We start from the raw sequence: 57,442 nt of genomic DNA on the forward strand, positions 1-57,442 counted from the left end.
CAGCCCTTGCAGCCTGCGCCCCGCGCGCAAAGGTCACGCTACCGCCCATCTCGGCGATCAGCCGGTCGAGCTCGTCGCCCTGCGGCTCCGACACCATCAGGATGGCGAAGGCCTTGTCGCCGAGATAGGGTCCGAGGCGCTTGAGATAGGGCGCGATCGCGGGGGCGTGGATACTGACGAGCTTCTTGGCGATGCCGTCGCATTCGGTGAAGGCCTGGCCGAAGGCGGCCGCCGCCTTCAGGCTGTCGAAGGTCGCGATCCGCTCGGCCCAGGCATGGGCCGGCGCGAGCGGGACCTCGACCTCGGTGATGATGCCGTTGACGCCATAGGCGTGCATCACCTTGAGGATTTCCTTGCCGCGCAATTCGATCAGGCGCGGCTCGGGCTCGACCGTCATGACTTCGAGCGCGATCACCGCGCCGAGATTGTCGATCTGGCCCCATGTGCAGGAACCGGCGCCGGCCGCGCCGCCGGCGACGAAGCCGCCCAGCGTCGCCTGCGCCCGTGTCGAGGGATGCATGCGCAATTCCTGCCCGAGCGGCCAGAGAGCCTTGTCGATGTCGAGCAGATTGGCTCCGGCCTCGAAGCGGCCGGCGCCGAGCGTGGTCGAGACGACGCGGTTGAGCCGGGTCAGGTTCATCACCACGCCGCCTTCCAGCGGCACGGCCTGGCCGTAATTGCCGGTGCCGCCGCCGCGCACCGTCAACGGCACGCGATGGCGCGCGCAGGCCGAGGCGATGCGGGCGACCTCCGCCTTGTCGCGCGGCAGGATGATCAGCTCGGCCTGCTTGCCCTCGAGATCGGGCTTCAGCACCGGCGAGAACCAGAAGAAGTCACGGCTATGCATGCGCAAGCTCGGCGCATCCTCATAGATCGTCAGATCCGCGAGTTCAGCGCGCAGCGCGGCAAGGGCAGGGCGGGTCATGGCAGGGGTGGTCATGGCGGGGCTGGTCATGGCGGGGCTGGTCATGGCATGTCCGGCGCGCTGAGGTAATGGGTCAGGGTGAGGTAGCGCCTCATGCCTAGGGACTCCGCCAGCCGGATGGAAGCCGTGTTTTCCTCGGCGACCTGATAGCGTGCAACATGGCCGCGACGCTGCAATTCTGCCAGCGCCGTGCGGACCACGCGATAGGCCAGGCCTTTGCCGCGCTCTTGCGGCTGGGTGTAGACGCCCCCGACCTCCCAGACCGGGCCGTCGATCTGGAAGGCAAAGCAGGCCGATAGTGGCTTGGGACCGTCCCTGAGCACGCTGATGAAGGCGCGCCTGCTCTCGATCAGGGGCCCCAGCCACTCTGCGCTGTGGCCTTGCGCCGCCAACAGCTCGAACGGCGTCTTAGCGGTGGTCGTCTCGATGTTTGCGCCCGCGTCGAGTGGGGCCGTCGCTGTTGCGGTGTAGGACAGGAAGGCGGTGCGCCGTTCCAGGGGAAATGCCTCCGCCACGACAAGCCGGTCGGCCTGGCTCGCCAGCTTGAAGACCAGGGTCTGCTCCCGCGGCACGAAAGCCAGCAGGTCCCGCGTGAGTTCGGGGCGGCTGCTGGCGATGAGGACCGACGCGCTGGCTGCCGGATAGGTCTCGCGATCGAAATCGCTGAAGCGATGGTCGAGCAGCAGCAGTGTCGCCGCATCATCGCCCTTGACGATCTGATGCACGGTCGCGGCCTCCGGGGAGGCGAGCAGAAACTTCAGGAGAACGACGTTTTCGAGGGGCGCCCGCCGGAGCACGGCAAGCAGCGTATCGGAGACGGCATGTTCGGAGCGCATTGCGCCAGCCTAGCTGGAACCGCCCGCTGGGGAAGCCCGCTGCCTGCATCCATGGATCGCGTGGTGTTTCTGCTTGCAGCCTGGGCAATTGCACGTTCTCTGTGCGCAAGAGCGTCATGCCGCATTTCCTGCCAGCGGTGCTGCATGGCATGTATGTTGCTGGCCCGCGATCACGGCGCAGCTGCGCAAAAGCCTTATCCAGGAGGTCTCCAGCATGATGATGAAGTATCGCATCAACCGGCGCGCGGCGCTGGGCCTCATCGGCGGCTCGGCCGCCTCCGTCCTGGTGCCGGTGCCCGGCAGCAAGGTCAGCGCCCAGACGCTCGACAAGGTCTCCTACCAGACCAATTGGCGCGCCCAGGCCGAGCATGGCGGCTTCTATCTCGCCGTCACCAACGGCATCTACAAGAAATACGGCATCGACGCCGATATCCGCCCCGGCGGACCGCAGCAGAACCCTTCGCAGCTCCTGCTCGGCGGTCGCGTCGACATGATCATGTCGAACTCCTTCGAGGCGATCCGCTATGCCCAGGAGAACATCCCCTTCCTCTGCATCGCCTCGATCTTCCAGAAGGACCCGCAGGTCCTGATCTCGCATCCCGGACAGGGCAATGACTCGCTGGCTGCGCTGAAGGGCAAGCCGATCCTGGTCGGCGCTGCCGGGCGCACCAGCTACTGGCCCTTCCTGAAGGCGAAGTTCGGCTATACCGACGAGCAGATCAGGCCCTACACCTTCAACATGGCGCCCTTCCTGGCCGACAAGACCATCTCGCAGCAGGGCTTCCTGTCGTCCGAGCCCTTCGCCATCCAGAAGGGCGGGGTGAACCCGGTGGTGCATCTCATCGCCGATGCCGGCTTCGAGAACTATAACACCACGATCAACATCTCGCAGAAGATGGTCGCGGAGAAGAAGGACCTGGTCCAGCGCTTCGTCACCGCCTCGCTGGAAGGCTGGGCTGAATACATGAAGGCCGGGCCGAGCGCGGCCGCAGCCAACGCCCAGATCCTGAAGGACAATCCCGACATGGATCAGGAGAAGATCGACTACGCCGTCAAGGTCATGAACGAGAAGGGCATCGTGCTCTCCGGCGACGCGCTGACGCTCGGCATCGGCGCCATGACCGATGCGCGCTGGGCCAGCTTCTACAAGACGATGACGGAGGCCGGCGTCTTCCCGGCCGGCGTCGATATCAAGAAGGCCTACAGCCTGGAGTTCGTGAACAAGGGCGTGGGCAAGGCGTGAGGCGTTCGGCGGCCGCCTCCTCGCCGTCATCCCGGACAAGCCGCGAAGCGGCGCAGATCCGGGAGCTATCGTAGAGTGCGGCGCCCTTCGATGGATCCCGGGGCAAGCCCGGGATGACGTCGCACTCGTTGTGACTGTCACAGACAACGGATCATCAGGCTTTGGACACAGCCTATCTGAGCACACCCCATGCCGTCCGCAGCAGCGAGGCCAAGCCGCTCGTCTGCGTGCGCCATGTCTCGAAACAGTTCGCCAACGGCACGCTCGCCGTGCGCGACGTCAACCTGCATCTGGGCGCCGGCGAGTTCATCAGCCTGCTCGGCCCCTCCGGCTGCGGGAAATCGACCCTGCTGCGCATGATCGCCGGGCTGGGCGCCCCCTCGACCGGCACGATCGAATGGCCGACGACCAGCCATGACGCCTCGGGCGAGCCTGAGCGCGATCTCGGTTTCGTCTTCCAGGACCCGACCTTGATGCCCTGGGCGACCGCGCTCGCCAACGTCATGATGCCCTTGACGCTGAAGGGCGTCCGCAAGCGCGAGGCGCAAGAGCGCGCCGCCGAGATGCTGGCGCTGGTTGGGCTCAAGGGCTTTGAGAAATCCTATCCGCGCGAGCTCTCCGGCGGCATGAGGATGCGCGTCTCGATCGCGCGCGGGCTCGTGCTGCGGCCAAAGATCCTGCTGATGGACGAGCCTTTCGCGGCGCTCGACGAGATCACCCGCCACCGCCTCAATGACGATCTGCTCGAACTCTGGTGGAAGGAGAAGTTCACCGCCGTCTTCGTCACCCATTCGGTCTTCGAGTCGGTCTATCTCTCCAAGCGCATCGTGGTGATGGCGGCGCGTCCCGGCCGGGTCATGGCCGATCTCGATGTCGATGCGCCCTATCCGCGCGACGATCTCTTCCGCACCTCCCCGGAATACGCCCATCTCTGCCGCGTCGTCTCCGGCAAGCTCAAGGAGGCGATCGGCTCATGAGCGCGCCATCCCTTGAGACAGCCCTGCCGCACGCCCCCCATGACGGCACAGACGCTGAAGCCCGCCCCGTCTTCGCGACGGAGCCCCGCATCCTGGGCCTGCCCGCCAGCGCCTGGCCGCGCCTCCTGGCGCCGATCGTCATCGGCGTGCTGGCGCTTGGCCTGTGGGAGTTCCTGGTCCGCTGGAAGGAGATTCCGCCCTATGTCCTGCCCGGGCCGCTCCTGATCGGCCAGACGCTGATTGCCGACTGGGGCACGCTCTCGGGTTCGCTCTGGATCACGCTGCGCATCACCTTCATGGCGCTGGCTGCGGCCGTCATTGTCGGCGTTGCGCTCGCCGTGCTGTTCACCCAGTCGAAATGGCTGGAGATGTCGCTTCTGCCCTATGCGGTGATCCTGCAGGTGACCCCGATCGTGGCGATCGCGCCGCTGATCATCATCTGGGCCGGAGACATCAACCTCTCGCTCCTGATCTGCGCCTGGATCGTCGCCTTCTTCCCGATCCTGTCGAACACCATCCTCGGGCTGAATTCGGCCGATCACAACCTGATCAACCTGTTCCAGCTCTATGGCGCGACGCGCTGGCAGACGCTGCGCCATCTCAAATTGCCGGCAGCGTTGCCGTATTTCCTCGCCGGGCTGAAGATATCGGGTGGGCTCGCGCTGATCGGGGCGGTCGTCGCCGAATTCGTCGCCGGTACCGGCGGCAGCTCGTCGGGCCTCGCCTACCGCATCCTGGAGGCGGGCTATCAGCTCAAGATCCCGCGCGTTTTTGCCGCCCTGATCATGATCTCGCTGTCGGGGATCGCGATCTTCCTCGCGACGAGCTGGATCTCGCATCTCCTGCTGCGGCGCTGGCATGAGAGCGCGCTGAAACGGGAGAATTGATGCCCTGTCGTCATTGCGAGCGCAGCGAAGCAATCCAGGGGGACGTCGAGCGCTAAGACTCTGAATTGCTTCGCTGCGCTCGCAATGACGAAGCTGCAATGGATACGATATGAGCTTGGACATCGAAAGAAAGCACAAGCCGCCGCAGCCTTCGCGCTACGACATCGCCGGGCTGAAGGCCGATCTCGACGGCATCCCGCTGATCGACGAGCCGCAGGTGGTGCGCAAGCGCTCGCGCGACTTCTTCTGGTATTCGCCGATCCTGAACCAGGAATTGGCCGACAAATCCGCCGACATCATCGCCTGCCCGCGCGATGAGGACGAGGTGGTGCGGGTCGCCGCGGCTTGCGTGAAGCGGCGCATCCCGCTGACGGTCCGTGCGGCTGGTACCGGCAATTACGGCCAGGCCGTGCCGCTCGAAGGCGGCGTGCTGCTCGACATTACGGCATTGAGTGGCATCGCCTGGCAAAAGCCCGGCGTGGTCAGGGTCGCCGCCGGCTCGCGCCTGCTCGACATCGATATGGCGACGCGCGAGGCGGGTTTCGAACTGCGCATGCATCCCTCGACCAAGCGCTCGGCCACGATCGGCGGCTTCGTTGCCGGCGGCTCGGGCGGCGTCGGCTCGGTCACATATGGCGGCCTGCGCGAGCCCGGCAACATCCTGGCGGCGCGCATCGTCACGATGGAGGAGGAGCCGCGCATCCTCGAACTGCGCGACGACGCGGCCCAGAAGGTCAATCGCGCCTATGGCACGACCGGCATCATCACGGCGCTGGAAATGCCGCTCGCTCCGGCCTGGCCCTGGATCGACGTCATCGTCGCCTTCGACGACTATATGGAGGCCTTCCAGGCCGGCTACGCGGTCGCGCTCGCCGACGGCGTGGTCAAGAAGCTGGTGACGCCGATCTCATGGCCGATCCCGGCGACATTCGGCGCGCTGAAGCAGCATTGCCCGCAGGGCAAGAGCATCCTGATCTGCATGATCGCCGAAGCCTCGCTCGGGCCGTTCAAGGCGATCATCGGCCAGCGCGGCGCGGTGACCTATGAGGCTCCCTCGGAGGAGGGGCCGGGCACGGTCCCGCTCTACGAATACACCTGGAACCACACCACGCTGCAATGGCTGAAGGGCGACCGCTCGATCACCTATCTGCAATGCATGTTCCCGCATGACCGGCTGCTCGAGAGCGCCGCTGAGATGATCGCGCGCTTTCCCGACGAGGTTCTGGCGCATCACGAATTCATCCGCTTCGGTGGGAGGATGACCGCGAGCGCCTTGCCGATCCTGCGCTATTCGACGCCCGAGCGCCTGAACGAGATCATCGCTTTGCATGAGGAGGCGGGCGTGATGATCGCGAATCCGCATGTGGTCTCGCTCGAGGCCGGCAGCCGCCACAAGCGCGCCGATGCCGACCAGCTCGGCTTCAAGCACGAGGTCGATCCGCTCGGCCTGCTCAACCCCGGCAAGATGGCGAGCTATGTCGCCGCGGGAGCGGTTTAAGCGAAATAGGCGAGCTTCTTGTCGGCGCGCAGCGCGTCGATCTCGCGCAGTTCGGCTTCCGAGGTCGCCGGGGGGGCGGGGGGAGCGGGCGGCGGCGCCTCGCCGGGCACGTCGATATATTCGAAATCGACATCGTCGTGAACGAGCGGGCTGACCTGGTGCTTGAACTCGCTCGTCGGCCGCGCGGAGATCTTGCGCGGCGCAGACACGACCGAGGTCGGAATCTCGTCGATCTCGATGATCTCGATGTCGTCATAGGCGCTGAGCGGCGCCGCCTCCCGCAGGCTGAGCCCGCGCGCCGGCTGGACCTGCTCTGCGTCGCTTTCGCCCTGCGCGCCCTCGCAGAACGCCCGCAGGCTGCTGTCGAGCATTGCGATCGTATCGGCGATCTTGCCGATCTGCTGGGCCGTGCCGTCGATGTTGGCGGTCGCGGCGTTGATCTCGGTGGCGCGCCGGTCGAGCATGTCGCAGAGGACCTCGTCGGCGCCGGCTTCGCGCAGGCCCCAGGCGGCCTCCTGCACGCTCTCGACCGCGGCGGCGATGCTGCCGGAGGCGCTCTCGATGCGCGCCGCCAAGCCAGATGACGGCTCCTGGCTGCGCCCGCTGATCCGTTCGAGGTCGAGCCTGAGATCGGTGATCAGCGCGGCAGCCTCACGCAGGTTGGGCTCGGGTGGCGCGGGCTGGGCATTGACGCCGACGACGCGCTCGATCCGGCCGATGGCGGTGAGCAGCTGGGCCGTGTCGGCCTGGCGGTTGCGTTTGGCGAATTCGGCCATGAACCAGCGCCCGCGCGCCGTCTCCATGACGGCGGCCGCAATGGCCTCGTAGTCGGTTTCGCTCAGCGGCGTTAGCGAACGCGGCTCAACCATGGCCAACCTGCTCGTGAAGGACTGGCCGAATCGCCATTCGTCAGTCGAAATGCACCATCTCCAACCGTGCCCCCGTATTGCTTAAGGAAGTGCTGCCGGCGCCATGCGATTGGGCTTGAAAATGGCGCTGCTTCCGCAGGGTGGGGTCGGGCCGCGACTGTCGCTGATGCATGCGCTGAATTTCCTCGGCGTCGGCATCTACATGCCGTTCTTTCCGATCTGGCTCGCTTCCAGAGGGCTCGGCGACGTCGCCATCAGCGTCGTCCTCACGATTCCGATCCTGATGCGCGTCGTCGCTACGTCATGGGTTACCGGGCTCGCCGACAGCCGCCTGCCGCCGGTTCTGCTGCTGGCCGCGCTCAATGGGCTGGCGGCGCTGCTCTATCTCGCCTTGCTGCCGGCGCATGGCATCTGGCTGATCGGCCTGACCATGGCGCTCAACGCCGCCGCCATCTCCGGTGTCGTGCCTTTGGCCGACGTGCTGACGACGGCGCAGATCAGGGCGGGCGCTGCGATCGACTATGGCCGCGTCAGGCTATGGGGCTCGGTCAGCTTCTTTGCGGCGAACCTGCTCGGCGGCTACCTGATCGCCCGCCTCGGCGCCGGCATCATCCCGCTCGCTTTGGCGGCGAGCACGGGCCTGGCGGCGCTTGCCGCGCTGGCGGCCCCCGCTCCACCGGCACGCCTCAGGCCGCCGCAAGAAGCAAGCCCCGCTCCGGTTGGCTTCAGCCCGGCCTTCCGGCTGGCGCTGGTCGCCATCGCCTGCGTGAACGCGACGCATGCCGCGCTCTACGCCTTCGGCTCGCTGCACTGGCGCAGCCTCGGTTTCAGCGACACCGTCATCGGCGGCCTCTGGGCCGTGAGCGTGGTGGCGGAGGTGGGGTTGTTCCTCTTCGCCGGCGGCATCGTCGCGCGGGGCGCGGCCGGCTTCGCCTGGATCGCGGCCGGCGCGGTCGCCGCCATCATCCGCTTCGGCGTCATGGCGCTCGATCCCGGGCTCGGCGTCACGCTGCTGCTGCAATTGCTGCATGGCCTGACCTTCGGCTGCGCTCATCTCGGCGCGCTGGCGGTTCTCTCCGCATTGGCGCCAGAGGGGCGGCGCGCCGCCGCCCAGGGCAGGCTCGTGGCGCTGAGTGCGCTGGTCAGCGCCGCGATGACGATTCTGTCGGGCTATCTCTACCAGCGCCATGGTTCGCTGGCGTTTCTCGCCATGGTTCCACTGGCGCTCGTCGGTCTCGTTCTGCTCCTGCTTGCAAAGCGCAATCTGCCCGGCGATACAGGCAGCAGGGGCACAACAAGATCGACCGGACGGGCGCTGCGGGCAGGTCGCGAGACCGCTCCGGTGAAGGGTTTGACTTAAAGCCATGGCGAGCCTCGATACCGCCGAACCGCAAGCCGTCTTCCGCGACGATGCCGGCACGCTTGCCGTCGCGCTCGCGGGCTCGTGGAGCGCCGACCGCGCGCCGCGAGTCGAGGCGCTGATCGCGGAGATCGGCGAACGCATCGCCAAGGGCGCGTCGTCCCGACTCGATCTCTCGGCCGTGACGCGGCTCGACACGATGGGCGCCTATGTCCTCAACCGGCTGAAGCTGCAGCAGGAAGCCAAGGGCGCGGCCGTCGACATCGTCAGCGACCGGCCCGAACATGGGATCCTGCTCGCCGAGGTGACGGTCAGGGATCACGAGGTGCCGGCGCATCCCGGCCATTTCGGCGTCGTCAGCGTGCTGGTCGACATCGGCGCGGCGGTCGTCAGCTTCGGGCGCGACATGGTCGGCGGTGCGATGTTCCTCGGCGAGGTCGTGGTCGGCTCGGTCGGCGTCGTGCTCGGTCCGCGCAAGTTCCGCGGGCCCTCGCTGGTCAACCAGATCGAGCTGATCGCCTTCAACGGCGCGCCGATCATCATGCTGATCTCGTTCCTGGTCGGCTGCATCGTCGCCCAGCAGGGTATTTTCCAGCTCCAGCAATTCGGCGCGACCGTCTTCGTCGTGAACCTGACCGGCATCCTGATCCTGCGCGAACTCTCCGTGCTGCTGACCTCGATCATGATCGCCGGCCGTTCGGGCTCGGCCTTCACCGCCGAGATCGGCTCGATGAAGATGCGCGAGGAGATCGATGCGCTGCGCGTGATGGGGCTCGATCCGATCGAAGTCCTCGTCGTGCCACGCATCCTGGCGCTGATCATCTCGCTGCCGATCCTGACCTTCCTCTCGTCGATGTCGGGTTTGACCGGCGCGGCGCTCGTCACATGGCTCTATGGCGGCATCGGCATCGACACTTTCCTGGCCCGGCTGCAATCGGTCATCACCTGGAAGCATTTCGCGGTCGGCCTCATCAAGGCCCCTTTCATGGCCTTCGTCATCGGTCTGATCGCCTCGATCGAGGGCCTGGCGGTCCAGGGCTCGGCCGAGTCGCTCGGCCGGCAGGTCACGGCCTCGGTGGTGAAGGCGATCTTCATGGTCATCGTCGTCGACGGTCTCTTCGCCATGTTTTTTGCATCTATCGCGTTTTGAGGATCGTAACCCGGCCATGAAATCGCCCATCAGCGAGCAATCGGCCGAGCCAGGCGAGCAGGGGCACGCGCGGGACGCGACGCCTGACGGCGGGACGGAGGCCCCGGAGGCCATCCGCGTGCGTGATCTCAAGGTCGCCTTCGGCGACAAGGTGATCATGGACGGTCTCGACCTCGACGTGATGCGCGGCGAGATCCTGGGCTTCGTCGGTGGGTCAGGTCAGGGCAAGTCGGTCCTGACGCGCACCATCCTGGGCCTGGTGCGCAAGTCCCGCGGCACGATCGAGGTGCTGGGGGACGATGTCGATGAGCTCGACCTGGTACAGCGCCGCGCGCTGGAGCGCCGCTTCGGCGTGATGTTCCAGCATGGCGCCTTGTTCTCGGCCTTGAGCGTCAAGCAGAACATCCAGGTGCCGATGCGGGAATATCTCAAGCTGTCGCCGGCCCTGCTCGACGAACTGGCGATGGTGAAGCTCGATCTCGTCGGCCTGAAGCCCGACGCCGCCGACAAGGCGCCGTCCGAGCTCTCCGGCGGCATGATCAAGCGCGCGGCGCTGGCGCGGGCGCTGGCGCTCGATCCGGAGATCGTCTTCCTGGACGAGCCGACATCGGGGCTCGATCCGATCGGCGCCGCCGAGTTCGACGAACTGATCGTGACGCTGAAGCAGACTTTGGGGCTGACCGTCTTCATGGTAACCCACGATCTCGACAGCCTGTATTCCGCTTGCGACAGAATCGCGGCGCTCGCGGACAAACGGGTCGTCGCGGTCGGTACGCTTGCGACCATGCTGGCGTCGGATCACCCTTGGGTGAAGGCCTATTTCGGTGGTGAGCGGGCGAGGGCGCGTCTGCCGGCGGGTATGCAGGGATGAAGCGCTAGACAATGGAATCGCGGGCAAATTACGCGCTGGTCGGGCTGTTCACGCTTGCAGTCCTCGCAGCGGCGTTCGGCTTCATCTACTGGTTCAACAGCGGCGGCGCCGGCCGGCGGCAGGATGTGCGCGTCATTTTCAGCGGCACCGTGACCGGGCTCGGGCGCGGCTCCAGCGTGCTCTTCAACGGCCTGCGGGTCGGCGAGGTGACGCGAATCGAATTGCTGCCGGATGATCCGCGCCGCATCTATGCGGTGATCCAGGTCGACAACACGACGCCGCTGCGCGTCGACACCCGCGCGCGCATCGAGGCGCAGGGCCTTGCCGGCGTCGTCGCGGTTCAGTTGCTCGGCGGCGAGCCGAACTCGCCTGTGCTGCAGGCGCAGCCCGGCCAGCAATTGCCGACCATCATCGCCGAGCGCTCGGAATTCCAGGACATCCTTGAGACCGTCCGCACCATCGCCAAGCGCGCCGACGAGGTTCTCGGCAGCGTCGAGGGGCTGGTCAAGGACAATGCCGGCTCGATCAGCAACACCGTCAGGAATGTCGAGCGCTTCTCGGCCGCGCTCGGCGACAATTCCGATGGCGTCGACAAGCTGATGAAGAGCTTTGGCCAGATCGCCGAGACGATCTCGCCGCTCGCCCTGAAGCTCGGCACGCTGAGCGAGGAGCTCACCCAGATCGTGCGCTCGGTCGACCAGAAGAAGGTCACCAACATCGTCGACAATGTCGACAAGTTCACCGCGGCGCTGGGCGGTTCCAGCGACGATGTCGGCAAGGCGGTCAAGGAGGTCGCCTCGATCACCGAAAAGCTGAACAAGGCGGCAGATCAGGTCGAGGGCGTGCTCAAGAGTGCGCAGTCCTTCCTGAACACGGCAGCTGGGCCGGACGGCAAGAGCGCCTTCACCGATGTCGGCGAAGCGGCTCGGTCGATCCGTGTCCTGGCCGACAATCTCGACAAGCGCACCGCGGAGATCACCTCCGGCATCAGCCGCTTCACCGGTCCGGGCCTGCGCGACATCGAGTCCCTCGCCAGTGACGGCAAGCGCACGCTGACCGATATCAACCGGACGCTGCGCAATATCGAGCGCAATCCGCAGCAATTCATCTTCGGCGGCAAGCCGCCGCTTCCTCAATATGGTGGGTCGCGCTAGCCTCATGACGATGTCGATCCCGCCTATCCGCCTAGATCACGTCGCATTCGGACGGAAACGTCCCAATGCGAAAAACGTGATCGATGTTAAAAGCTTGGAGCATTGCTCCCGCGAAAAACCGGTACCCACTTTTTCGCGCAAGGCTCTTGCCGTCCCGACCGCGCTGCTTGCCGCTGTGCTGATGCTGGCCGGCTGCGGCGGTGGGGCTGTGCCGACGACCTATGATCTCTCGGCGCCCCGTGATGTCGGCCGGGTCGGCGGCTCGCGCGCCGCGCTGGTCGTGGCCGAGCCGACGACGGTCCAGACCCTCGATTCCGACCGGGTGATCGTCAAGGACTCCTCCGGCGCATTGTCCTTCGCCGGCGGCGCGCAATGGGCCGACCGCGTGCCGAAGCTGGTGCAGACGCGTCTGGTCCAGACCTTCGAGAATGGTGGCCGGCTCGCCTCCGTCGCGCGGCCGGGCGAGCGCATCGTGCCCGACACGCAGCTCAACACCGATATCCGCAGCTTCAACATCGACACAGCGAGCGGGGCTGCCGTTGTCGAGATCACCGCCAAGCTGGTGGGGGACCGCTCCGGCAAGGTCCAGCGCGCGCGCCTGTTTACCGCCCGCGTACCGGCGAGCGGCGGAGATGGCGGCGCGGCCGCGCAGGCGCTCGACCGGGCGCTGTCGCAGGTGCTGATCGAGATCGTGCGCTGGGCGCGGTGACCCCACGCCCAGCAACGGGTCCGCTATGCCGAGTTGACTCGATCCATGCGCTTTGTGCCGTGTCGTGGATGTGCGGCAATTGGCGTTAGAGTGTTTTCGAGTGAAGTGGACGCCGGTTCGCGTGAAGAAAACGCATTAAAACAATGAGCTGGAGCTGTTCAACGATCCAATTGGATCGGAAATTTCTCTAGGAGGCTGCTTATCAATTCTTCGAGGATATCGGCCCGCGCGCCATGACGCTTGCAAGATTTTTGACGAGCCGGCTGCACAATTGGCTTCAGCCCTGGCAATCTGCGGCCCGGAAGACGCGCCTGCGGGATTTCGGCCTGACACCGGACGACATGCTGCCGATCGCGTATCTGCAGCCCGAAGCGCCTCATCGCTGCGAACATCCGCTGTGCGGCCTTTTGATTGCCGATGCACGTCGCTTCCATCAACGCAACGCGCCTCGATCGGGTTTCAGGCGCCGGTTCGTGCCGACCGCAATGCTGCTGGACATGGCTCGCTATCCGACATCGGACGCCTATATGCGCGCCGTCTCGAAGCGCTCACATGGCAATATCGCCAGGGCAGCCAGGAAAGCGGCCCGCCTCGGCATCAACTGTGCGCCCATTCAACTGGAAAGCTATGCGGCGAGCATGGCGGCCATCTCCAAGTCGAAGCGTTTCCGGTCCGGTGGGCCGGTCCTGTCCGCTTGGTTCGGCGCCGGTTCCAAGCGCGTCGACACGCGGGACGCTCCCTTGGAGCCTGCCTGCCCCTTGCACTGGACCTTGGCATGGGGCGCCTTCGTCCAGGAATCGGCGGGTCCGAGGCTGGTCGCATTTCTCTCGCTGAGGCGCGTAGGCGATATGTGCCGCACGCACGAACTCATGTGCCATGGCGACTATCTGCAAGCCGGAGCTATGAAGCTTCTGTTCCTCGAGGTGGCTCGCTGGCTGATGGATCGGCAAGCCCCTGAAGTCCAGGGCCTGCGCTGGTACATGTACGGCGCCATGGAACATGGCTCGTCCGGGTTGCATGAATGGAAGCGGCTGATGTGCTTCGAGCCCGCCAACCTCGCATTTGCCAGCCGGCCGGATAGCTGAACGCGGCGTTTGGTCCGGCAAGGTGCAGCGCGCATGCCTGTTCACGGCTCGCGTGCCGGCGAGCGCAGGCGCTCGGCAGGGCGCTGTCGCAGCTGCTGATCGAGGTCGCGCGCTGGGCGTGGCGAGCCGCTAGAGCCGGATGATTTCAGAACGGATCGACAAGCGATCCGATCTGAAATCGGAATCCGTCTCTCATCAAGGAGTTAGAGCAGGATGCGAAAAACCGGTTCCCACTTTTTCGCATCCTGCTCTGGCACGTCGGGACACTACTGGCGCGTCGTTGCGTTGGGGTCGCGTCCCGGATCGCGGGCGTGCGCCGCGTTCAAAAGCAGCCACATCAAATGGCCCATCTGCCGCTCATTGACCTTGGCCGTATCGGTCTGGTGGACGACGACGAGGTCGTTCACGGGGTCGATGATGATGAACTGTCCATAATTCCCATCGGCCCAGAAGCCGCCGGGAGACAGGTTCATGACCGCGACGCGCCGGTCTGGGAAACCGGTCCACCACATATAGCCGTAGCCGGATCGAAGATAGGTTTCCGACGAGGCGGTCGTGCTCTCCTTGACCCATGATGGCGAGACCAGGGCCCTGTCGCGCCAGCGCCCGGAACGCAGATAGAGCAGGCCGAACCGGGCCAGATCCCGCGCGCTCATATGGAACGGGTAGGCGGGATGCAGCGAAACCTCGCCCCTGACGTAGCGACCGTCGCGCGGCCGATAATCCTGCATGCCGACGGGATTGCCGATGCGTTGCTGGAACATCTCGAAGATCGATGCGCCGACAGCGCGTTCGTAGATCGTTCCAAGGACGTTGAAATCCCAGTTGTTGTAGTACCAGAACGTACCGGGCGGATGACTCCCTCGAACGGGGCGGCGCGCGACCTGGCTCGGCATCTCGACAAGGGCGGGTCGGTAGACGCCCGACCGGGATTGCAGCAACTGTCGAACCGTCGCCTGTTTCTCGGCCTCGGTGAGGGCGGGCGGAACATCATCGATGCCAAGCGAGCCCAGTGTTGCGTCGAGCTCGATCTTGCCCTCCGCCACGGCAATGCCGATCAGGGCGCTCAGAAGGCTCTTGCGCACCGAGTATAATTGCAGCCGGCGGCCGATATCGCCCCAGCTGTCGACGATGCGTCCATGTTGCACGACGATGAAGCTCGCCGTGCCGATGGACTGCGAGTAGGCCCGGGCCTGGGCCAGGATGTCTGTGTCCCACCCCGCCTGCTCGGGAGGCGTTCGATCCCACTCGCCCCCAGGCCAGTCATCGACAGCGGACAACGGCGCCGCACGAAGCGGAGAGCCTCGTAGTGTCAGATAGGCGAGGGGCAGCGCCAGAAGGCTGCGGCGGTTGACTGACACGAGGTCGTTCTCCAGCGAGTTCGTCCATTTGGCGGCGAACTCGACGCTGCGCTCAAACGAAAAGACCGCCCTTGCGGGCGGTCTTTTTATCCGGAATCAGCTAGCTCACGCTTACTCGAAGCGCCCGCTGGCATGGGCCAGCATCGTGTAGACCTTGCCCGTCTCCGAGGTCAGGTAGGTCTTTGCCACCATCGAGTCGCGGTCGTCCTTGGCCGCCTCGCCGAGCAGGCGCTCGAACTCGTCGATGTAACGGTCGACCGTCTCCTTGAACTCGGTGTCGCGGCGGTATTTGCGCCGGATCTCGTCGAAGGTCTGCTGGCCCTGCAGCGTGTAGAGCCGGCGCGTGAAGACGTTGCGCTCGCCGCGCTTGTAGCGGTCCCACAACTCGACGGCCGCTTCATGGTCGATCATCCGGGCAATGTCGACGGAGAGCGAATCGAGCTTCTCGATCGAATGCGCGGTCGGCTTGCTGGCCTCGCTGGGCTGCTCCTCGCGCGAGGCGCGGTTGAGCAGGTCGGAGAGCCAGCCGGCCTTCGCCGGCGGCTGAACCTCCGGCTGCGGCGCAGGCGCACGGCGCGGCGCCTCCTCGACTGGGGCAGGGCGGGGCACCGCTGTCGGCTTGGGAGCCTCGACCCGCGCTTCGCTGCGGGCGGGCTGCTGGGGCGCCGCGTCGAAGGAGGGCCGCAATTGCGGCGGCTCGCTGACCGCGGGCAGGCGCGCCTGCGTCACGGTCGTATAGGCAGGCGCCGTCACGGTCTGTACGGGGGCGGTGCGGCGGGCTGGAGCCTCAGCGGGGAGCGTGACGTCGTTGCGCCGGCCCGATTTGGTGACGATCTCGGTCAGCTCGTTCAGCGCCTTGATCTGCTCGGAGACGACGCGGCGCATGGCGGCGGTCGATTCCTGCGTCTCGCGGGGCAGGTCGAGCACGCCGCGCGAGAGCTCGGCGCGCGTCGCTTCCAGCTCGCGCTTGATGTCGGCTGTGACGGAGCGCATGTCCTGGGCTGCGCCCTGGAAGCGTTCGGTCACCTTGGCGAGCTCGCCGCCGACCTCGTTGGTGACCTGCTCATAGGCCGAACGCAGCGCATGGGCGGTGCGTTCGCGCTCCTTGCCGGTCGTGGCGCGGATCAGCTCGAACTGCTGCGTCAGCGCCGTGGTCGTGGCTTCGGCGGAGTCGCTCAGCACGCCGCCGATCTGGCGCGCACGCGCCTCGGCCGAGCTTAGCGAATCGTCGATCAGGGCGGCGAAGGACCGCGTGATCGATTCCACGTCGTCGGTGCGGGTGGCAATCAGCCCGTGCAGCTCCTCCAGCGTGTCCTTGCGATCGGAGAGGGCCTTGCCGACGCGGGCCTCGACCTGCTCCAGCCGTGTCGCGACGGCATGAAGCGCGGCTGCGCTCGCTTGTGTCGCCTCGGTCAGCGAGGCGCCCTTGTCGTCGAGCTGGCCGACGAGCGCGGTGGTCTGCCGCAGCGTGCCCTCGGAGAAGGCCTTCAGCTCCGAGACCTGGGCCGCGACCTGCTCGGACGCGCGCCCGGTCTCCTCCATCACTGTGGCGACGACGCTCTGCAATTCACCGACACGGGCCGAGAGGCCGCCTTCGATCGCGCCGAGGTTCTTGTTCGCCCCCGTCACGATCTGCTGCATCAGCTTGTTGGCCTCGCCGAGACGTCCCAGCATGCCGCCGAGTTCGTCGCGCAGCTGTTCGTTGGTGCTGACGAGCGTGTCGACCGACTGGCGCGTGCCGGATTCCAGCGTCTCGCGCAGGCCGCTGGACGAGGCGTCGAGCGCGCTCGTGATCTCGGCGCCGCGATCGCGCAGCCCCTCGATGATCGAATTGCCGCGGCTCTCGATGGCGCGCACCACTGTCTGGCCGACATTGGCGACTTCGCCGGCAATGGCCTCGCCGCGCTGGCTCAGCGCGCCGAGCATGCCGCCGCCGGTCTCGTCGAACATGACGCGCAATTCGTCGGCGCGGGTGCCGAGCGCGGCCGTGATCGCGTCCGACTTGGTCTGCAGCGTATCGGCGAATTCGCGGCTGCGGATGTCGAGCGTGCCCGAGACGGTGTCGAGCCGGTTGACGACCCGCTCCTCGAAGCGCGCGACGCTCTGGTCGAGCGTATCGGCGATCTGCAGGGCGCGGCCGCCCAGCGTCGCATTGATCGCATCGGCCTTGTCGCTGAGCGTGCGCGTCAGCGACTCGCTCTTGGAGGTCACGACCTCGCCGATCTCGTCGGCCTTGGCCGCAAGCGCGCGGGTGACCTCGCGTCCGCCCTCGGCGAGCACGCGTGCGATATCGACGGTGCGCTCGACCAGCGCCTCGTTGAGCGCGGTCGCCCGCGAACCGAGATTGCCGTCGATCCGCGCGATCAGCCCGTCGAGCGACTGCCCGATCTCGGCGCTCTTGGCGCTGGAGCGTTCCTCGAAGACCCGGATCTGGAGTTCCATTGCCTGGGCGGCCTCGTTGGTCCGTGCCGCCAGGATCTCGGACGCCTCGCTGGAGCGGGCGCCGACCTTGTCGGCGAGCGCCTGGCCCTCCTGGGTGAGCAGGCGTTCGACCTGGGCGAGGCGCGTCGTCACGGTGTCGGTGAAGCCGCGGGCATTGTCGGCGAGCCTGGAGGCAAGCGCGCCGCCCTGGTTGAGCACGATATCCTCGAAGGCGGCGAGCCGTGCGCCGAGACCGTCCGTGATCTCGCGGCCCTGCGCGTCGAAGAGCTGGATCAGCGCGTCATGCTTGCCGGCGAGCGCCTCGTTGAGCGCCTGCGAGCGGCTCTCGACCGAACGCAGCATCGATTCGGCGTTGGCGGCGAGGGCCTCGTTGACGCGTCCGCCCTGCTGCGTGAGCGCCAGCACGATCTCGCGGCCGGTGCCGGCGAGCAGGGTCCGGGCGTCCTCGGCATGGATGGTGAAGGTGTCGCGCAGGGTTTGCGTGGCCTCGGTGACGCGGTCGGCGACATGGCGGCCATCGACATTGATCGTCTCGGTCAAAGTACGGGTGGCGTCCGTCATGCGGCGGGCCAGATCCTCGCTCTGCTCGCCGAGCAGGCCGTGGACCTCGCGGCCGGTCGAGACGAGATCGCGGACCATCGCCTCGCGCTGCTCGCCCAGCAGCGCGCCGACCTGGTCGCCGGTCTCGCCCAGCCGGGTGAGGAAGCCGCTCTGCTGCTCGTCGAGCGCGGCGCGGGCGCCGTCGGTCGCCTGCCTGACCCGCTCGGTCAGCGCCGCCGCCTGCTCGTCGAGCTGGCGGTTCATGGTATCGCCGGTCTCGCCCAGCCGGGTGATCAGGGCGCTGCTGCGTTCGGCCAGCACGCCATGCACGGAGCGGCCGACATCGGTGATGCGCATCACCAGGGCCTGGCTCTCATTGCCGAGCAGGTCCTTGATCTCGAGTCCGGCCTGCGAAACCTTGACAGTCATCGCGCCGGCCTGCTCGTCGAGCAGCGCACTGACGCGCGAGCCCGTCTCCGACAGGCCCGAGATCAGGGCGGCGCTTTGCGTGCCGATCAGGCCGTGAAGCTGCTCGCCCGCCAGGCCGAGGCGCTCGACCAGCGCGTCGCCATGCTTGCCGACAAGGACGTCGATGTCCTGCGTCGCCTGTCCGAGCCGCGAGACGAGGGACTGGGTGCGCGCCTCGAGCAGGCTGTCGACATCCTGTCCTGCCCCGGAAACGCGCGACACGAGCGCCTCGCTGCGGCTGTCGAGCAGCCTGACGGTCTCGCCGCCGGCACTGGAGACGCGCGTGACGAGAGCGTCGCTCTGCTCGTTCATCAGCGCGACGACATCCTTGCCCGCGCCGGACACAAGCGAGACCAGGGCTTCGCTTTGAGCCGCGAGCAGCCCCTGCACCTCCTGGCCTGCGCTGGTGACGCGCGAGACCAGGGTCTCGCTTTGAGCCGCGAGGAGCCCCTGCACCTCCTGGCCGGCACCGGTGACGCGCGAGACCAAGGTCTCGCTATGGCCATCGAGCAGCCTGACGGCTTCATTGCTGGCGCCTGAAACGCGCGAGACCAGGGCCTCGCTATGGTCGTCGAGCAGCCTGACGGCCTCGTTGCCGGCGCCTGAAACGCGCGAGACCAGGGCCTCGCTATGGCCGTCGAGCAGCCTGACGGCCTCATTGCCGGCGCCCGAAACGCGCGAGACCAGCTTGTCCGCCTGGCCGTCGAGCAGCGCGTGGACGGTCTCGCCGGTTTCCGCCAGGCGCGTCACCAGGCTACCGCCCTGTTCGGTGAAGAGCCCGTGGACGGAGGCGCCGACCTCGGTGATGCGCGAGGTCAGGTCCTGGCCATGGCGGCTGACGGTATCGCCGATCGACTTTCCGGCCTCGTCGACGCGCAGGATGATGGCGTCGCTGCGCTCGCGCAGCACGTCGTCGACCGTCCGCGCCGTCTCGTTCAGGCGCGTCACCAGGGTCTCGCCCTGGGTGCCGATCAGGCTGTTCACGCTCTCGCCGATCTCGAGCAGGCGCGAGGCGATATGTTCGTTCTGGCGGCTGAGCAGGCCGTGGACGCCGCGCCCGACCTCGGCAAGGCGCGTCGTGACGCTTTCGCCTTCCTCGGAGAGCGAGGCGCGCAAGGTTTCGCCGGTTTCCGCAAGCTTGGCGCCCAGCGCCTCGCTATGCCCCTCGATCAGCGCGATCATGCCGCGGCTGGAGGTCTCGAAACGCTCGGCGACATCGGCGCCGCGCGTGGAGATTTCCTTGGCGAGGCCTTCACCGGTGAGGCGCAGCGTCTCGTTGACGGTCTCGGCGCGCTGGGCCAGCGAATCGACGACCTGCGTGCCGGTCTCGCTGATGGCGCGGGTCACGTCCTTGGCGCCCGTGGTCAGGCCCTCGGTGAGGATGGCGCCGGTGCGTTCCAGAGAGGTCGCGATCTCCTGGGCACGGCCATCGAGCAGCGACGACAGGTTGTCGCTGGCTCCCGCCAGCCGCTCGCTGACCTCGCCGGAGGTGATCTGCAGGCGCTCGACAAGGTCGTTGCCGCGGCCGCTGATCTCGTCGACCATGCGTTCGCCGGCGCGCCCCAGCGCCAGCGTGATCTGGTCGCCCTTTTCGCCGAGCGAGCCGGTGACCCGGTCGCCCGCCTGCGTGACCGCCTCGGCGATGGCGCGGCTGGCGTTGTCGAGGTCCTTGGACAGGCCCTCATGCGCGCCGCTGATGGCGAATTTCACGCGCTCGGCATTGCCGACGACCGCCTCGCGCTGCGTCACGAGTTCGTCGATCAGCGAGCGCAGACGGATCTCGTTATCGGCATAGGCGCGTTCCAGCGTGGCGATCTCGCCGCGCACGATCGTCTCCAGCTCGCCGGCGCGCGCGACGGCGCGCTCGATGCCGTCACCCATCGCGGCGACTTCGCGGCGGATGGTCTGGCTGAGCGAGAGGATGGAATCGGCGCCGACGATCTCAGGCTCGGCCAGCCGCAGGGCGACTTCGGTCATGGCGCGCGAGACGAGGCGCATTTCCTGGGTGCGCCGGTAGAGCGCCGCCAGGACGAAGAAGAAGATCACGGGCGCGCCGGCGAAGAGCGCCAGCAGCGTCCACTCGCCGATGCCGAAGGCGGTAAGACGCTCGGAGAGGCCGTTGGAGAGGGTGCCGTAGCGGCTGACCAGCAGGAAGAAGGCGCCGCCGAGCCAGCCGAGCGAGGCGAGCGCAGCAAACCAGTAGGGACGCAAGGAGGGGCGGGCGGAGAAGGCCTGGACCAGCGAACTCGAATCGCGCCGGTCGTCATTGGCGACGCGGCTCGTATCGGGCGCGATCAGCGGGCGCTGCGTCGATGGCGGCGCAGGCGCAGCCGGCTGCGACTGGACGGGCGCAGCCGCTTCGACGCGGGGAAGCTCGATCTTCAAATCGGTGTCGGCAGTCATGGGCAGCTTGGGCTCGGCCGCCGTGCCGGTCTCGGCGTCGTCTTTCGGCTGGTCCAGCCGCAGCGCCTCCTCGATCGCCGACATCGCGGCTTCGGTCGGGTCTTGGAGCTTTTTTTGCCGGGTCATGCTTGCCGCCTCGCTACGCCACTGCCGATCGGCGCCCGCTCGTGCCTTCGCCGCGATTGAGAGCCGCCTCTGGCTCTCTCGCTACGGAAGGACACTGCGCCCATCATTTACCAGTTGTGAAGGGTAGTGGACGCACCTGGTGATGGAAACCCATTTGAGTGGCTGATTCACAAACGTCGTTAACGCCTCGTTCACCATGATGGCGCTTGTTAATGGCTAGAACTGCCGCATCTGCGGCTCTCCAAACGTCACCACCTCGAGCCTGAAATGCCCCAGACCGCCATCGATCTCGCCCATCTCGCCCGCCAGAGCGGCGGCGACCATGCGCTGGAGCGCGAGCTTCTCGCCCTCTTCGCGCAGCAATGCGTCCGCCATCTGCGCACCATCCATGCCGGCGCCGACGCCCAGACCCGGATGGATGCAGCCCATACCCTGAAGGGCGCGGCCCGCGCCATCGGAGCCTGGCAGGTCGCCGATGCGGCCGATGCGATCGAGCAGCACCTGGCCGAGCCGGATTCGCGCCGGACGGAAACGGCGATGGACGCGCTGGCCCTGGCCGCCGCCGAGGCGCGCGCCGCGATCTCGCGGCTCGATTGCGCGGCCTGAGGCACCCTTCGAGACTTGAGTCCTCATCTTGAGGAGGCCGAAGGGGCCGTCTCGAAGGATGAGGGCTGAGGGAATTCTCAGACGTGATCGATTCTCAACGCTTCGAGATCGCTCATGCGAAAAGCCGATACCCGCTTTTTCGCGCAGTGCTCTGAGCGTCTAAATCGCCTTGGCGCGGCACTCCTGCTGAAAGAGGGGTTGTTCGTGTCTCAATTGAGAGACGTGATTGGGGTGGACACCCTGGAGAACTCCCGATGGCTCAAACCTCGATGCTTCACGTTCGCGTCGACGATAAGCTGAAGGCTGATGCGGCAGCCAAGCTTGCCAATTTCGGCCTGACCGTCTCCGATGCCGTACGCATCCTGTTAGCCCGCGTCGCTATTGAAGGCGGCTTGCCGGCCGGCCTGACGGCTACCCCGGAAGCCTATGACGCATGGTTCAAGGCCAAGGTGCAGGAGGCTTTGGACGACACGCGGCCGGCCATGCCGCATCAGCAGGTCATGGACGAAGCTCAAGCGATGATCGACAGGAAGCGCCGTGCCCGCGCTTGAGTGGCGACAGACTGCCTGCACCGATCTGCTGGCGATTGTCGATTATATCTCTGACGAAAGCCCGGATGCGGCACAACGCCTGAAAGATGAGATTGAGGCGAAGACGGCGAAGCTGCCGGAGCATCCGAAGCTCTATCGGACGGGCCGCGTGCCCGGCACCCGCGAAATGACCGTGTGATCGAATTACGTCTTGATCTACACCGAGGATGTCTACGCCGTGACGATCCTGCGCGTGCTCCACGCTGCGCAGCAATGGCCGCCGGAGAGCGCGTAGAGGGCGTATGTCGGTGACGGGCTGGAATTGCCGAGACTAACCGCATGAGCGCCGTTCGAATGCGAGAAGCTTGATCTAGCCCTTGTCGTCTCACTGAAGCCGGCCAGCTGACACCTGCAGATGCAAAAGTCCTTTCCTCGACTATTGGAAATGCTCTAAGCGGAGCGCGTCATTCGCCCGCCGGAGTTCATGATGCCCAAGATCACCTTCATCGACGCTCAAGGGGAAAGCCGGACCGTCGAGGGCGAAACCGGCTCCACCGTGATGGAAGTCGCCGTGCGCAACGGTATTCCCGGCATCGAGGCCGAATGCGGCGGCGCCTGTGCCTGCGCCACCTGCCATGTCTATGTCGATGACGCCTGGGCCGCCAAGACGGGCCATCCGGAGTCGATGGAGGAGGACATGCTCGATTTCGCCTTCGACGTGCGCCCGACCTCGCGGCTGTCCTGCCAGATCCGGGTCAAGGACGATCTCGACGGGCTGATCGTCCGGACGCCGGCCCGGCAAGGCTGATTCTTCGGCTCACTCCGCGGCGACGGGAACGGCCTGCGTCATCGTGGTCTCGTTGCCCGGCGCGGGATGGCGCGGCACGAGGAAGGCGAGCGAGAGCGACACGGTCGCGACGCCTGCGCCGATGATGAAGACGATCGCCGGATCGTAGATCCAGATCAGCCCGAAGGTCACCGGCAGGAAGACCGCCGCGATGTGGTTGATGGTGAAGGCGACCGCCGAGGTCGGCGCGATGTCGGCGGGATCGGCGATCTTCTGGAAATAGGTGCGCTGGGCCAGCATCAGTGTGGTGAAGATGCCGTCGATGACGAAGAGGGAGCCGGCGACGATATAGCCCAGTTCGGCGAAGTGCCCGCGGCTTGCCAGCGCGTAGCCGACGAAGACCGCGACCAGCGAGACATTCTCCATCTGGATCGTGGCGCGCTCACCGACCCGCCCGACGAGCTTGCCGAGCATTGGCCCCATGAAGGTGTTGATGCCATAGGTCGCCAGCAGCAGCGTCGCCGTGGCCGAGACGTCGTAGCCGAAGCGCTCGACCAGCAGGAAGCCGCCGAACGCCATGAAGATCTGCCGGCGCGCGCCCGACATGAAGGTCAGCGCGTAATAGAGCCAGTAGCGCTTGCGCAGCACGAAGCCCTTGTTCTGTGGAACCGTGCCCTGGAAGCGCGGAAACACAAGCCAGACCACCAGCGCCAACGTCGCCGTGGTGAGGCCCGCGACCATGAAGATGGCGACATAGCCCGGCTGGAAAACCCGCCAGACCACGGCGATCGACCCGAAGGCGAGGAGCTGCGCCATCGCGGACGCGCCGGCGACCTTGCCGAGCAGCCGCGGCGCCTCCGCCTTCGGCAGGAGCTGGAGCTGCAGTGATTGCTGCGAGGTCTCGTAATAGTGGAAGCCGAGCGACATCACCGTCGTGGTCAGCAGCAGGCCGCCCAGCGTCGGATAGAAGCCGGTGATGGCGATGCCGATGCCGAGCGTCACCAGGCTGAGATAGGCCAGCATCTGCTCGCGCATGATCCAGAACAGGATGATGGCGGTGAAGGCGAGGAAGCCCGGAATCTCGCGCACCGACTGCAGGATGCCGATATCCTGGCCGGTGAAGCCGGCGGCTTCCTTGGAGAAATTGTTGATCAGGGCGTTCCAGCTGGCAAAGCCGAGCCAGTTCACGAAGGCCAGCACCATCAGAAAGGCGGTCGGGGACTGCAGGAGCGTCCTGAAGCCGCGCGGGGCGGAAGGGGCGTCGGTCATCGGACGGCCTGGCAAGAGGAACAGCTTAGCAAGAGCTACAGCCTAGCAAGAGAAACAGCCTGGCAAGAGCAACGGCGGCAGGCGGCGTTGCCGGCTTCGCAAGCTGTGGCTAGCGTGCCGGGGTACTCTTAAGGCCAGGCGTGGGAGCGTCAATTCCGTTCCGTCATGGCGCCCATGCACATGCGTGGTTCGCAGCGGATCGTGGTATGATGCTTTTGCGAAAGCAGGACGTCACAAAACAGGACGTCACGACGCCACCAGCCAGGAGGATGCGATGTACAAATCGATTCTGGTTCCTGTCGATCTCGCAGAGGCCGATTTGGCCGAACCCGCGATCGCCGCGGCTGTCGCCTTCGCCGAAACCTCCGGCGGCACGATCAGGCTGGTCTATGTCCGCTCGCTCGTGCCGATCACCTATATGGAATTCGTGCCGGCCGATTTCGATTCCGAGCAGCAGACCGACGCCGAGGCGAAGCTCGCCGCCATTGCTGCCGCCATCCCGTTGCCGCCTGAGCGGGTCTCGGCCAAGGTGCTGGTCGGCTCCGTCCATGGCGAGGTTCTGGCCGAGGCCGACGCGAGCGGCGCCGACCTGATCGTCATCGGCTCGCATGAGCCCGGCATCTTGGCCTATGTCATCGGCTCCAACGCCTCGACCATCGTCAGGCGGGCGAAATGCTCGGTCCTGGTCGTGCGCTAGGGTTTCAGGCACGGACGCGACCTGGCACCAGCTCGTCGGGCACCTCGCCGCGTGTCAGGTCCCGTGGCCGGTTCAGCCTGATCATCGGCCCGACCTGCCAGTACGAGGCTGCCGCCAGCAGCACTCCGAGCCAGCCGGCCGCATACGCGCCCTGCTGGAAGGCGCGCGCGGTGAAATAGGCCAGCATCAGCAGGGACAGCCCGCCGACGAGCGCAAGCGCCAGCCAGAGCGCGAAGGGCTTGCCGGCGACGAAACGGGCCTTGGGGTTGGCGCGCTGGACCTCGCGTGCGAGCGCCGTGACGAAGGCGTGGTAGCCGGCGTCGTCGCGCTCGACATCGGTCAGCGAGCGCCAGGAGAGGTTGCCGAAGGTGATGCTCTTGCCGTCGCTGAGGCGCAGCTGCGTCCTGTAGCCCTTCGAGCTGATATTGCCGGGCGCGTAGAAGAAGCGGACCTGCTCGATTGCCGCCAGCCTGACGCGATCGACCTTGCGGGTCGTGTCGATCTCCAGCACGTCGCCGTCGAGCCTGTAGGCGATCTCGAAGCCGATCGGCTTCGGGCGCTGGCGCCAGACCGGGGGAGGGGTGTCGTCGTCGGGTTGAGCCTGCATGGCCGCGAGCCTTAGAGCATCGGGCTTGTCGATGGAAACACTGCCTCGTCCCGGGGCTCATCGTAGAGCGTCATTCTCGGGCTTGCCCCGAGAATCTCATGCCGGAAGAGGCATCGGCGAAGGCAGGCTCCCCCATCACGAGATGGTCGGGGCAAGCCCGACCATGACGCGCTTCGGATCCCGGGGCTGCGCCTCGCTACGGCCAGAATGACGGCGCGGTTCCAGGACAACGCGTCAACAAGACAAGGCGTCAAGCAGAGGCCGGAGCCGGCGCTTGTCAGCGCGCCAGTACCTTCATCGCCCCATCCAGCCCGTCCAGCGTCAGCGGGAACATGCGGCCTGCCATCAGCCCGCCGATCTGGCGGATCGACTGGGTGTAGCTCCACAGATGCGGCTGCACGGGGTTGAGCCAGACCGATTTCTGGAAGCGTCCGGTCAATCGCTCCAGCCAGACCTGGCCCGCCTCCTCGTTCCAGTGCTCGACCGAGCCGCCCGGCATCGCGATCTCATAGGGGCTCATCGAGGCGTCGCCGACGAAGACGACGCGGTAATCGGCCGGATAGGTCCGCAGGATGTCCCAGGTCGGGATGACCTGGTCGTGCCGGCGACGATTCTCACGCCAGACCCGCTCATAGGGGCAGTTGTGGAAGTAGAAATGCTCGAAATGCTTGAACTCGGCGCGGGCTGCGGAAAACAGCTCCTCGGCCAGTTCGATATGCCAGTCCATCGAGCCGCCGACATCGAGGAAGAGCAGCACCTTCACGGCGTTGCGCCGCTCGGGCCGCAATTTCACGTCGAGATAGCCGTGCCGCGCGGTTTCGGAGATCGTTGAGTCGAGGTCGAGCTCCTCGGCCGCGCCGGTGCGGGCGAATTTGCGCAGGCGGCGCAGCGCGATGCGCAGGTTGCGCACGCCAAGCTCGCGCGTGTCGTCGAAATCCTTGAATTCGCGCTTGTCCCAGACCTTCACCGCCCGGAAATTGCGGTTCTTGTCCTGGCCGATGCGGACGCCTTCGGGGTTATAGCCATAGGCGCCATAGGGCGAGGTGCCGGCGGTGCCGATCCATTTCGAGCCGCCCTGATGGCGGCCCTTCTGCTCCTCGAGCCGCTGCTTCAGCGTCTCCCAGAGCTTCTCCCAGCCGAGCGCCTCGATCTCAGCCTTTTCCTCGTCGGTGAGGTATTTCTCGGCGAGCTTGCGCAGCCACTCCTCGGGAATGCCGGTCTGCTCGATGGCTTGGCCAAGCGTCTCCATGCCCTTGAAGACCTGGGCGAAGACCTGATCGAAGCGGTCGAGATGGCGCTCGTCCTTCACCAGGCAGGTCCGGGCGAGATAGTAGAACTCCTCGACGCGGTGCTCGGCGAGGTTGGCCTCGACGCCTTCCAGCAGCGCCAGGTACTCCCGCAGCGTGACGGGAACCTTGGCAGCGCGCAGATCTGTGAAAAGACGGAGGAACATCAGGCTAATGTGCGGGGCGCGAGCCTGCGGTCAAGCCGCTCTTGCGCACATCCTGCTGTGGTCGCCATGGCCTGGCGAGTATCGTTCCCTCCGCCGTCGTCCCGGGCCCAGGCGGCTGCGCCGCTTGTCCGGGATGACGGGAAGGGAAGCGATCGGAGCATTGCGCGAAAAACGGGCTACCGGTTTTTCGCTGGAGCAATGCTCTCAAGCTTTTAGAATCGATCACGTCGCATTCGGACGGAACCGTCCGAATGCGACGTGATTGAGATCACGCGACGGCGTCAGCGAGATCCTTGGTCACCTTGAACTTGACGACCGTCTTGGCCGGAACCTTGATCATCGCGCCGGTCGAAGGGTTGCGGGCCTCGCGGGCCTCGCGCTTGGCGGCCGAGAGCTTGCCAACTCCGCCCAGCGTGACGTCATCGCCGGACTTCAGGGTCTTGGCGACAACCGCGCCCAGCGAGGCCAGGACGGCCGAGACGTCGGTCTTGGTCTTGCCGGTCTCATCGGCGATAGCGGCGATCAGTTCATTCTTGGTCATGAATTCCTCCTTGAGAAGGGGGTTGTACAGCGTCGCGCAAGGCCGAGCGTTCGTACGGGGTTGCTCCCACGGATCGTTGCTCCCGCAATTTGCGGCGCGCGAAGGCGCCAGTTGACACAGCTGCAATCGAAAGACGACAGCCGCGGCCGTAGATACGCACAGAAATCCGCTTCGTTCCGCTCTTCGCGCGGCTAATGTTGTACGATTCCGACGCTGCCGCGGTGCGATTGACAAATCAGGGCTGGTTATTTCAAGCTTAAAATAATTACACGGGCAGGGGCGGGCAGGCATGAAGGTCATCATCGTCGGGGGCGGGATCGGCGGTTTGGCGCTGGCGCTCATGCTGCATGCACGCGGCTTCACGCCGACCGTCTACGAGCAGTCCGGGGAGATCCGCGAGGTCGGCGTCGGCATCAACACATTGCCGCATGCCATTCGCGAGCTCGCCGAGCTTGGGCTGCTGCCGGCCCTCGACGCGGTGGCGATCCGCACGCGTGAACTCGTCTACATGAACCGCTTCGGCCAGACCGTCTGGCGCGAATTGCGCGGCCTGCATGCCGGCGCTCCGGTGCCGCAATTCTCGATCCATCGCGGCCGCCTGCAGGGCGTGATCCGCGATGCGGTGGTGGCGCGACTGGGGCCGGATGCGCTGCGCACCGGCCGCCGCCTGCAGGGCTTCCAGCAGGATGAGGGCGGCGTCACCGCCCATTTCGCCGATTCCCGGCGCGGCGAGGGCGGCGAGACGGCCCGCGCCGATATCCTGGTCGCCGCCGACGGCATCCATTCGACCGTGCGCGGCCATTATTTTCCCGATCAAGGGCCGCCGCGCTGGAATGGCGTGCAGATGTGGCGCGGCGCCTGCGACTGGCCGCTCTTTCTCGATGGCGAGAGCATGATCATCGCCGGCGGCATGGCGGGCAAGCTGGTGCTCTACCCGATTGCATCAGGCGCGACGCCGCAGACGCGCCTGACCAACTGGGTCGTCAATATCCGCACCGGCGACCCGGCCAAGCCGCCGCCGAAGGAGGCCTGGTCCAAGCCCGGCCGGCTCGAGGACGTGCTGCCCTTCGCGCGCCGCTTCAGCGTGCCCGGCGTCGACATCATGGCGCTGATCCAGGCCTCGCCCGGCTTCTGGGATTATCCGATGTGCGATCGCGACCCGCTGCCGCGTTGGACCCATGGCCGCGTCACGCTGCTCGGCGACGCCGCTCATCCGATGTATCCGGTCGGCTCGAACGGCGCCTCGCAGGCGATCCTCGATGCGCGCTGCCTCGCCGATCTGCTGGTCCGTGCCGAGCATCCGCGCCATGCGCTCGCGGCCTATGAGGCGGTCCGCCTGCCCGCCACCGCCGAAATCGTGGCGATGAATCGGGTCGGTGGTCCCGAGCGCGTCATCGATGCCGTCGAGGCTCTGGCGCCCAATGGCTTCGATGATGTGGAGCGCGTGCTGAGCTACGCCAAGCGCGAGGCGATCGTGAAATCCTATGCCGGAAAGGCCGGCTTTGCTGCCGAACAGCTGCTGAAGCGCGCCTGATCAGCCGAGCTGACGCCGCTTTCGTATGGCGTCGAGCGAAATCGGCGCGACCGGCTGGCATTCCCCTTGCGTCAGGAAGGCGACGCCGACATCGTCTCCGCGACGCCAGCATTGCCGGACGCGGACGCTCTCGCCCGGGCTGTCGATCTCGAATGTTTTCGGCAGCGCGATCCAGTCGCTCATGCGGACCAGCGCGCCGGTGTCCGACCAGTTGCGCAGGGTGCATTCGAGTACCGACTGGCCGCCGTTGAAGACGACGCTCGCACCCCGATAGACCCGGCTGCGCGGCGTTTGACGACGTTCAATCCTCATGGCGCGGCTCCCTTCCCGGACGAAGCCAGACTTCGCCGGCTGTTGGTTGCCACGATAATGACGCGGCGTAGGACGCGACGCATGTCATTCCGCGGCTTAAGATTAACTGCGGAAATTGCCGCTCTGGAGCGTTGCCGATGCGCGAGCCTGCTATAGGCTCCGACACGGCGTTTCGCTGGGGGGCTATCAAATGAAGATCTGGTTGGTAATCGGGGCGCTGCTCGGCAGCGTCGCCACGGCCCAGGCGCAAAGCCCGGGCGACTGGGTGCTGGCGCGCTTCAAGAACGGAAACTACTGGTTTCCAGGCGTGCTTCAGAGCGTCTCGGGCGACCGCCTGACGATTCAGTATGACGATGGTGATCGGGAAACGCTCCCGCTCGCCAGCGTGCGTCCTTACAACTGGACCATCGGCAGCCGCGTCGAGTGCAATTTCAAGGGCGGCGGCAAGTGGTTCCCGGGCAAGATCACCTCGCTGGGCGGGACCGCGCTCGCAATCGACTATGACGATGGCGACAAGGAGCGCACGAAGACGGGGCTTTGCCGCTCGAGCTGACGACTTTCCAGAGCGTTTTTCACACGGCTTGAATCGTCATTGCGAGGCGGCGCAGCCGGCGAAGCAATCCAGGGGCCTCACGCACTCCCCCTGGATTGCTTCACTGCGCTCGCAAAGACAGCTGACGTTGGTGGAAAGCCCGCTGGCCTCGGCCTTGCGGGCTTCACGCGCCTTCGGGTGGAGGCGGCAGGAAGTCGACCTCGTATTTCGCTGACAATGCCACCACCTCGGCCGGGTTCTGCTGCGGCATCGAATGGATCGCCCAGAACAGGTCGTAGAGCCGCCCGGTCGGCGCGACCCAGAACAGGCATTTCACTGTCGCCTCGCTCTTGTTGAACAGCCCGTGCGGGACATTGCGCGGCAGCCGGATCAGGTCGCCGGCGCTGGCGAAGCTCTCCTGCCCATCGAGCACGAGGTCGAGCCGGCCTTCGAGCAGATAGATGAACTCGTCCTGTGTCGGGTGGATATGGGGCGGCACGAAGGTGCCGGGCGGGAAGGTGGCATGCCAGGAGAACGAATCCTCGCTCAGCGTCTTGGGCACATAGGTCTGGCCCAGGATGTTCCACGAGATAGCGTCGATGCCCTCATTGGCCTTGGTCACGCCGGCGGTCAGCGGTTTCATGGGATGGTTCTCCTTTCAGGAAACGACTCCGTCATTGCGAGGAGCGAAGCGACGAAGCAATCCAGGGGTGGCGGTGCTCCCCATGGATTGCTTCGTTGCACTCGCAATGACGGCATGAGGTCGTGTCTCTCAAAAATGCAGGAAGCGGTCCTTGACCGCGCTGTCGTTGCGCAAATCGTCGCTTGAGCCGCGCCAGACGATGCGGCCTTTTTCCAGCACGACATGCCGGTCGGCGAATTTCGCCAGCGCGTCGACATTCTTGTCGATCACCAGAATGGATTCGCCCTCGGCCTTCAGCGCCGTCAGGCAGGACCAGATCTCCTGCCGGATGATCGGGGCGAGGCCCTCGGTCGCCTCGTCCAGGATGATCAGCTTGGGGTTGGTCATCAGCGCCCGGCCGATCGCCAGCATCTGCTGCTCGCCGCCGGACAGCTGGTTGCCGCGATTGGTGCGGCGCTCCCTGAGCCGCGGGAAGAAATCATAGATTCGACCGATGTCCCAGCGCGCTTTGCCGAAGCGGCTGGCGGCGGTGGCGACCAGGTTCTCCTCGACCGAGAGCGTCGGGAAGATCTGCCGGCCTTCCGGCACCAGCCCGATGCCGGCCTGCGCGATCTTGAACGGGGCGGCGCCGGTGAGGTCGCGGCCCGCCACGCTGATCCGCCCGGCTTTCGGCGGGATCAGGCCCATGATCGCGCGGATCGTCGTGGTCTTGCCCATGCCGTTGCGGCCGAGCAGCGTCACCACCTCGCCTTCGCCGATGGTGAGGTCGATCCCGAACAGGATCTGCGCCTCGCCATAGCCGGCATCGAGGTTTTCGACGGTCAGCATGGCAGCCTCCCGCGAAGACGGAAGCCCGTCATTGCGAGGAGCGTCAGCGACGAAGCAATCCAGGGGCCGTCGAACGGAACCTTCTGGATTGCTTCGCTGCGCTCGCAATGACGGTGGAGGCCGTTGGACACTATCACCCCTCCTCGCCGAGATAGGCTTCACGCACGGCGGGGTCGGCTCGCACCGTCGCCGGGTCGCCGGAGGCGATGACGCGGCCGTAGACCAGCACGCTGACCGTGTCGGCGAGCGCGAATACGGCCTCCATATCGTGCTCGACCAGGAGCATGGCGTAGCGCCCCTTGAGGCTCCTGAGCAAGGCGATCAGGCGTTCGCCTTCCTCGCGGCCGACGCCGGCGAGCGGCTCGTCGAGCAGGATCGCGGCGGGCTCCAGCGTCAGCGCCATGGCGATCTCGAGCGCGCGCTTCTCGCCATGGGACAGGCGGCGCGCCAGCATATGGGCGCGCTCGGTGAGCCCGACGGCTTCGATCGCCGCCCAGGCGGGCCGGTTCAGCGCCTCGTCGCGGGCCGCATTGCGGAAGAGTGCGAGCGGATGGCTGGCGCGCGCCTGCACGCTGAGCGCGACATTCTCCAGCACCGAGAGCGAGGCGATGGTCGAGGTGATCTGGAAGGTCCGGGCGAGGCCGGCGCGCGCGCGCGTCTCGGGCGTGAGACTGGTGATGTCGGCGCCGCGAAAGCGGATGCTGCCGGCGTCGGGCCGCAGCATGCCGGAAATCTGGTGGACGAGCGTGGTCTTGCCGGCGCCGTTGGGGCCGATCAGCGCGTGTAGTTCGCCGGGCGCGAGCGCAAGATCGACCCCGTCGGTGACCTTGAGCGCCCCGAAGGCCTTCCTGACGCCGCTGAGCGCGAGCACCGGCTCAGTCATCGCGCTTGCTCCCAAATTTGCTGGTGAGCTTGCCGATGATGCCGACCAGGCCGCCGCGCGTGAACAGCACGAAGAGCACGATCAGGGGGCCGAAGATCACTCGCCAATGCTCGGTCCAGCCGGACAGCACGTCCTCGGCGAAGAGATAGGCCAGCGCGCCGATGATCGCGCCATGCAGGCTTCCGACGCCGCCGAGCACCACCATGAAGATGAGCTCGCCCGAGCGCTGCCAGGAGATGAAGGCGGGGCTGACGAAATCGGTCTGATTGGCGAGGAAGAAGCCGGAGAGGCCCGCGATCATGCCCGAGATGACATAGGCGATCAGGCGGATGCGGCCGACATCGTAGCCGGTCACGGTGACTCGCGTCGCGTTCTCGCGTGCGGCACGCAAGGCCCGGCCGAAGCGCGAGGCGACGATGGTGCTGATCAGCGCGTAGCAACCGACCAGCGTCGCCAGCACGACGTAGAAGAAGGATGTCCGGTTGGCGAAGGGCTTGAAGCCGGCGAGCGTGCTGCGCTCATAGAGCGTCAGCCCGTCATCGCCGCCATAGGCCGAGAGCGCCTGCGCCAGGAAATAGGCCATCTGGCCGAAGGCGAGCGTGATCATGATGAAGGCGACGCCGCGCGTCCGCAGCGAGACGGCGCCGGTGATCGCCGCAAAAAGCGCGCAGGCTGCGAGAATGACCGGCAGGATCAAGAGCGCCTCGCTTCGCCCCTCGGTGATCATGATCCCGGTCACATAGGCGCCGATGCCGATGAAGGCGGCATGGCCGAAGGAGACCAGCCCGCCGACGCCGAGGATGAGATCGAGCGAGAGCGCGGCGATGGCGAAGATCATCGCGCGCGTCACCAGCGTCAGCCAATGCGCGGGCAAGCCGAGCGAGACCGCAAGCGGCATGGTGGCCAGCGCCAGGAACAGCACGATGGCAATGATCGGCCGCCGGCGCGGCGGCGCGGCCGGCAGGGTGGCCTCGGCAAGGGTGGGCGCCACGCTCATGAGCGGCCCTTGGCCGGCAGCAGGCCCTCGGGCCGGACGAACAGCACGATCGCCATGACGAGGTAGATCAGCATCGAGGACAGCGCCGCTCCCGTCGCCCGTGCCGAAGGCGCGCTCATGAACAGGCGCAAGAGGTCGTTCATGAAGGAGCGGCCGAGCGTGTCGACGAGGCCGACGATCAAGGCGCCCACGAACGCCCCGCGGATCGAACCGATGCCGCCGACCACGATGACGACGAAGGCGAGGATCAGCACCGTGTCGCCCATGCCGGGCTCGACCGAGAGGATGGGGGCCGCCATGGCGCCGGCAAAGCCCGCGAGCATGGTCCCGAAGGCGAAGACCACCATGAACAGCTTGCGGATGTCGACGCCGAGCGCCGAGACCATCAAGGCGTTGGAGGCGCCGGCCCGCAGCAGCATGCCGGTGCGCGTCTTCTCGACGATGAACCAGAGCAGCCCGCCGACTGCGAGTCCCGATCCGATCAGCGCGAAACGGTAGACGGGGTAGAGGATGCCATCCATCAGCCGGACCGAGCCGGTCAGGAATTCCGGCACCGGCACCGAGAGCGGGGCCGCGCCCCAGATGATCTTGACGCCCTGGTTGAGCAGCAGGATCAGCCCGAAGGTGGCGAGCACCTGGTCGAGATGGTCGCGCTCATAGAGATGGCGGAAGACCAGGAATTCGAGCGCGAGCCCGATCAGCAGCGCAGCCGCCAGCGCCAGCGCCAGGCCGAGCACGAAATTGCCGGTCAGCGCGACAAAGGTCACGGCGAGATAGGCGCCGAGCATGTACTGCACGCCATGCGCCAGGTTGATGAAGTCCATCACCCCGAAGACGAGCGTCAGCCCCGCCGCGACCAGGAACAGCAGGATGCCGAACTGGAGCCCGTTGAGGATCTGGACGATGATGAGGCTGGTGGTCATGGGTCAACCGCGACGATGCCGGAAGGGCGCGGGGAACCCTCTCCCGGAGGGAGAGGGCAGGGTGAGGGGTAGGCCGTTGGACACCGGGGCCGTGAGCTAACCGTAGCCGCCGTTAGGTTTTCACCTCACTGGTCCAGCGGCCTCCACCTCACCCCTGCCCCTCTCACCGATCTCGGGCTTGCCTGAGATCGGCACTCAGAGTGTCGAAGTCGGGTAGACCCGACTTCGATGCAGGAGAGGGGTTCCCCGAGGTCCTGTCGCCTTATTTAAGCGCGCAATCCTTGGCATGCGGGTCGGCGTAATCCGTGAACACCTTCTGGGCGATCTCGGTCTGGAACTTCCCGTCCGGGCGCTTGGCGACCTTGACCAGGTAGAAGTCCTGGATCGGGTAGCCATTGGTGTTGAACTTGAACTTGCCGCGCAGCGAGGTGAAGTCGGCCTTCTTGATCGCGGCGCGCAGCTTGTCCTTGTCAGCGGTGCCGCCAGTCGCCTTGACGGCGGAATCGATCAGCAGCGCGGCGTCATAGGCCTGCTGGGCATAGGAGCCGGGCACGATCTTGTAGGCCGCCTCATAGGCGCTGACGAAGGCCTTGGTCTGCGGATTGTCCATGTTCGGCGCCCAGGTCATGCCGCCGAACAGGCCGACCGCCGCGTCCTGCTGTGCCGGCAGCGTCGATTCGTCGACGGTGAAGGCCGAGAGGAACGGGATCTTGCCCTGGAGGCCGGCCTGCGACCACTGCTTGACGAAATTGACGCCGAGGCCGCCGGGCAGGAAGGCGAAGACGACGTCGGGCTTGGTCGAGGCGATCTTGGCGAGGTCGGAGGCGAAGTCCATCGAGGTCAGGGGCGCGTAGACCTCGTCGACGATCTCGCCCTTGAAGTAGTTCTTGAAGCCGGCGAGCGAGTCCTTCCCGGCCTGATAGTTCGGCGCGATGATATAGGCGCGCTTGTAGCCTTGGTCCTGCGCGTATTTGCCCAGCACCTCATGGACCTGGTCGTTCTGATAGGAGGTGACGAAGAAGTTCTGGTTGCAGGCCTTGCCGGCCATGGTCGAGGGGCCGGCATTGGGGCTGATCAGGAAGGCGCCGGAATCGAGCACGGGTTTGGCGATGGCGCCGAGAATGTTCGAGAACACCGGGCCGACGACGAAATCGACCTTGCCGCTGTCGACGAAGGCCTTGACCTTGCCGACCGCGACATCAGGCTTGAGCTCGTCGTCGATGACGGTGATCTGCACCGGCACGCCGCCGAGCTTGCCGCCCTTCTGGTCGACTGCGAGCTGGAAGCCGTCGCGGACCTGCTGGCCGAGCGCGGCCGCCGGGCCGGTCAGTACGCTGACGACGCCGATCTTGATCGGCTCCTGCGCTTGGGCGCTGGCCGCGCCGAGCGCCAGCAAGCCGACGCTGAGCGAGAACGCGAATTTGAGTGTCATGTCCGATGTCCTCCCGGGACGAACGAGAAAGCGACGGCGCGGCAGGGGACCCTCACCCTCTCCACCGCGCGACGAAGGCATATTGTTTCAAGCTTAAAATATCTGCAAGGGGTTCAGGGCGAAGAATTTTCGGGTCGCCAATCGCGGCGTCATTCTCGGGCGAAGCGAAGCGCAGACCCGAGAAGCTCTGGACCAGAAGACACTGGTTTCCGAGATGGTCGGGTCAAGCCCGACCATGACGAGCGTCGACCCTCACGCCTGCACGCCGTCGACATACCAGTCCATCTTCGACAGCACCTCGTCGGAGGCCTTCTCGCCGGCCTTGACCCGGACCTCGCCCTTGAGATCCTTCAATTCGCCGGTGAAGGGGTGCAGCGTGCCCGCGACGATGCCCTTCTGGACCTCGTCGGCCGCGGCACGCGCCGCCGGCGTCACCGCGTCGTTATAGGGCGCGAGCTTGACGAAGCCGTCCTTGATGCCGCCCCAGACGTCGCCGGATTTCCAGCTGCCGTCCATGACCTCCTTGACGCGCTTGATGTAGTAGCCCGACCAGTCGTCGACGATCGCCGAGAGATGCGCCTTGGGCGCGAAGGCCTTCATGTCCGAGGCCTGGCCGAAGGCGAAGACGCCGCGCTGCTCGGCCGCCTGCAGGGCGGCTGCCGAGTCGGTGTGCTGGGTGATCATGTCGGCGCCCTGGTCGATCAGCGCCTTGGCGGCGTCGGCCTCCTTGGCCGGGTCGTACCAGGTCGAGGCCCAGATCACCTTGGTCTTGAAGTTCGGATTCACCTTGCGGGCGGCCAGCGTGAAGGCGTTGATGCCCATCACCACTTCCGGAATTGGGAAGGAGGCGATGTAGCCGGCCTGGCCGGTCTTCGACATATGCCCGGCGATGGTGCCGATCACGGCCCGGCCCTCATAGAAGCGGGCGTTGTAGGTCGCGACGTTCTCGGCGCGCTGATAGCCGGTCGCGTGCTCGAAATGGATCTTCGGGAACTGCTTGGCCACCTGGATCGTCGGGTTCATGAAGCCGAAGGAGGTGGTGAAGATGATCCGGTTGCCGGCCTGGGCGAGCTGGCGGATGGCGCGCGCGGCGTCGGGCCCCTCGGCGACGTTCTCGATGAAGCTGGTCTTGATCTTGTCACCGAACTCCTTCTCCAGCGCCTTGCGACCCTGGTCATGCGTCCAGGTCCAGCCATGGTCGCCGACCGGGCCGACATAGATGAAGCCGACGCCGAGCGGGGCCTGTGCCGAAGCCTGCCCGCCGATCAGCGGCAGGGTCGCGGCAGCGGCGCCCGCGCCGAAATTGAACCTGCGGCGCGTGATGATGGAGGTCATGATGTGGTCTCCCCGTTTATGGTTTGCGGCGTCACGACGCCGAGAATGGCTTGCCGAGGCAGGCCGGAGCATCGAGCCGGCCGGTCTTTCGTCCTAGCGACATCATGGTCAGAACGGCAATTGTCGCAAGGTAGGGGGCCATCGCCAGAAGCTCCGGCGCGAGCCAGGTGATGCCGGCCGCCTTGGCCTGCAATTCGAGCGTCATCACCGCTCCGAACAGATAGGCCCCCAGCAGCAATCGCCCGGGCCGCCAGGCGGCGAAGACGACGAGCGCGAGCGCGATCCAGCCGCGCCCGGCGGTCAGGCGGTCGGCCCACATCGGCGTCAAGGCCAGCGAGAAATAGGCCCCGCCCAGGCCGGCCAGCGCCCCGCCGAAGGCGATCGCGCCATAGCGGATGGCGATGACAGGGTAGCCGATGGCATGGGCAGAGGCGTCGTTCTCGCCGACGGCGCGCAGGATCAGGCCGGGGCGCGTCCTGCGCAGGAACAGGCTGACCGCCAGCACCAGCGCGAGCGAGAGATAGACGACGATGTCGTGGCCGAAGACCGCGCGCAGGATCGGATGGCCCGACAGCGCCTCGGGAAAGACCGGCCCCAGCCGCGTGATGGTGCGCCCGACGAAGCCTGCCCCGATCAGCGAGGAGGCGCCGATGCCGAAGATCGTCAGCGCCAGCCCCGTCGCGACCTGGTTGGCGGTGAGGGAGAGCGTCAGCACGGCGAAGATCATCGCGGTGGCGACGCCGGCCACGACCGCCGCGACAAGCCCGAGCGTCGTGCTGCCGCTGCTGTAGGCGACGGCGAAGCCCGCCACCGCGCCGGTGAGCATCATGCCCTCGACGCCGAGATTGAGCACACCCGCCTTCTCGACGACGAGCTCGCCCAGCGCCGCCAGCAGGATCGGCGTCGAGGCGGCGACCAGGGTCATCAGGATCGAGACAAGGATGGCGGAGGTCATGGCGAACTACAGGTCTTAACGAACGGGCGCGGGGAACCCCTCTCCCGGATGGGAGAGGGGCAGGGGTGAGGGTGTGCGCGAAAACACCTGAGCACAACGATCGCAGCCGGTGCCGCGGATATCATCTGCCTCATTCGATGAGGGCGGGCCCTCACCCCTACCCCTCTCCCATCCTGGAGAGGGGATCCCGCGCCCATCCGTCTCGCCCGGTCGTGGGTTCCGGGTTCGGCCCCGCGGGCCGCCCCGGAATGACAGAGGTTAGCGGGAGCACGTTTCGTCATACCGCCCGCACCTTCCAGCCGATCCGGTAGCGCACCAGCACGTCGGTCGCGAGCAGCATGAACAGCAGCAGCGCCTGGAACATGCCGGTCGCGGCCTGCGGCAGCTTGACCGTCGTCTGCGCGATCTCGCCGCCGACATAGGTCGCCGCCAGCACGATGCCGCCAAAGACGATGCCGAGCGGGTTCAGCCGCCCCAGGAACGCGACGATGATCGCGGTGAAGCCGTAGCCGGTCGGGAATTGCGGGGTGAGCTGGCCGAAGGGCCCGGCCGCCTCGAACAGGCCGGCAAGGCCCGCAAGCCCGCCACCTGCGAGCAGCGTCGCCCAGGTCACCGCGTCGGCGCTGAAACCGCCATGGCGCGCGGCGGCCGGAGCAAGTCCCACGACCTTCACCGCATAGCCCGCTGTCGTCTTTTCCATGACCAGCCAGGCGATGACGGCGATGACGAGGGCGAGCGGGATGCCGAGATGGATGAGCGAACCTTCCGCCATCGCGGGCAGCGTCTGGTCGGGCGTGAACATCCGCGTCTGCGGGAAATTGAAGCCGTCCGGGTCCTTCCAGGGGCCGCGTACGAGATAATACAGGCCCTGCACCGCGACATAGGTCAGCATCAGGCTGGTCAGGATCTCGCTGACCCCGAGTTTCACGCGCAGGAAGGCGGGGATTGCCGCCCAGGCCATGCCGCCAAGGATGCCGGCGAGCGCCATGGCGGGCAGGATCCACCATCCCGTCATGTCGTAGGTCGCCAGCGCCACGCCGGTGCCGGCGATCGCGCCCATGACGTATTGCCCCTCTGCCCCGATATTCCAGACATTGGCGCGGAAGCCGATGGCAAGCCCGAGCGCGATCATCACCAGCGGCGCGGCCTTGACGCCGAGATCGGGCCAGCGCTGCTGCTCCAGGAACGGCGTCAGGAAGATGTCGCGCACGGCGTGGAAACCGTCATAGCCCATCGCGGTGAAGACGATCATGCCGATCAGCATGGTGAGCAGGACCGCGATCAGCGGGCTCAGCCAGAGCATGGGCGAGCTCGGCTCGCGGCGGCGGCGCCATTCAAGCATGGGTCGCTCCCGTGCTTTCGCCGGCGCCATGCACGCCGCCCATCATCAGGCCGATCTCGTCGATGCCGAGGCTCGCAATGGCGCGCGGGGCCGACAGCCTGCCTTCATTGAGCACGCAGAGCCGGTCGGCGAGTTCGAGCAGTTCGTCGAGATCCTGCGAGATCACCACCACGGCCGAGCCCTTGGCGGCGAGATCGACCAGCTCCTGCCGGATCGCGGCGGCAGCACCCGCATCGACGCCCCAGGTCGGTTGCGAGACCACGAGCACGGCCGGCTGCTGGCCGATCTCGCGACCCATGATGAATTTCTGCAGGTTCCCGCCTGAAAGCGAACGCGCCAGCGCGCCGGGGCCGGTGGTGCGCACGTCGAAGCGCTGGATCACGCTCTGGGCGAAGCGCAGCACATCGCCGCGCGCGACGAAACCGAGCGGGGCGAGCGGCAGGCGGTGGCGCGCGGTCAGGATGCTGTTGTCGGCGAGCGAGAAATCCGGCACGGCGGCATGGCCGTTGCGTTCCTCGGGCACGCAGGCGAGGCCGGCCGCCCGGCGCGCACCTGCGCCCTCCAGGCCGATCGGCCTGCCATCGAGCCGAATGGCGTCTGAGGCGGCCGCCAGCCGTTCGCCCGAGAGCGCGGTCAGCAGCTCCGACTGGCCGTTCCCGGCGACGCCGGCGATACCGAGGATCTCGCCGGCGCGCGCCTCGAAGGAGACCGCTTCGAGATCGGTGCCGAAGGGCGGCTCGCCCGCCAGCGACAGGCCTTGGACGCTGAGCCGCACTTCGCCCGTGCCAGCGCCGGGCTTGTGCTCGATCTGGCGCAATTCCGCGCCGATCATCAGCTCGGCCATGCGCTTGGTGCTTTCGAGCTTGGGGTCGCAGGTTGCCACGACCCGGCCGCCCCGCAGGATCGTCGCGGCCTCGCAGAGCGCTTTGATCTCATGCAGCTTGTGCGAGATGTAGAGGATCGCACAGCCTTCGGAGGCGATCTGGCGCAAGGTCTCGAACAGCCGCTCGACCTCCTGCGGCGTCAGCACCGAGGTCGGCTCGTCCATGATCAGCAGCTTCGGCTTCTGCAGCAGACAGCGCACGATCTCGATGCGCTGGCGCTCGCCGACAGACAGCGTATGCACCGCGCGCTCGGGGTCGAGCGGCAGCGAGTAGCTCTCGAGGATCGCGGCGACGCGGGCCTTCAGCACCTCGCGATCGACCGCCTCGTCGAGGCCGAGCGCGATGTTCTCGATCACCGTCATCGCGTCGAACAGCGAGAAATGCTGGAACACCATGCCGATGCCGAGCCGGCGCGCCGCCTTGGGGGAGGGGATCGAGACGGTCTCGCCATTCCAGGCGATCGTGCCCTCATCGGCGTGCTGGACGCCGTAGATGATCTTGACCAGGGTCGATTTGCCGGCGCCGTTCTCGCCCAGCAGTGCGTGGATCTCGCCGGGACGGACGCTGAGGCTGATATCCTCATTCGCCTTCACGCCGGGAAAGCTCTTGGAGATATGGGCGAGCACCAGCCGCGGCGGCACCTCCTGCTCACGCGGCTGGTTCATGTCTGGCCCGTCTCCCCTTCGCCGGCTGCCGGTGGCCAAGCAAGCAACGCACCAGCTCGGCCGCCGTCAAGGCCGCGATCACCTCCGGGCGCTTGTCGTCCACATCGCAACCGCCGATCGGGCAGGTGAGGCGGGACAGCGCTTCGTGTCTCCCGCCGGCCCGCAGAAAGCTGGACTCGAAACGCGCCCGCTTCGTCGCCGAGCCGATCATGCCGACGTAAGCCCCGTCGCTGCGTGCCAGAGCCGCTTCCGTCAGGCGATAATCCAGCGCGTGGCTATGGGTCAGGATCACGAAAGCGCTGCCAGGCTTCGCCGCCTCGATCGCTGTGACGGGATCGGCCATTCTGATGCAGGTGATTGCCGACGGCAGGCCATCCATGACGCCGTCGCGGTCGTCGATCAACGAGGTGGCGACGGGCAGGGGAGCGAGCGCCAGGGCAAGCGCCCGGCCGGTATGGCCGGCGCCGAACAGGAGGACGGAGGGCCTCAGAACTGCGTCGGCCTTCTCGCTGGCAGTGAGCCTGGCGAGATCGGCCGCCGTCGCAGGCTTCAGCGCGACCTGCACCCGCCCGCCGCAGCATTGGCCCATTTGCGGGCCGAGCGGGATGTCGAGCGCGCGCTGCGCTGCGCCCTCGGTCAGCATCTCGCGCGCGATGTCGATGCAGTGGAATTCGAGCTGCCCGCCGCCGATGGTGCCGGCGGTGGCGCGGGCGCTGACGGCCATGGTCGCGCCGGCCTCGCGCGGGGTCGAGCCCGAGGCGGCTTCGATCCGCACCAGCACGACGCCTTCATGCCGGTGAGCACTGAGGAAGGTGGAGAGGGTCATATCGCGCCCTCCGTCCTGGCGATGGCGAGGCGCGGGGAACCCCTCTCCTGCATCGAAGTCGGGTTTACCCGACTTCGACACTCTGAAGTGCTGAACTCGGGCAGGCCCGAGTTCAGTGAGAGGGGCAGGGGTGAGGTGTAGGCCCCTGGACCAGTAATCTGCTGACTTCGGTGGGACGCTGCCGTGATGTTGCAGCCAAAGTGTCCAACGGCCGACCCCTCACCCTGCCCTCTCCCTACGGGAGAGGGTTCCCCGCGCTTCTCTTGGCAAAGCGGCGCGCTTTGGCTCATGACATGCCTCCCACCTCCGCCTTGACCCGCTCCACCGCGTCCAGCACCCGCTCCGGCGTTGCCGGCGCATCGAGCCTCGGGCAGACACGATGCCCGCCTATGCTCGCCACCGCGTCGGAGAGCGCGTGCAGCACCGAGATCGCCAGCATCAGCGGCGGCTCGCCCACCGCCTTGGAGCGGTGGATCGTCGGCTCGCGATTGGGCGCGTTCTCCAGCAAGTCGACATTGAAGATGCGCGGCCGGTCCGACGCCACGGGGATCTTGTAGGTCGAGGGCGCATGGGTCTTGAGCCGGCCCTTTTCGTCCCAGACCAGTTCCTCGGTGGTGAGCCAGCCCATGCCCTGGATGAAGCCGCCCTCGATCTGGCCCTTATCGATCGCCGGGTTCAGCGACGTCCCGCAATCATGCAGGATGTCGACCCGCTCGACCTTGTATTCGCCGGTCAGCGTGTCGATCGCGACTTCGGCAGCGGCTGCGCCATAGGCGAAGTAATAGAACGGATGGCCGCGTCCCGCCTTGCGGTCCCAATGGATCTTTGGCGTTGCGTAGAAGCCGGTGGCGGAGAGCTGGACGCGGGCCATATAGGCGGCCTGGATGAGCTCCACGAAAGCGATTTCGCGCGCGCCGATCCTCACGCGGCCGGGCAGGAACGCGATCGCCTCGGGCTCCTCCTGCCAGTGCCTTGCCGCGAAGGCGGTCAACCGCGCCTTGATCGTCTCGCAGGCGTCGAGCGCAGCCATGCCGTTGAGATCCGAGCCCGAGGAGGCGGCGGTGGCGGAGGTGTTGGGCACTTTGCCGGTCGTCGTGGCGGTGATCTTGATCTGGTCCAGCCCGATGCCGAAGGCCTGGCCCACGACCTGGGCGACCTTCACATGCAGCCCCTGGCCCATTTCGGTGCCGCCATGGTTCAGCATGACCGTGCCGTCAGTATAGACATGCACCAGCGCGCCGGCCTGATTGTACCAGGTCGCGGTGAAGGAGATGCCGAATTTGACCGGCGTCAGCGCCATGCCGCGCTTGATGACCGGGCTTGCCGCATTGAAGGCGCGGACCGCCTCCTGCCGGGCCTTGTAGTCGCAGCGGCGTTCGAGCTCCGCGATGACCTCGCCGCCGATCATGTCCTCGACGGTCTGGTGATAGGGCGTGACGTCCCGGCCAGGCCCTTTACTGGAGGAACTGCCGCCATAGAGATTGCGCCGGCGCACCTCCAGCGGGTCGAGCCCGGTCGCGAAGGCCACCTCCTCGATGAAGCGCTCGGCCCCGACCATGCCTTGCGGCCCGCCAAAGCCGCGGAAGGCGGTGTTCGAGACCGTGTTGGTGCGCAAGGGCTCGGAGCGGGCGCGCACCGCCGGGTAGAAATAGCAATTATCCATGTGGAACAGCGCCCGGTCGGTCACCGGGCCCGACAGATCCGCGTTCCAGCCGCAGCGCGCGGCATAGACCGTGTCGACCGCCAGGATATGGCCGTCATCATCGAAGCCGATCTCGTAATCGCAGACGAAATCATGGCGCTTGCCGGTGATGACCATGTCGTCGTCGCGGTCGGGCCTGAGCTTCACCGGCCGCCCGAGCTTGCGGGCGGCAAGCGCCGCGACGCAGGCGAAGAGATTGGCCTGCGTTTCCTTGCCGCCAAAGCCACCGCCCATGCGCCGGATCTCGACGGTGACCGCATGCGAGCCGACGCCGAGCACCTGCGCGACCATGTGCTGGACTTCGCTGGGGTGCTGCGTCGAGGAGGCGACGAACATGTCCTCGTCCTCGCCGGGAATGGCGAGCGCGATCTGGCTTTCCAGGTAGAAATGATCCTGGCCGCCGATCGCCATCGAGCCCTTCAGGCGGCGCGGGCTCGCGGCCAGCGCGCCTGCGACATCGCCGCGTTCGAGCTTGAGCGGGTCGGTGACGAGCTCCCCGCCGGCGGCGCGGGCGGCGGCGACATCGATGAGCGGCGCGGTCTCCTGATATTCCGCCCTGGCGAGCAGGGCCGCGCGACGCGCCTGGTCGCGCGTTTCGGCGATGACCGCGAAAAGCGGCTGGCCGTGATGCAGCACCATCTCCGTCGCGAAGACCGGCTCGTCATGGCGATGCGTCGAGGAGATGTCGTTCTGGCCCGGAATATCCTGAGCCGTCAGCACGCAGAGCACACCGGGCGCGGCGCTGACGAGCTCCAGATCGAGCGCGACCAGCCGGCCATGGGCGATCTCGCTCAGGCCGAGGCAGGCATGGGCGAGGCCGGCCGGTTCCGGGATGTCGTCGATATAAACAGCCTCGCCGGCGACATGCTTGATGGCGGAATCATGCGGCCGTGCGGTGCCGGCCGGCCCTGTCGTGCTTTCGGGATCGAGCCGCTTGCGGGCGTCAGCCATGGTCGGCCTCCGCCAAGAGCCCGGCGACGCGTGTGGCTGTCCCGGTTTGCGTTGTCTCGATCAGGAAACGCCGCAGCAGATTGCCCGCGACCTTGAGGCGGTATCGCGCCGAAGCGCGCATGTCGGTGAGCGGCTGGAAATCGCTCGCCAAAGCGGCGATGGCATCAGTGACAGCCATCTCGTCCCATATGCGCCCCGTCAGCGCTGCCTCCGCGGCCTTCGCCCGCTTGGGAATGCCGGCCATGCCGCCATAGGCGAGACGGGCTTTGCTGATCCGGCCGGCGGCGTCGCGCTGCAGATAGAAGGCGCCGCAGAGGGCCGAGATGTCCTCGTCGAAGCGTTTCGAGATCTTGGAGACGTGGAAGAGCGCGTCTGTCGGCAGCTTCGGCACCAGGACCGCCTCGACGAATTCACCGGGCTGGCGATCCTGCTTGCGGTAGTCGAGGAAGAAGTCTTCGAGAGGAATGGTTCTGCGGCTGATTCCCCCTGAGCCCTCATCCTGAGGAGCGGGCGTAGCCCGCGTCTCGAAGGATGTTCCAGCGCCCTCTGAACCATCCTTCGAGACGCCGCTGCGCGGCTCCTCAGGATGAGGGCTGAGGGAAGGACTGCGTGCCAGCACCAGCCGCGCATCGAGCGCGATCAGCGCCGGCGGCAGGTCGCCGATCGGCGAGCCATTGGCGATGTTGCCGCCGATCGTGCCGGCGTTGCGGACCTGCTCGCCGCCGAAGCGCCGCATCAATTCGTCGAGCTGCGGCGAGAGCCCGGCCAGCGCCTTGCGGAGATCGACATGATTGACCATCGCGCCGATGCGCAGATGATCGCCCTCATCCGCGATGTCGCCCAGCGCCTCGATCCGGCCGAGCGAGATGACGGGGGAGAGCCGCCGCATGCCCTTGGTCACCCAGAGCCCGACATCGGTCGCGCCGGCGACCAGCGTCGCATCAGGCTGGGCGTGCATGAGCTCAGTGAGGGCGTCGATGCTGGCCGGCGCGTAGAAGCGGCTATCCCCATTGCCAAGCGCCAGCGTCGCATCGTCATGGAGCGCAGCGAGCTTGCTTGCGATCCGCGGCCGGTCCCCCGCGAAACGGTCCTGCGAACGCTGGTCTGGCCCATACATGCGCTGCGCCGCGGCGATGATCGGCTCATAGCCGGTACAGCGGCACAGGTTCCCTGCCAGCGCGTCCTCGATGCGTGTCACACTCGGCGCATCCTCGTTCAGCCAGAGCGCGAACAGCGACATCACGAAGCCCGGCGTGCAGAAGCCGCATTGCGAGCCATGGCACTCGACCAGCGCCTGCTGGACCGGGTGGAGCGCGCCGTCGGCGCCCTTCAGATGCTCCACGGTGAGCAATTGGCAGCCGTCCAGCGTCGGCAGGAAGCGGATGCAGGCGTTGATCGCCTCATAGCGCAATGCGCCCCGGTCGAGCCGCCCGACCACCACGGTGCAGGCGCCGCAATCGCCCTCGGCGCAGCCTTCCTTGCTGCCGGTCAGGCGCTGGTCGAGGCGCAGCCAGTCGAGCACGGTCAGCGTCGGATCGCAGGACGCGATTTCGACCAGCTTGTCGCCGAGGAGGAAGCGCAGCGTCTCACGCATTCTGCCCGCATCCCTCGCAAACCCAAATCATGCCCTCAGATTAGGCATGATCGCTGCTTGGCCGAAAGCTTTGATTTGGTGCAGATATGACCTGAATTTGAGCCGAAGCCTTAGGGCGTGTCGTCAGTTATGGTTTGGAGTTGGATGAGGTCAAAAATGCCCGGATGGGAGGAGCATTGCGCAGCCCAATACATTTGTATTGGCAAGCGATGCGACGCTGCAGCCTGTCATCTTTCACCTCACCGCGAAGCGGCGGGGCGCTTTTGGTCGATTGCTGCGTCGAATATCGTAGCAAGCCGAAAGGCTTGCGGCCTCATTCTCCTTCCACTCGACCAAAATCGCTCCCATCCAACCCGAAACCATAACTGACGACACGCCCTATGCCTGTGACCGAAATGAAAGCCATCCGGGCGCTGCGCGGCCGCCTGCTCTGGTTCGTCGGCGATCCCGAGACCGTCGGCGACGCCGCCCATCGCTATGTCGAAGACGGGTTGCTGGTCATCTCCGGCGGCATGATCGCGGCCGTGGGCGAGGCCGCCGTGCTGTTGCCGACGCTGCCGGCCGGGGCTGAGATCATCGACCACCGCCCGCATCTGATCATGCCGGGCTTCATCGATGCCCATCTGCACATGCCGCAGACGCAGGTGATCGCCTCCTATGGCGCGCAATTGATGGAGTGGCTCAACAAATACACCTTCGTCGAGGAGCAGAAATGCGGGCAGCAGGGTCATCCCGAAAAGCTCGCCCGCTTCTTCCTCGATGAGGTGCTCGCGAACGGCACCACGACGGCGGTGGTCTATTGCTCGGTCCACCCGCAATCGGTTGAAGCGCTGTTCCTGGAATCCGAGCGCCGCAACACCCGCATGGTCGCCGGCAAGGTGATGATGGACCGCAATGCGCCCGATGCCCTGACCGATACCGCCGGGAGCAGCTATGCCGATTCCAAGGCGCTGATCGCGCGCTGGCACGGCAAGGGCCGGCAGCTTTATGCCATCACGCCGCGCTTCGCGATCACCTCGACGCCCGAACAATTGGCGGCGGCGGGGCGGTTGGCGGCGGAGCACCCCGACTGCCATGTCCAGACCCATATCAACGAGAACCAGGGTGAGATCGCCTTCACCCGCGAATTGTTCCCGGATGCGCCCGACTATGCCGGCGTCTACGAGCAATACGGCCTGCTCGGCCCCAGGAGCCTGATGGGCCATTGCATCCACATGACCAAGCGCGAATGGCGCGCTTTTGCTGAAGCCCGGGCGGTCGCGGTGTTCTGCCCGACCTCGAACCTCTTCCTGGGCTCGGGGCTGTTCGACTGGGCGCGTGCCAAGCGCGAAGGCGTGCCTGTCGCGGTCGCGACCGATATCGGCGGCGGCACCTCCTATTCGATGCTGCGCACCATGTCGGAGGCCTACAAGATACTGCAATTGCAGGGGCAGTCGCTCCAGGCTTTAGCTGCGCTGCACGCGATCACGCGCGGCAATGCGGTTGCGCTCAAGCTCGACCATCTCATCGGCTCGCTGGAACCAGGCCATGAGGCGGATGTCGTGGTGCTCGATCCCGCTGCGACGCGGGCGATGGCGCATCGTCTGGAGACGGCGCGCGATCTTACTGAGGAGCTCTTCGTGCTGGTCACGCTCGGCGACGAGCGCAATGTCGCGGCGACCTATGTGATGGGGGAGCGGGTGGCGCCGACGTGACGCCTCTCCAATCCAAGTCGGATGCTTCCGGCTTGGATCATGATTCATGCCAACCCAGGCAAGCCCGCGACCAGGCGAGGAAAAGCGCTTCTTCCCTTCTCCCCTCGCGGGAGAAGGTGGCGCGCAGCGCCGGATGAGGGGGCGCCGTACCCTTTCCGGTTAGCGTTACGAGGCAAGACGGTAATCGTCGAGCGCCCCCTCATCCGTCTCGGCTTCGCCGATCCACCTTCTCCCGCGAGGGGAGAAGGGAGAGGGGTTCCCCGCGGTGTTTTTCACCCCAGAACGCCGCCCTTCCTGGCGAAATCGACATAGATCTCGCGCAGGCGCAGCGTCGTCGGGCCCGGTGCGCCGTTATGGATGGTGTGGCCGTCGAGCGTGGTCACCGGCATGACGAAGGCCGTCGCGGAGGTGATGAAGGCCTCCTCGGCGTCGAGCGCCTCCTCAAGGGTGAAGGTCCGCTCCTCGAAGGTGAAGTCGGTCTCGGCCAGGAAGGCGAGCACAGCCTTGCGCGTGATGCCGGGCAGCACCTTGTTGGACAAAGGCCGCGAGATCAGCGTCTTGCCCTTGACGATCCAGGCGGTCGCCGAGGCGCCCTCGGTGACGACGCCGTCCTCGACCAGCCAGGCGTCATTGGCGCCCTGTTCGGCGGCATATTGCTTGGCGAGCACCTGGCCGAGCAGGCCGACGCTCTTGATGTCGCGCCGCTCCCAGCGCAGATCGGGGAAGGTCACGACCTTGATGCCGGTCTTCACGGTCGGCGCATTCACATAGTTGCGGGCCTGGGTGAACAGCACCAGCGTCGGCTTGGCGTCCTTGGGGAAGGGGAAGTCGCGATCGGCGGCGCCGCGCGTGACCTGCAGATAGACGCCGCCCTCGTCGAGGGCGTTGCGCTTGATCATTTCCTCATGGATCGCGACCAATTCGGCGCGCGACCAGGGCAGGGGCAGGTTGATCTCGCCGCAGGAGCGTTCGAGCCGGGCCAGATGCGCCTCGCAATCGACGAGCTTGCCGCCGAGCACGGCCGAGACCTCGTAGATGCCGTCGGCGAAGATGAAGCCGCGATCGAAGACCGAGATCTTCGCGTCTTCCTCGGGAAGGTATTCGCCATTGACGTAGACGATGCGGCTCATGGGGCAGACTCTTGGATCGGGGAATGACGCTCCTTCCTAGCCGAGCCTTTCAAGCGAGGCGAGCCACAAAAGCCGGCTTGCGGATCAGCGCGGCGCGCAACACTGTGCCCGCGCCGCGAGAATAGGATGCGCTGAAGCTGAGCCGGCCGAGCTGAATTGAAGGAAGTCCGCATGAACCGTCCCCTCGTCATCGTCCTCGACGACAGCCAGCATGTCGCCCGGCAATGCGCCGATTGGTCCGGGCTGGAAGCCCGGGCGGAAGTCCGCTTCCTGAGCGAGGCTTTCGCCAGCGAGGAGGCGGTCGCGGCTGCGCTGGTCGACGCCGAGATCATCATCCCGACGCGCGAGCGCACGGTCTTCGGCGCCTCCTTGATCGGCCGCTTGCCGAAGCTCAGGCTGCTGGCGTTGACGGGCGGACGCGCCCAGACGCTCGATCTCGCCGCCTGCACCGCGGCCGGCGTGATCGTCAGCAACACCGGCGGAAAACATGTCGGCGCGGCAACCGCCGAACTCGCCTTCGCGCTGATCCTCGCCAATGCCCGCAGCCTGCCGCAGGCCGATGCGAGCATGCGGGCCGGCGGCTGGCATGAGGGCCTGCCGCTGGGCGATGTCGTCGCCGGCAAGCGGCTCGGCATCGTCGGTCTCGGCAAGCTCGGCCAGCGCGTGGCGCGCTATGCCAAGGCCTTCGACATGGAGGTCGTCGCCTGGAGCCAGAACCTGACCACTGAGGCTGCCGCAGCCGCAGGCGTAGCCTATGTCGGGAAGGATGAATTGTTCGCGACCTCGGATGTGGTCTCGCTGCATCTCGTCCTGTCCGAGCGCACGCGCGGCATCGTCGGTGAGGCCGAGCTTGCCGCGATGAAGCGCGGCGCCTGCCTCGTGAACACGGCGCGCGGCCCGCTTGTCGATGAGGGCGCCTTGCTCGAGCATCTGCGCAAGGGCGCGATCCGTGCCGCGCTCGACGTCTACGATCAGGAGCCGCTGCCGCGCGAGCACCCGCTGCGGGGCCTGCCCAATGTCGTGCTGACGCCGCATCAGGGCTATTCCGCCGCGCCGGTCCTGGCGGAGTACTATGGCGAGAGCATCGAGAACGCGCTCGCCTTCCTCGACGGCAAGCCGAGCCGGGTGATGAATCCGGAGGTGGTCGGGCGTTCCTGAGCGTTTTCGGCGCTGCCGCACCGTCATTCCGGGACATCGCGCAGCCATGGGCCCGGAACCCAGAACCGATGCGTGTTCTCGTGAGGCGAGCCAGCGACCCGCGCCTTTTTAGAGGGGGGGGGTGGAAACCCCGCGAGCCCTCATCCTGAGGAGCCATTCCGTTGGGAATGGCGTCTCGAAGGATGCTCCAGAACCATCTGGAGCATCCTTCGAGACGCCGCTGTGCGGCTCCTCAGGATGAGGGCTGTGGGAAATCTCAAGCAGATCTCTCAAGCAGCGGCATCGGTTCCGGGTTCCGGGCTCGATCCTTCGGATCACCCCGGAATGACGGCATGGCTGTTTCGGCCGGTGTCTCCGCTCAAGCCTTGATCGAAGCCGCGATCAGGCGGCGCGTATAATCCGCCTGCGGCGCCTCGAAGATCGCCTCCGTCGGCCCGCTTTCGACGACGCGGCCGTCCTTCATCACCATGATCCAGTCCGCCATGGCGCGGACCACGGCGAGGTCGTGGCTGATGAAGAGATAGGAGAGGGCGTGCCGGGCCTGCATGTCCTTGAGCAGCGCGACGATGCTCTTCTGCACGGTGCGGTCGAGCGCCGAGGTCGGCTCGTCCAGCACGACGAGCTTGGGGTGCAGGATCATGGCGCGGGCGATCGCGATGCGCTGGCGCTGGCCGCCTGAGAATTCATGCGGGTAGCGGTTGCGCAAGGCGGGCTCGAGCGAGACCTCGGCCAGGGCCTGCGCGGCGCGCAGGTCGCGCTCGGCGCGCGCGAGATGGGGCGCATGCACGCGCAGCCCCTCGCTGACGATCTCGCCGACCGTCAGCCGCGGCGAGAGCGAGCCGAACGGGTCCTGGAAGACGACTTGGAGGCTGCTGCGCAAGGGCCGCATCGCGGCGCGGTCGAGGGGCTCGAGGGCGCGATCCTCGAAGCGGACCGTGCCGGAGGAGGGTACGAGCTTCAGCACCGCCTTGCCGAGCGTCGACTTGCCGGAGCCGGATTCGCCGACGATGCCGATGGTCTGGCCGCGCCGCAGCGTCAGGTCGACGCCGTCCACGGCATGGAGCAGGGCGGTCTCGCGACGCAGGAAGCCTCGTAACAGATCATAGCCGCGTGACAGGTCATAGCTGACGCGCAGGTCCCGCGCCGCGAGCAGGATGGGCGCGTCGTCCGGTGGCGGCGCCTTGCGGCCTTCCGGCTCGGCGGCGAGCAGCATCCGGGTATAGGGATGCGTCGGCGCGCTGATGATCTGCCGTTTCGTCCCGCTCTCGACGACCTCGCCTGCCTTCATCACATAGACGCGCTCGGCATGCTGGCGCACGAGGCCGAGGTCATGGGTGATCAGGATCACGGCCATGCCGAGCCGCTGGCGGAGTTCCGCGATCAGCGCCAGGATCTCCGCCTCGATGGTGACGTCCAGCGCCGTCGTCGGCTCGTCGGCGATCAGGATGTCGGGATCGTTGGCGAGCGCCATCGCGATCATCACGCGCTGGCGCTGGCCGCCGGAGAGCTCGTGCGGGTAGGATGAGAGCCTGGCCTCGGGCCGCGGCATCCTGACCAGTTCGAGCAGTTCGAGCGCCCTGGCGCGCGCCGCCTTGCGCGACAGGCCCTGATGCTTGCGCAGGGGCGCGGCGATCTGCGCGCCGATCCGGAACAGCGGATCGAGCGAGGTCATCGGTTCCTGGAAGATCATCGCGAGCTTGCGGCCGCGATAGGCGTTGAGCGCGGCGGCCTTGAGGCCGAGCAGTTCCGCGCCGCGATAGCGGATCGAGCCCGTCGCCTCGCCATTCCCGGCGAGCAGGCCCATGGCGGCCATGACGCTCTGGCTCTTGCCGGAGCCGGATTCGCCGACGATCGCGATGAATTCGCCGGCGCCGACATCGAGATCGACGCCGCGCACAGCCTCGACCATGCCGTCATTGCAGCGGAAGCGGACATGGAGATCGCGGATCGAAAGGATGGGATCGTCCGGCGTCATCCTAGCGATCCCTTGGGTCGAGCGCGTCGCGCAGACCGTCGCCGAGGAAGTTGAGCGCAAACAGCGTCGTCACCAGGAAGGCCGCGGGGAAGACCAGCATCCACCAGGCGCCCTGGATGGCGCGCGCGCCGTCCGAGATCAGCACGCCCCAGCTCGTCATCGGCTCCTGCACGCCAAGCCCCAGGAAGGACAGGAAGCTCTCCAGCAGGATGACCTTGGGCACCAGCAGCGTGACATAGACGATCACGGGGCCGAGCGTGTTGGGGATGATGTGGCGCCAGATGATGCCGCCCGTGGTGACGCCGAGCGCCTCGGCCGCCAGCACATATTCCTGCCGCTTGAGCGAGAGCGTCTGGCCCCGGACGATCCGGGCCATGTCGAGCCATTCGATCGCGCCCACCGCCAGGAACATCAGGATGAAGTTCCGGCCGAAGAACACCACCAGCAGGATGACGAAGAAGATGAAGGGCAGGGCGTAGAGCACATCGACCACGCGCATCATCAGCATGTCGATGCGCCCGCCGAGATAGCCGGCGGTTGCGCCGTAGAGCACGCCGATGATCAGCGCGACGCCGGTTGCGAGCAGGCCGATGGCGAGCGAGACGCGTCCCGCGATCAGGGTGCGGGTCAGGAGGTCGCGGCCATTCGCATCGGTGCCGAACAGGAAGCGCTGCCGCTTGAGCGGGACCTCCAGGGCAAGCCGGCGGCCATCCTGCTCATTCGCCGTGATCCGGGGCGTGCCGAACTGGTCGGAGCGGTCGAAATAGACCAGCAGGCGCTGGTCGATCGGGCGCGGCGAAGTCAGCGTCATCAGCAAGCTCTCACCCGCGACCGCGACATCGCCCGGCGTCGCGCGGATGCGGGCGGCGATGCGCTGCGCGGCGGCTGGGATCGCATCCGCCTTGGGATAGCTCTCCAGGCTGGCCGGCACGCGGACATAGTCGGGATAGACCCGGTCGTAAGGGTGGCCGGTGAGCCAGGGGCCGGCGATGCAGGCCAGCGCCATCAGCCCCAGCACGATCAGACTCGCGACCGCCGCGCGGTTGCGCATCAGGCGGTTGCGCGCATCCTGCCAGAGCGAGCGGCCGATCGTGGGCAGAGGGCCGAGCGACAGCTCGCTCATCGGCGCTCGCCCTGGAGCCGACCCGGATTGGAAAAGCGCGCCATGCTCAATCCAACCTGACGCGGGGGTCGAGCAGGGCGTAGAGCAGGTCGACCGCGAGGTTGAAGACGAGCACGAAGACGGCGATGACGACGACCGTGCCCATCACCAGCGTGTAGTCGCGGTTGAGCGCGCCCTCGACGAAATAGCGCCCGATGCCGGGAATGCCGAAGATCGTCTCGACCACGACCGAGCCGGTGAGAAGCGCCGCAGCCGCCGGGCCGAGATAGGAGACGACCGGCAGGGCCGAGGCCCGCAGCGCATGCAGCGCGACCGTCGAACCGTCGAGCCCCTGAGCGCGCAAGGTGCGGATATGGTTGGCGCGCAGGGTCTCGATCATGGCCGCCCGCGTCATCCGCGCAATCACCGCGATCTGCGGCAATGCGAGCGTGACGACCGGCAGGATGATGTTGCGCAAGGCCCCGCCATTCCAGCCGCCGACCGGCAGCCAGGCGAGCGTCAGCCCGAAGACGATCTGCAGCACCGGTGCGACCACGAAATTGGGGATGGTGATGCCGGCCGCGGCGAAGCCCATCACCGCATGGTCGGCATTGCCGTTCTGGCGGAAGGCGGCAAGCGCTCCCAGCGGCCCGCCGATCAGCAGGGCGAGCGTCAGCGCGCAGGCGCCGAGGCGCATCGAGACGGGCAAGCCCTGCGCGAATAATTCGCCGATCGAGAAATCGCGGAAATAGAAGGACGGGCCGAAATCGCCGCGCAGCAGCGCGCCGAGATAGGTCAGGTACTGGCGATAGAGCGGCTGGTCGAGCTGGTAGATGCGCTGCAGGTTCTCCATCACCTTGGCCTCCAATGGCCGTTCGAGATCGAACGGCCCGCCGGGCGCGACGCGCATCAGGAAGAACGACAGCGTCACCACGACGAAGAGCGTCGGGATCGCGGTCGCGAGGCGGCGCAGGAGGAAAGGGAGCATTCAGGTCCTTCATGGAACCCTCGGCGTCATCCCGGGCGACCGCAGGTCGACCCGGGATCCATCGAAGGGCGATGAACTCTACGATGGATCCCGGATCTCCGCTTCGCTGCGTCCGGGATGACGGCGTGGTTCCGGTGACAACGGCCGTTCTAGGGCTTCAGGCTCAGGAACCGCGTCGGGATCGCCCCGCGCAGGTTCTGCTCGAAGCCGACCAGCTTGGGCGAGACCAGGTTCTTGGTCGAATAATACAGGATCGGGATCCAGGGCACGTCGGCGGCCAGGATCGCGTCGGCCTCGCGCAGGATCGCTGCGCGCTTGACGAGATCGACCTCGTCGGCGGCGGTCTTCATCAGCTTGTCGAAGGTCGGGTTGTCGTATTTGCCCGAATTGAAGCCGGTATTGTCGCTCTGGAACAGGAAGAGGAAGTTCTGCGGGTCGGAATAGTCGCCGATCCAGCCATAGCGGGCGACGTCGAAATCGCCGCCGTCGCGCAGGAAGGCGAAATGCGTCTTGCCGTCAGTGTTGATGAAGGAGGTCTCGACGCCGATCGCCTTCCACTGCTCGGCGATGGCGATCATGGTGCGGCGGTTGTTGTCGGTGGTGTTGTAGCGCAGCTGGACTTTCAGCGGCACGCCGGGGCCGAAGCCGGCGGCCGCGAGGAGCTTCTTGGCCTCGTCCTCGCGGTCGAGCGGCGAGGCGTTCTTGAAGTCGGCCTCGGCGCGCTCGCCGTAATTGCCGATATTGGGCGGGATCACGCCATAGGCCGGCAGCATCGTACCGCTCCAGATCTCGTCGGCGATGAATTCGCGGTCGATCACCAATGACAGCGCCCGGCGCACGCGGACATCGTCGAAGGGCTTCTTGGCGCTGTTGATGATCAGGAAATAGGTGCCGAGATACGGCCCGACCTTGACCTGGTCGCCGAGCTTCTCGCGCAATTGCTTGATCTGGTCGGCCGGGATGTCGGTGGTCAGGTGCAACTCGCCGGCCTGGAAGCGGCGCGCGGCGGCGGCCAGATCCGAGGAGGGGTAATAGATCACCGTGTCGATCTTGACGTTGGCGGCGTCGTGGAAGGCCTTGTTCTTGTCGAGCCGGATATGGGAGTTGGGCACGAACTCCTTCAGCACATAGGCGCCGTTCGAGACCCAGTTCTCCGGCTTGACGAAATCCTTGCCGAACTTCGCGACAGAGGCTGGATGGACCGGCAGCCCGCTCTGATGCGTCAGCAGTTCCAGGAGATAGGGCGTCGGCCGCTCCAGCTTGAGTTCGAGTGTGCGCTCGTCGATTGCCTTCACGCCGAGATCGTCCAGCTTGGTGTCGGCAGCCGCCTTGTTGATCTTCTCGGCGTTGAGGATGGGGTAGAGAATATTGGCGTACTTCGCCCCGGTCTCAGGGTTCACCATCCGCCGCAGCGAGAACACGAAGTCGGACGCGGTGACCGGGTCGCCATTCGACCATTTCGCAGTGCTGCGCAGCTTGAAGAGATAGGTCTTGCCGTCCGGCGACATCGTCCAGCTCTCGGCGACGCCGGGCACGACCTCGCCCTTCATGCTGTGGATGACCAGCCCCTCGGAGAGGTCGCGCAGCAGATGCGCTTCGGTGACCGTCGAGGTCTTGTGGGCGTCGAGCGTCTCGGGGTCGCCGTCATTGCCGCGGTGGAAGACCACCTGGGCCGCAGCCGTCGCCGCGCCGGAGATGGCGAGAGCTGCGGCAAGCAGGAAGGGCGCGGCGCGGCGCGTGACGTCGAACATGGAAGCCTCCCCTGGCGGTGGCCGACTCTGCGGCGCACAGGCATCGTGGGAGAAGTAGAGCCCGGCTTTCAGCGCCTGCCAAGGCGGAAAAACAGGCCCTGGCGTCCGATGGTTTGCATTGGAGCCACCGCCGTCATTCCGCGGCTATGCGAAGCGAAGACCCGTCATTGCGAGGAGCGTGAGCGACGAAGCAATCCAGGAGGTCTCGCTCGACGGCCCCTGGATTGCTTCGCTGCGCTCGCAATGACGCGTCTAGCCAGCCACTGCCGCTGCCGCCCGTTCCTGAGCCTCGACCACCGCCAGCGCCGTCATGTTGACGACGCCCCGCGCCGTCACCGAGCCGGTGAGGATATGGGCGGGCTTGGCCGCGCCGATCAGGATCGGTCCCACGGGCAGCGCATCCGCCAGCACCTTGGCGAATTGATAGGCGATGTTGGCGGCGTCGAGATTGGGGAAGATCAGGACGTTGGCGACGCCTTTCAGCCGCGAGGAGGGCAGCACGCGCTCGCGCACCATGGCGACGAGCGCGGTATCGGCCTCCATCTCGCCATCGCATTCCAGCTCCGGCGCACGCTCGCGGATCAGGCCGAGCGCCTTGCGCATCTTGAGCGAGGAGGGCGTGTCGGCGGCGCCGAAATCCGAATGCGAGAGCAAGGCGATCTTGGGCTCGATGCCGAAGCGCGTGACATGGCTCGCCGCGAGCACCGTCATGTCGGCGATCTCCTCGGCGGTCGGGTCGGCCTTCACATGAGTGTCGGCCAGGAAGAAGGCGCCCTTGTTGGTGATGATCAAGGTCATCGCCGAGATGTCGCAGACGCCGGGCTGCAGGCCGATGATGTCCTTGATGTGCCGCAGCCGCGAGAGATAGCGCCCCTCGAGCCCGGCGATCATGGCGTCGGCCTCGCCGCGCGCCACGGCGAGCGCCGCGATGACCGTGTTGTTGGTGCGCACCAGCGAGCGGGCGGCATCGGGCGTGATGCCGCGCCGGCCGGCGATGTCGAGATAGGTCTGGACATAGTCGCGATAGCGCGGATCGTCCTCCGGATTGATCAGTTCGAAATCCCGGCCGGGCTTGATCGAGAGGCCGAAGCGCTCGATGCGCGTCTCGATCACGCTCGGGCGGCCGATCAGGATCGGGATCGCGAGCCCTTCCTCGAGCGCGACTTGGGCGGCGCGCAGCACGCGCTCATCCTCGCCCTCGGCATAGATCACGCGCTTGGGGTCGGCCTTCGCCTGGGCGAAGAGCGGTTTCATGATGAAGCCGGAACGGAAGACGAAGCGCGACAGGTCCTCGCGATAGGCCTCGACATCCTCGAGCGGCTTGCGCGCGACGCCGGTCGCCATCGCGGCCTCGGCGACGGCCGGCGCGATGCGCAGGATCAGGCGCGGATCGAAGGGGTTGGGGATCAGCGAGGTCGCGCCAAAGGTCGAGGCCTCGCCGCCATAGGCGCGCGCCGCGATGTCCGAGGTCGCCTCGCGGGCAAGCGCCGCGATGGCGCGCACGGCCGCGAGCTTCATCGCCTCGTTGATCGTCGTCGCCTGCACGTCGAGTGCGCCGCGGAAGATATAGGGAAAGCACAGGACGTTGTTGACCTGGTTCGGATAGTCCGAGCGCCCGGTGCAGATCATCGCGTCCGGGCGCACGGCGAGCGCGTCCTCCGGCGTGATCTCGGGGTTGGGGTTGGCGAGCGCCAGGATCAGCGGCTTGTTGGCCATCTGCTTGGCCATCTCGGGCTTGAGCACGCCGGCGGCGGAGAGGCCGAGGAAGATGTCGGCGCCACCGATGACCTCGGCCAGCGTGCGGGCGTCGGTTTCCTGCGCATAGACCTCCTTCCAGCGGTCCATCAGCGTGTTGCGGCCCTTATGGACCACGCCTTCAAGATCGGTGACCCAGATATTTTTGCGCTGGGCG

General features: G+C 66.5%; 48 protein-coding genes (2 of these 48 running past the window's edge). 19 read left to right on the forward strand and 29 right to left on the reverse strand.

Annotated elements, in window-relative coordinates; genetic code table 11:
* Positions 1-970, reverse strand: the 5' portion of a protein-coding gene (locus J2Y55_RS12605) for an FAD-binding oxidoreductase (RefSeq protein WP_310153133.1). It extends 479 nt beyond the left edge of the window; 970 of the gene's 1,449 nt are visible here — the first part of the coding sequence; its start codon is at positions 968-970; the stop codon falls past the left edge of the window.
* A complete protein-coding gene (locus J2Y55_RS12610) occupies positions 967-1,761 on the reverse strand; it encodes a GNAT family N-acetyltransferase (protein ID WP_310153136.1) in 795 nt (264 codons plus the stop codon). The genes J2Y55_RS12605 and J2Y55_RS12610 overlap by 4 nt, the downstream gene beginning before the upstream one ends.
* A 214-nt stretch (positions 1,762-1,975) precedes the next feature.
* Here J2Y55_RS12610 and J2Y55_RS12615 point away from each other — a divergent pair, with 214 nt between their 5' ends.
* The 4 genes from J2Y55_RS12615 (at position 1,976) to J2Y55_RS12630 (ending at position 6,366) form a co-directional block, all read left to right on the forward strand.
* Positions 1,976-3,004 (forward strand): ABC transporter substrate-binding protein, encoded by a 1,029-nt coding sequence (locus J2Y55_RS12615; protein ID WP_310153139.1) that lies wholly within the window; start codon positions 1,976-1,978, stop codon positions 3,002-3,004.
* 161 nt (positions 3,005-3,165) lie between these two features.
* Entirely contained in the window at positions 3,166-3,981 is an 816-nt protein-coding gene (locus tag J2Y55_RS12620; RefSeq protein ID WP_310153142.1) for an ABC transporter ATP-binding protein, read from the forward strand.
* Positions 3,978-4,868, forward strand: a complete 891-nt coding sequence (locus J2Y55_RS12625; protein WP_310153145.1) for an ABC transporter permease — start codon at positions 3,978-3,980, stop codon at positions 4,866-4,868. The genes J2Y55_RS12620 and J2Y55_RS12625 overlap by 4 nt, the downstream gene beginning before the upstream one ends.
* A gap of 109 nt (positions 4,869-4,977) precedes the next feature.
* The gene (locus J2Y55_RS12630) at positions 4,978-6,366 is read left to right on the forward strand and encodes an FAD-binding oxidoreductase (protein ID WP_310153148.1); all 1,389 of its coding nucleotides are present in this window, start codon (positions 4,978-4,980) and stop codon (positions 6,364-6,366) included.
* Here the strand turns inward: J2Y55_RS12630 and J2Y55_RS12635 are convergent.
* On the reverse strand, positions 6,363-7,235 hold the full coding sequence (locus J2Y55_RS12635; protein WP_310153155.1) for a hypothetical protein: 873 nt from the start codon (positions 7,233-7,235) through the stop codon (positions 6,363-6,365). The two genes, J2Y55_RS12630 and J2Y55_RS12635, sit on opposite strands and share 4 nt — an antisense overlap.
* Positions 7,236-7,356: 121 nt before the next feature.
* On the opposite strand from J2Y55_RS12635, the gene J2Y55_RS12640 reads away from it, so the two are divergent.
* From J2Y55_RS12640 to J2Y55_RS12665, 6 genes are all read left to right on the forward strand, one after another.
* Positions 7,357-8,595, forward strand: coding sequence for an MFS transporter (locus J2Y55_RS12640; protein WP_310153158.1), 1,239 nt, complete (start codon positions 7,357-7,359; stop codon positions 8,593-8,595).
* 4 nt (positions 8,596-8,599) lie between these two features.
* Positions 8,600-9,745, forward strand: coding sequence for an MlaE family lipid ABC transporter permease subunit (locus J2Y55_RS12645; RefSeq protein WP_310153161.1), 1,146 nt, complete (start codon positions 8,600-8,602; stop codon positions 9,743-9,745).
* 16 nt (positions 9,746-9,761) lie between these two features.
* Positions 9,762-10,616, forward strand: coding sequence for an ABC transporter ATP-binding protein (locus J2Y55_RS12650; RefSeq protein WP_404978894.1), 855 nt, complete (start codon positions 9,762-9,764; stop codon positions 10,614-10,616).
* Positions 10,617-10,627: 11 nt separating this feature from the next.
* Positions 10,628-11,770 carry an MlaD family protein gene (locus J2Y55_RS12655; RefSeq protein ID WP_310153164.1) on the forward strand — a complete coding sequence of 381 codons (1,143 nt, stop codon included), beginning with the start codon at positions 10,628-10,630 and terminating at the stop codon, positions 11,768-11,770.
* A 76-nt stretch (positions 11,771-11,846) separates the two neighbouring features.
* Positions 11,847-12,479, forward strand: coding sequence for an ABC-type transport auxiliary lipoprotein family protein (locus J2Y55_RS12660; RefSeq protein ID WP_310153167.1), 633 nt, complete (start codon positions 11,847-11,849; stop codon positions 12,477-12,479).
* Positions 12,480-12,712: 233 nt separating this feature from the next.
* Complete coding sequence (locus J2Y55_RS12665; protein ID WP_310153170.1) at positions 12,713-13,564, forward strand: hypothetical protein; 852 nt, start codon at positions 12,713-12,715, stop codon at positions 13,562-13,564.
* A gap of 266 nt (positions 13,565-13,830) precedes the next feature.
* Here the strand turns inward: J2Y55_RS12665 and J2Y55_RS12670 are convergent, their stop codons facing one another.
* The gene (locus J2Y55_RS12670) at positions 13,831-14,925 is read right to left on the reverse strand and encodes a serine hydrolase domain-containing protein (RefSeq protein WP_310153174.1); all 1,095 of its coding nucleotides are present in this window, start codon (positions 14,923-14,925) and stop codon (positions 13,831-13,833) included.
* A 111-nt stretch (positions 14,926-15,036) separates the two neighbouring features.
* Positions 15,037-20,904 carry an apolipoprotein A-IV repeat region-like domain-containing protein gene (locus J2Y55_RS12675; RefSeq protein ID WP_310153177.1) on the reverse strand — a complete coding sequence of 1,956 codons (5,868 nt, stop codon included), beginning with the start codon at positions 20,902-20,904 and terminating at the stop codon, positions 15,037-15,039.
* 267 nt (positions 20,905-21,171) lie between these two features.
* Between J2Y55_RS12675 and J2Y55_RS12680 the strand changes: the two genes are divergently transcribed.
* The 4 genes from J2Y55_RS12680 to J2Y55_RS12695 all read left to right on the forward strand — a co-directional run bounded on the left by J2Y55_RS12680 (position 21,172) and on the right by J2Y55_RS12695 (position 22,848).
* On the forward strand, positions 21,172-21,510 hold the full coding sequence (locus J2Y55_RS12680; protein WP_310153181.1) for an Hpt domain-containing protein: 339 nt from the start codon (positions 21,172-21,174) through the stop codon (positions 21,508-21,510).
* Positions 21,511-21,764: 254 nt separating this feature from the next.
* A complete protein-coding gene (relB, locus tag J2Y55_RS12685) occupies positions 21,765-22,061 on the forward strand; it encodes a type II toxin-antitoxin system RelB family antitoxin (protein WP_310153184.1) in 297 nt (98 codons plus the stop codon).
* The gene (locus J2Y55_RS12690; RefSeq protein ID WP_310153187.1) at positions 22,048-22,239 is read left to right on the forward strand and encodes a type II toxin-antitoxin system RelE/ParE family toxin; all 192 of its coding nucleotides are present in this window, start codon (positions 22,048-22,050) and stop codon (positions 22,237-22,239) included. The genes relB and J2Y55_RS12690 overlap by 14 nt, the downstream gene beginning before the upstream one ends.
* A 288-nt stretch (positions 22,240-22,527) precedes the next feature.
* On the forward strand, positions 22,528-22,848 hold the full coding sequence (locus J2Y55_RS12695; RefSeq protein ID WP_092176838.1) for a 2Fe-2S iron-sulfur cluster-binding protein: 321 nt from the start codon (positions 22,528-22,530) through the stop codon (positions 22,846-22,848).
* Positions 22,849-22,857: 9 nt separating this feature from the next.
* Here J2Y55_RS12695 and J2Y55_RS12700 read toward each other — a convergent pair whose 3' ends face one another.
* On the reverse strand, positions 22,858-24,096 hold the full coding sequence (locus J2Y55_RS12700) for an MFS transporter (RefSeq protein WP_310153194.1): 1,239 nt from the start codon (positions 24,094-24,096) through the stop codon (positions 22,858-22,860).
* Positions 24,097-24,370: 274 nt separating this feature from the next.
* Between J2Y55_RS12700 and J2Y55_RS12705 the strand changes: the two genes are divergently transcribed.
* Positions 24,371-24,793 (forward strand): universal stress protein, encoded by a 423-nt coding sequence (locus J2Y55_RS12705; RefSeq protein WP_310153197.1) that lies wholly within the window; start codon positions 24,371-24,373, stop codon positions 24,791-24,793.
* Positions 24,794-24,797: 4 nt separating this feature from the next.
* Here the strand turns inward: J2Y55_RS12705 and J2Y55_RS12710 are convergent, their stop codons facing one another.
* The 3 genes from J2Y55_RS12710 to J2Y55_RS12720 form a co-directional block, all read right to left on the reverse strand.
* Entirely contained in the window at positions 24,798-25,400 is a 603-nt protein-coding gene (locus J2Y55_RS12710; protein WP_310153200.1) for a hypothetical protein, read from the reverse strand.
* A gap of 277 nt (positions 25,401-25,677) precedes the next feature.
* A complete protein-coding gene (locus J2Y55_RS12715) occupies positions 25,678-26,853 on the reverse strand; it encodes a vWA domain-containing protein (RefSeq protein WP_310153203.1) in 1,176 nt (391 codons plus the stop codon).
* 268 nt (positions 26,854-27,121) lie between these two features.
* Positions 27,122-27,736, reverse strand: a complete 615-nt coding sequence (locus J2Y55_RS12720; RefSeq protein WP_310153206.1) for an HU family DNA-binding protein — start codon at positions 27,734-27,736, stop codon at positions 27,122-27,124.
* On the opposite strand from J2Y55_RS12720, the gene J2Y55_RS12725 reads away from it, so the two are divergent.
* Entirely contained in the window at positions 27,684-28,928 is a 1,245-nt protein-coding gene (locus J2Y55_RS12725; RefSeq protein ID WP_310153210.1) for a flavin-dependent oxidoreductase, read from the forward strand. The two genes, J2Y55_RS12720 and J2Y55_RS12725, sit on opposite strands and share 53 nt — an antisense overlap.
* Here J2Y55_RS12725 and J2Y55_RS12730 read toward each other — a convergent pair whose 3' ends face one another.
* On the reverse strand, positions 28,929-29,240 hold the full coding sequence (locus J2Y55_RS12730) for a PilZ domain-containing protein (protein ID WP_310153213.1): 312 nt from the start codon (positions 29,238-29,240) through the stop codon (positions 28,929-28,931).
* A 190-nt stretch (positions 29,241-29,430) separates the two neighbouring features.
* Here J2Y55_RS12730 and J2Y55_RS12735 point away from each other — a divergent pair, with 190 nt between their 5' ends.
* A complete protein-coding gene (locus J2Y55_RS12735) occupies positions 29,431-29,793 on the forward strand; it encodes a tudor domain-containing protein (RefSeq protein WP_310153215.1) in 363 nt (120 codons plus the stop codon).
* Between the two features lie 163 nt (positions 29,794-29,956).
* On the opposite strand, the gene J2Y55_RS12740 is transcribed toward J2Y55_RS12735, so the two are convergent.
* The 13 genes from J2Y55_RS12740 to J2Y55_RS12800 form a co-directional block, all read right to left on the reverse strand.
* Positions 29,957-30,415, reverse strand: coding sequence for a cupin domain-containing protein (locus J2Y55_RS12740; RefSeq protein ID WP_310153217.1), 459 nt, complete (start codon positions 30,413-30,415; stop codon positions 29,957-29,959).
* A gap of 129 nt (positions 30,416-30,544) precedes the next feature.
* Entirely contained in the window at positions 30,545-31,243 is a 699-nt protein-coding gene (locus J2Y55_RS12745) for an ABC transporter ATP-binding protein (protein ID WP_310153218.1), read from the reverse strand.
* A gap of 133 nt (positions 31,244-31,376) precedes the next feature.
* On the reverse strand, positions 31,377-32,126 hold the full coding sequence (locus J2Y55_RS12750; RefSeq protein ID WP_310153221.1) for an ABC transporter ATP-binding protein: 750 nt from the start codon (positions 32,124-32,126) through the stop codon (positions 31,377-31,379).
* Positions 32,119-33,123: a branched-chain amino acid ABC transporter permease gene (locus J2Y55_RS12755; protein WP_310153223.1), complete on the reverse strand. Its 1,005-nt coding sequence runs from the start codon at positions 33,121-33,123 to the stop codon at positions 32,119-32,121. Before J2Y55_RS12755 ends, J2Y55_RS12750 begins: the two co-directional genes overlap by 8 nt.
* Positions 33,120-34,046, reverse strand: a complete 927-nt coding sequence (locus J2Y55_RS12760; protein ID WP_310153224.1) for a branched-chain amino acid ABC transporter permease — start codon at positions 34,044-34,046, stop codon at positions 33,120-33,122. Before J2Y55_RS12760 ends, J2Y55_RS12755 begins: the two co-directional genes overlap by 4 nt.
* Before the next feature lie 262 nt (positions 34,047-34,308).
* On the reverse strand, positions 34,309-35,478 hold the full coding sequence (locus tag J2Y55_RS12765; protein ID WP_310153227.1) for an ABC transporter substrate-binding protein: 1,170 nt from the start codon (positions 35,476-35,478) through the stop codon (positions 34,309-34,311).
* Between the two features lie 252 nt (positions 35,479-35,730).
* Entirely contained in the window at positions 35,731-36,813 is a 1,083-nt protein-coding gene (locus J2Y55_RS12770; RefSeq protein ID WP_310153229.1) for a BMP family ABC transporter substrate-binding protein, read from the reverse strand.
* A 31-nt stretch (positions 36,814-36,844) separates the two neighbouring features.
* On the reverse strand, positions 36,845-37,768 hold the full coding sequence (locus J2Y55_RS12775) for an ABC transporter permease (protein WP_310153231.1): 924 nt from the start codon (positions 37,766-37,768) through the stop codon (positions 36,845-36,847).
* A 277-nt stretch (positions 37,769-38,045) separates the two neighbouring features.
* Entirely contained in the window at positions 38,046-39,110 is a 1,065-nt protein-coding gene (locus tag J2Y55_RS12780) for an ABC transporter permease (RefSeq protein ID WP_310153233.1), read from the reverse strand.
* A complete protein-coding gene (locus J2Y55_RS12785; protein ID WP_310153234.1) occupies positions 39,103-40,659 on the reverse strand; it encodes an ABC transporter ATP-binding protein in 1,557 nt (518 codons plus the stop codon). Before J2Y55_RS12785 ends, J2Y55_RS12780 begins: the two co-directional genes overlap by 8 nt.
* The gene (gene xdhC / locus J2Y55_RS12790) at positions 40,643-41,485 is read right to left on the reverse strand and encodes a xanthine dehydrogenase accessory protein XdhC (RefSeq protein WP_310153236.1); all 843 of its coding nucleotides are present in this window, start codon (positions 41,483-41,485) and stop codon (positions 40,643-40,645) included. The genes J2Y55_RS12785 and xdhC overlap by 17 nt, the downstream gene beginning before the upstream one ends.
* A gap of 286 nt (positions 41,486-41,771) precedes the next feature.
* Positions 41,772-44,138, reverse strand: a complete 2,367-nt coding sequence (xdhB, locus tag J2Y55_RS12795) for a xanthine dehydrogenase molybdopterin binding subunit (RefSeq protein WP_310153238.1) — start codon at positions 44,136-44,138, stop codon at positions 41,772-41,774.
* On the reverse strand, positions 44,131-45,732 hold the full coding sequence (locus J2Y55_RS12800; protein ID WP_310153240.1) for a xanthine dehydrogenase small subunit: 1,602 nt from the start codon (positions 45,730-45,732) through the stop codon (positions 44,131-44,133). Before J2Y55_RS12800 ends, xdhB begins: the two co-directional genes overlap by 8 nt.
* A gap of 380 nt (positions 45,733-46,112) precedes the next feature.
* Between J2Y55_RS12800 and guaD the strand changes: the two genes are divergently transcribed.
* Entirely contained in the window at positions 46,113-47,426 is a 1,314-nt protein-coding gene (gene guaD / locus J2Y55_RS12805; protein WP_310153243.1) for a guanine deaminase, read from the forward strand.
* A gap of 272 nt (positions 47,427-47,698) precedes the next feature.
* On the opposite strand, the gene J2Y55_RS12810 is transcribed toward guaD, so the two are convergent.
* Positions 47,699-48,556: a D-amino-acid transaminase gene (locus J2Y55_RS12810; protein ID WP_310153246.1), complete on the reverse strand. Its 858-nt coding sequence runs from the start codon at positions 48,554-48,556 to the stop codon at positions 47,699-47,701.
* 171 nt (positions 48,557-48,727) lie between these two features.
* Here J2Y55_RS12810 and J2Y55_RS12815 point away from each other — a divergent pair, with 171 nt between their 5' ends.
* Positions 48,728-49,714: a D-2-hydroxyacid dehydrogenase family protein gene (locus J2Y55_RS12815; RefSeq protein ID WP_310153250.1), complete on the forward strand. Its 987-nt coding sequence runs from the start codon at positions 48,728-48,730 to the stop codon at positions 49,712-49,714.
* Positions 49,715-50,072: 358 nt separating this feature from the next.
* Here J2Y55_RS12815 and J2Y55_RS12820 read toward each other — a convergent pair whose 3' ends face one another.
* From J2Y55_RS12820 to J2Y55_RS12840, 5 genes are all read right to left on the reverse strand, one after another.
* A complete protein-coding gene (locus tag J2Y55_RS12820; protein ID WP_310153253.1) occupies positions 50,073-51,689 on the reverse strand; it encodes an ABC transporter ATP-binding protein in 1,617 nt (538 codons plus the stop codon).
* 1 nt (position 51,690) lies between these two features.
* The gene (locus tag J2Y55_RS12825; RefSeq protein ID WP_310153256.1) at positions 51,691-52,812 is read right to left on the reverse strand and encodes an ABC transporter permease subunit; all 1,122 of its coding nucleotides are present in this window, start codon (positions 52,810-52,812) and stop codon (positions 51,691-51,693) included.
* Positions 52,813-52,858: 46 nt separating this feature from the next.
* Positions 52,859-53,779, reverse strand: a complete 921-nt coding sequence (locus tag J2Y55_RS12830) for an ABC transporter permease subunit (RefSeq protein ID WP_310153259.1) — start codon at positions 53,777-53,779, stop codon at positions 52,859-52,861.
* 149 nt (positions 53,780-53,928) lie between these two features.
* Positions 53,929-55,530 carry a peptide ABC transporter substrate-binding protein gene (locus J2Y55_RS12835; RefSeq protein ID WP_310153263.1) on the reverse strand — a complete coding sequence of 534 codons (1,602 nt, stop codon included), beginning with the start codon at positions 55,528-55,530 and terminating at the stop codon, positions 53,929-53,931.
* A 252-nt stretch (positions 55,531-55,782) separates the two neighbouring features.
* Positions 55,783-57,442, reverse strand: partial view of an NADP-dependent malic enzyme gene (locus tag J2Y55_RS12840; protein WP_310153264.1) — the 3' portion only. 644 nt of this gene lie beyond the right edge of the window; only the last 1,660 of its 2,304 coding nucleotides appear in the window; its start codon lies off the right edge, out of view — the gene reads right to left on this strand; it ends in the stop codon at positions 55,783-55,785.

Origin of the sequence: Allobosea sp. BE125, assembly GCF_031456075.1 — a bacterium.
Lineage (GTDB): Bacteria > Pseudomonadota > Alphaproteobacteria > Rhizobiales > Beijerinckiaceae > Allobosea.

Bases quoted from the DNA above. Each gene is read 5' to 3' on its own strand.
- J2Y55_RS12760 (WP_310153224.1), bottom strand. From the start codon at position 34,046: ATGACCACCAGCCTCATCATCGTCCAGATCCTCAACGGGCTCCAGTTC.
- J2Y55_RS12785 (WP_310153234.1), bottom strand. From the start codon at position 40,659: ATGAACCAGCCGCGTGAGCAGGAGGTGCCGCCGCGGCTGGTGCTCGCC.
- J2Y55_RS12735 (WP_310153215.1), top strand. From the start codon at position 29,431: ATGAAGATCTGGTTGGTAATCGGGGCGCTGCTCGGCAGCGTCGCCACG.
- J2Y55_RS12830 (WP_310153259.1), bottom strand. From the start codon at position 53,779: ATGCTCCCTTTCCTCCTGCGCCGCCTCGCGACCGCGATCCCGACGCTC.
- J2Y55_RS12630 (WP_310153148.1), top strand. From the start codon at position 4,978: ATGAGCTTGGACATCGAAAGAAAGCACAAGCCGCCGCAGCCTTCGCGC.
- J2Y55_RS12695 (WP_092176838.1), top strand. From the start codon at position 22,528: ATGCCCAAGATCACCTTCATCGACGCTCAAGGGGAAAGCCGGACCGTC.
- J2Y55_RS12835 (WP_310153263.1), bottom strand. From the start codon at position 55,530: ATGTTCGACGTCACGCGCCGCGCCGCGCCCTTCCTGCTTGCCGCAGCT.
- J2Y55_RS12820 (WP_310153253.1), bottom strand. From the start codon at position 51,689: ATGACGCCGGACGATCCCATCCTTTCGATCCGCGATCTCCATGTCCGC.
- J2Y55_RS12730 (WP_310153213.1), bottom strand. From the start codon at position 29,240: ATGAGGATTGAACGTCGTCAAACGCCGCGCAGCCGGGTCTATCGGGGT.
- J2Y55_RS12755 (WP_310153223.1), bottom strand. From the start codon at position 33,123: ATGAGCGTGGCGCCCACCCTTGCCGAGGCCACCCTGCCGGCCGCGCCG.
- J2Y55_RS12645 (WP_310153161.1), top strand. From the start codon at position 8,600: ATGGCGAGCCTCGATACCGCCGAACCGCAAGCCGTCTTCCGCGACGAT.
- J2Y55_RS12780 (WP_310153233.1), bottom strand. From the start codon at position 39,110: ATGCTTGAATGGCGCCGCCGCCGCGAGCCGAGCTCGCCCATGCTCTGG.
- J2Y55_RS12680 (WP_310153181.1), top strand. From the start codon at position 21,172: ATGCCCCAGACCGCCATCGATCTCGCCCATCTCGCCCGCCAGAGCGGC.
- J2Y55_RS12745 (WP_310153218.1), bottom strand. From the start codon at position 31,243: ATGCTGACCGTCGAAAACCTCGATGCCGGCTATGGCGAGGCGCAGATC.
- J2Y55_RS12665 (WP_310153170.1), top strand. From the start codon at position 12,713: ATGACGCTTGCAAGATTTTTGACGAGCCGGCTGCACAATTGGCTTCAG.
- J2Y55_RS12775 (WP_310153231.1), bottom strand. From the start codon at position 37,768: ATGACCTCCGCCATCCTTGTCTCGATCCTGATGACCCTGGTCGCCGCC.
- J2Y55_RS12700 (WP_310153194.1), bottom strand. From the start codon at position 24,096: ATGACCGACGCCCCTTCCGCCCCGCGCGGCTTCAGGACGCTCCTGCAG.
- J2Y55_RS12800 (WP_310153240.1), bottom strand. From the start codon at position 45,732: ATGCGTGAGACGCTGCGCTTCCTCCTCGGCGACAAGCTGGTCGAAATC.
- J2Y55_RS12815 (WP_310153250.1), top strand. From the start codon at position 48,728: ATGAACCGTCCCCTCGTCATCGTCCTCGACGACAGCCAGCATGTCGCC.
- xdhB (WP_310153238.1), bottom strand. From the start codon at position 44,138: ATGGCTGACGCCCGCAAGCGGCTCGATCCCGAAAGCACGACAGGGCCG.
- J2Y55_RS12675 (WP_310153177.1), bottom strand. From the start codon at position 20,904: ATGACCCGGCAAAAAAAGCTCCAAGACCCGACCGAAGCCGCGATGTCG.
- J2Y55_RS12750 (WP_310153221.1), bottom strand. From the start codon at position 32,126: ATGACTGAGCCGGTGCTCGCGCTCAGCGGCGTCAGGAAGGCCTTCGGG.
- J2Y55_RS12715 (WP_310153203.1), bottom strand. From the start codon at position 26,853: ATGTTCCTCCGTCTTTTCACAGATCTGCGCGCTGCCAAGGTTCCCGTC.
- J2Y55_RS12710 (WP_310153200.1), bottom strand. From the start codon at position 25,400: ATGCAGGCTCAACCCGACGACGACACCCCTCCCCCGGTCTGGCGCCAG.
- J2Y55_RS12810 (WP_310153246.1), bottom strand. From the start codon at position 48,556: ATGAGCCGCATCGTCTACGTCAATGGCGAATACCTTCCCGAGGAAGAC.
- xdhC (WP_310153236.1), bottom strand. From the start codon at position 41,485: ATGACCCTCTCCACCTTCCTCAGTGCTCACCGGCATGAAGGCGTCGTG.
- J2Y55_RS12625 (WP_310153145.1), top strand. From the start codon at position 3,978: ATGAGCGCGCCATCCCTTGAGACAGCCCTGCCGCACGCCCCCCATGAC.
- J2Y55_RS12635 (WP_310153155.1), bottom strand. From the start codon at position 7,235: ATGGTTGAGCCGCGTTCGCTAACGCCGCTGAGCGAAACCGACTACGAG.
- J2Y55_RS12650 (WP_404978894.1), top strand. From the start codon at position 9,762: ATGAAATCGCCCATCAGCGAGCAATCGGCCGAGCCAGGCGAGCAGGGG.
- J2Y55_RS12615 (WP_310153139.1), top strand. From the start codon at position 1,976: ATGATGATGAAGTATCGCATCAACCGGCGCGCGGCGCTGGGCCTCATC.
- J2Y55_RS12655 (WP_310153164.1), top strand. From the start codon at position 10,628: ATGGAATCGCGGGCAAATTACGCGCTGGTCGGGCTGTTCACGCTTGCA.
- J2Y55_RS12725 (WP_310153210.1), top strand. From the start codon at position 27,684: ATGAAGGTCATCATCGTCGGGGGCGGGATCGGCGGTTTGGCGCTGGCG.
- J2Y55_RS12740 (WP_310153217.1), bottom strand. From the start codon at position 30,415: ATGAAACCGCTGACCGCCGGCGTGACCAAGGCCAATGAGGGCATCGAC.
- J2Y55_RS12640 (WP_310153158.1), top strand. From the start codon at position 7,357: ATGGCGCTGCTTCCGCAGGGTGGGGTCGGGCCGCGACTGTCGCTGATG.
- guaD (WP_310153243.1), top strand. From the start codon at position 46,113: ATGCCTGTGACCGAAATGAAAGCCATCCGGGCGCTGCGCGGCCGCCTG.
- J2Y55_RS12825 (WP_310153256.1), bottom strand. From the start codon at position 52,812: ATGAGCGAGCTGTCGCTCGGCCCTCTGCCCACGATCGGCCGCTCGCTC.
- J2Y55_RS12705 (WP_310153197.1), top strand. From the start codon at position 24,371: ATGTACAAATCGATTCTGGTTCCTGTCGATCTCGCAGAGGCCGATTTG.
- J2Y55_RS12720 (WP_310153206.1), bottom strand. From the start codon at position 27,736: ATGAGCGCCAGCGCCAAACCGCCGATCCCGCCCCCGACGATGATGACC.
- J2Y55_RS12770 (WP_310153229.1), bottom strand. From the start codon at position 36,813: ATGACCTCCATCATCACGCGCCGCAGGTTCAATTTCGGCGCGGGCGCC.
- J2Y55_RS12610 (WP_310153136.1), bottom strand. From the start codon at position 1,761: ATGCGCTCCGAACATGCCGTCTCCGATACGCTGCTTGCCGTGCTCCGG.
- J2Y55_RS12765 (WP_310153227.1), bottom strand. From the start codon at position 35,478: ATGACACTCAAATTCGCGTTCTCGCTCAGCGTCGGCTTGCTGGCGCTC.
- relB (WP_310153184.1), top strand. From the start codon at position 21,765: ATGGCTCAAACCTCGATGCTTCACGTTCGCGTCGACGATAAGCTGAAG.